The organism is Allobacillus halotolerans, assembly GCF_018967645.1.
GTDB classification, from domain to species: Bacteria; Bacillota; Bacilli; order Bacillales; family Alkalibacillaceae; genus Allobacillus; species Allobacillus halotolerans.
On sequence record NZ_JAHLZF010000009.1, the window covers coordinates 1 to 56151 of the forward strand.

Annotated in this window: 65 protein-coding genes, 1 riboswitch and 2 other annotated features (1 of these 68 only partly in view); of the genes, 45 read left to right on the forward strand and 20 right to left on the reverse strand. The window is 40.0% G+C overall.

Annotated elements, in window-relative coordinates; genetic code table 11:
- Nucleotides 1–523: 523 nt before the first annotated feature.
- The 22 genes from rocF to KQ486_RS07360 all read left to right on the forward strand — a co-directional run bounded on the left by rocF (nt 524) and on the right by KQ486_RS07360 (nt 24663).
- Nucleotides 524–1423 carry an arginase gene (rocF, locus tag KQ486_RS07255; protein WP_216687190.1) on the forward strand — a complete coding sequence of 300 codons (900 nt, stop codon included), beginning with the start codon at nt 524–526 and terminating at the stop codon, nt 1421–1423.
- 178 nt (nt 1424–1601) lie between these two features.
- On the forward strand, nt 1602–2180 hold the full coding sequence (sigW, locus tag KQ486_RS07260; RefSeq protein WP_216687191.1) for an RNA polymerase sigma factor SigW: 579 nt from the start codon (nt 1602–1604) through the stop codon (nt 2178–2180).
- 4 nt (nt 2181–2184) lie between these two features.
- The gene (locus KQ486_RS07265; protein WP_216687192.1) at nt 2185–2799 is read left to right on the forward strand and encodes a zf-HC2 domain-containing protein; all 615 of its coding nucleotides are present in this window, start codon (nt 2185–2187) and stop codon (nt 2797–2799) included.
- Between the two features lie 163 nt (nt 2800–2962).
- Nucleotides 2963–3784: a diadenylate cyclase CdaA gene (cdaA, locus tag KQ486_RS07270; protein WP_144163457.1), complete on the forward strand. Its 822-nt coding sequence runs from the start codon at nt 2963–2965 to the stop codon at nt 3782–3784.
- Nucleotides 3777–5018, forward strand: coding sequence for a CdaR family protein (locus KQ486_RS07275; protein WP_144163458.1), 1242 nt, complete (start codon nt 3777–3779; stop codon nt 5016–5018). Before cdaA ends, KQ486_RS07275 begins: the two co-directional genes overlap by 8 nt.
- A 22-nt stretch (nt 5019–5040) precedes the next feature.
- Entirely contained in the window at nt 5041–6387 is a 1347-nt protein-coding gene (gene glmM, locus KQ486_RS07280; protein ID WP_216687193.1) for a phosphoglucosamine mutase, read from the forward strand.
- Nucleotides 6388–6770: 383 nt separating this feature from the next.
- On the forward strand, nt 6771–8573 hold the full coding sequence (gene glmS / locus KQ486_RS07285; RefSeq protein ID WP_216687194.1) for a glutamine--fructose-6-phosphate transaminase (isomerizing): 1803 nt from the start codon (nt 6771–6773) through the stop codon (nt 8571–8573).
- A gap of 197 nt (nt 8574–8770) precedes the next feature.
- A complete protein-coding gene (locus KQ486_RS07290) occupies nt 8771–10192 on the forward strand; it encodes a sodium:solute symporter family protein (RefSeq protein ID WP_212369685.1) in 1422 nt (473 codons plus the stop codon).
- Between the two features lie 358 nt (nt 10193–10550).
- Nucleotides 10551–11489, forward strand: a complete 939-nt coding sequence (locus KQ486_RS07295; RefSeq protein WP_216687195.1) for an RNA polymerase sigma factor — start codon at nt 10551–10553, stop codon at nt 11487–11489.
- Between the two features lie 733 nt (nt 11490–12222).
- Nucleotides 12223–12984: a polysaccharide deacetylase family protein gene (locus KQ486_RS07300; protein WP_212369694.1), complete on the forward strand. Its 762-nt coding sequence runs from the start codon at nt 12223–12225 to the stop codon at nt 12982–12984.
- Nucleotides 12985–13066: 82 nt separating this feature from the next.
- Nucleotides 13067–13504: a GNAT family N-acetyltransferase gene (locus tag KQ486_RS07305; RefSeq protein ID WP_212369699.1), complete on the forward strand. Its 438-nt coding sequence runs from the start codon at nt 13067–13069 to the stop codon at nt 13502–13504.
- Nucleotides 13505–13627: 123 nt separating this feature from the next.
- Entirely contained in the window at nt 13628–14749 is a 1122-nt protein-coding gene (locus tag KQ486_RS07310) for a winged helix-turn-helix domain-containing protein (protein ID WP_216687196.1), read from the forward strand.
- 49 nt (nt 14750–14798) lie between these two features.
- Nucleotides 14799–15305: an MFS transporter gene (locus KQ486_RS07315; protein WP_216687197.1), complete on the forward strand. Its 507-nt coding sequence runs from the start codon at nt 14799–14801 to the stop codon at nt 15303–15305.
- Between the two features lie 39 nt (nt 15306–15344).
- Nucleotides 15345–16103 carry an MFS transporter gene (locus KQ486_RS07320; RefSeq protein ID WP_274237387.1) on the forward strand — a complete coding sequence of 253 codons (759 nt, stop codon included), beginning with the start codon at nt 15345–15347 and terminating at the stop codon, nt 16101–16103.
- 391 nt (nt 16104–16494) lie between these two features.
- The gene (locus KQ486_RS07325; protein WP_212369713.1) at nt 16495–17031 is read left to right on the forward strand and encodes a hypothetical protein; all 537 of its coding nucleotides are present in this window, start codon (nt 16495–16497) and stop codon (nt 17029–17031) included.
- Nucleotides 17032–17078: 47 nt separating this feature from the next.
- Nucleotides 17079–18089 (forward strand): hypothetical protein, encoded by a 1011-nt coding sequence (locus KQ486_RS07330; protein ID WP_212369715.1) that lies wholly within the window; start codon nt 17079–17081, stop codon nt 18087–18089.
- 221 nt (nt 18090–18310) lie between these two features.
- Entirely contained in the window at nt 18311–19444 is a 1134-nt protein-coding gene (locus tag KQ486_RS07335; protein WP_216687199.1) for an ArsR/SmtB family transcription factor, read from the forward strand.
- Between the two features lie 18 nt (nt 19445–19462).
- Complete coding sequence (locus tag KQ486_RS07340; protein WP_216687200.1) at nt 19463–19834, forward strand: VOC family protein; 372 nt, start codon at nt 19463–19465, stop codon at nt 19832–19834.
- 29 nt (nt 19835–19863) lie between these two features.
- The gene (locus KQ486_RS07345) at nt 19864–20316 is read left to right on the forward strand and encodes a GNAT family N-acetyltransferase (protein ID WP_246569235.1); all 453 of its coding nucleotides are present in this window, start codon (nt 19864–19866) and stop codon (nt 20314–20316) included.
- A gap of 287 nt (nt 20317–20603) precedes the next feature.
- Nucleotides 20604–22433: an asparagine synthase (glutamine-hydrolyzing) gene (asnB, locus tag KQ486_RS07350; RefSeq protein WP_216687201.1), complete on the forward strand. Its 1830-nt coding sequence runs from the start codon at nt 20604–20606 to the stop codon at nt 22431–22433.
- Between the two features lie 86 nt (nt 22434–22519).
- Complete coding sequence (locus KQ486_RS07355; protein ID WP_246569236.1) at nt 22520–23410, forward strand: putative RNA methyltransferase; 891 nt, start codon at nt 22520–22522, stop codon at nt 23408–23410.
- A 536-nt stretch (nt 23411–23946) separates the two neighbouring features.
- Nucleotides 23947–24663 carry a DUF2306 domain-containing protein gene (locus KQ486_RS07360; RefSeq protein ID WP_216687203.1) on the forward strand — a complete coding sequence of 239 codons (717 nt, stop codon included), beginning with the start codon at nt 23947–23949 and terminating at the stop codon, nt 24661–24663.
- 44 nt (nt 24664–24707) lie between these two features.
- On the opposite strand, the gene KQ486_RS07365 is transcribed toward KQ486_RS07360, so the two are convergent.
- Nucleotides 24708–24902: a hypothetical protein gene (locus KQ486_RS07365; RefSeq protein ID WP_216687204.1), complete on the reverse strand. Its 195-nt coding sequence runs from the start codon at nt 24900–24902 to the stop codon at nt 24708–24710.
- Nucleotides 24903–25109: 207 nt separating this feature from the next.
- On the opposite strand from KQ486_RS07365, the gene KQ486_RS07370 reads away from it, so the two are divergent.
- Both KQ486_RS07370 and KQ486_RS07375 read left to right on the forward strand, forming a co-directional pair.
- Nucleotides 25110–25454, forward strand: coding sequence for a GNAT family N-acetyltransferase (locus KQ486_RS07370; protein ID WP_246569237.1), 345 nt, complete (start codon nt 25110–25112; stop codon nt 25452–25454).
- A 222-nt stretch (nt 25455–25676) separates the two neighbouring features.
- A complete protein-coding gene (locus KQ486_RS07375; RefSeq protein WP_216687205.1) occupies nt 25677–25895 on the forward strand; it encodes a hypothetical protein in 219 nt (72 codons plus the stop codon).
- Between the two features lie 705 nt (nt 25896–26600).
- Here the strand turns inward: KQ486_RS07375 and KQ486_RS07380 are convergent.
- The 3 genes from KQ486_RS07380 to guaC all read right to left on the reverse strand — a co-directional run bounded on the left by KQ486_RS07380 (nt 26601) and on the right by guaC (nt 29928).
- On the reverse strand, nt 26601–27047 hold the full coding sequence (locus KQ486_RS07380) for a hypothetical protein (protein WP_216687206.1): 447 nt from the start codon (nt 27045–27047) through the stop codon (nt 26601–26603).
- A gap of 1059 nt (nt 27048–28106) precedes the next feature.
- On the reverse strand, nt 28107–28694 hold the full coding sequence (locus tag KQ486_RS07390; RefSeq protein WP_216687208.1) for a YkoF family thiamine/hydroxymethylpyrimidine-binding protein: 588 nt from the start codon (nt 28692–28694) through the stop codon (nt 28107–28109).
- Between the two features lie 86 nt (nt 28695–28780).
- Nucleotides 28781–28887: riboswitch (TPP riboswitch) on the reverse strand.
- Nucleotides 28888–28950: 63 nt separating this feature from the next.
- Nucleotides 28951–29928: a GMP reductase gene (guaC, locus tag KQ486_RS07395; RefSeq protein WP_311379174.1), complete on the reverse strand. Its 978-nt coding sequence runs from the start codon at nt 29926–29928 to the stop codon at nt 28951–28953.
- Nucleotides 29929–30102: 174 nt separating this feature from the next.
- Between guaC and KQ486_RS07400 the strand changes: the two genes are divergently transcribed.
- Nucleotides 30103–30369, forward strand: coding sequence for a ribbon-helix-helix protein, CopG family (locus tag KQ486_RS07400; RefSeq protein ID WP_216687210.1), 267 nt, complete (start codon nt 30103–30105; stop codon nt 30367–30369).
- Nucleotides 30356–30766: a type II toxin-antitoxin system VapC family toxin gene (locus KQ486_RS07405; RefSeq protein WP_216687211.1), complete on the forward strand. Its 411-nt coding sequence runs from the start codon at nt 30356–30358 to the stop codon at nt 30764–30766. The genes KQ486_RS07400 and KQ486_RS07405 overlap by 14 nt, the downstream gene beginning before the upstream one ends.
- An 81-nt stretch (nt 30767–30847) precedes the next feature.
- On the opposite strand, the gene KQ486_RS07410 is transcribed toward KQ486_RS07405, so the two are convergent.
- Nucleotides 30848–32107, reverse strand: a complete 1260-nt coding sequence (locus KQ486_RS07410; protein ID WP_216687212.1) for an MFS transporter — start codon at nt 32105–32107, stop codon at nt 30848–30850.
- A gap of 191 nt (nt 32108–32298) precedes the next feature.
- Between KQ486_RS07410 and KQ486_RS07415 the strand changes: the two genes are divergently transcribed.
- The 6 genes from KQ486_RS07415 to KQ486_RS07440 all read left to right on the forward strand — a co-directional run bounded on the left by KQ486_RS07415 (nt 32299) and on the right by KQ486_RS07440 (nt 34290).
- Nucleotides 32299–32871, forward strand: coding sequence for a thioredoxin family protein (locus KQ486_RS07415; protein WP_212369750.1), 573 nt, complete (start codon nt 32299–32301; stop codon nt 32869–32871).
- A gap of 121 nt (nt 32872–32992) precedes the next feature.
- A complete protein-coding gene (locus KQ486_RS07420; RefSeq protein WP_216687213.1) occupies nt 32993–33157 on the forward strand; it encodes a hypothetical protein in 165 nt (54 codons plus the stop codon).
- The gene (locus KQ486_RS07425; protein WP_216687214.1) at nt 33121–33399 is read left to right on the forward strand and encodes a hypothetical protein; all 279 of its coding nucleotides are present in this window, start codon (nt 33121–33123) and stop codon (nt 33397–33399) included. Before KQ486_RS07420 ends, KQ486_RS07425 begins: the two co-directional genes overlap by 37 nt.
- Before the next feature lie 28 nt (nt 33400–33427).
- Entirely contained in the window at nt 33428–33790 is a 363-nt protein-coding gene (locus KQ486_RS07430; RefSeq protein ID WP_212369755.1) for a CBS domain-containing protein, read from the forward strand.
- A gap of 23 nt (nt 33791–33813) precedes the next feature.
- A complete protein-coding gene (locus tag KQ486_RS07435; protein WP_212369758.1) occupies nt 33814–34020 on the forward strand; it encodes a zinc ribbon domain-containing protein in 207 nt (68 codons plus the stop codon).
- 90 nt (nt 34021–34110) lie between these two features.
- Nucleotides 34111–34290 carry a YozQ family protein gene (locus KQ486_RS07440; protein ID WP_212369760.1) on the forward strand — a complete coding sequence of 60 codons (180 nt, stop codon included), beginning with the start codon at nt 34111–34113 and terminating at the stop codon, nt 34288–34290.
- A gap of 171 nt (nt 34291–34461) precedes the next feature.
- Here the strand turns inward: KQ486_RS07440 and KQ486_RS07445 are convergent, their stop codons facing one another.
- The gene (locus KQ486_RS07445) at nt 34462–35229 is read right to left on the reverse strand and encodes an ABC transporter permease (RefSeq protein WP_212369763.1); all 768 of its coding nucleotides are present in this window, start codon (nt 35227–35229) and stop codon (nt 34462–34464) included.
- Nucleotides 35226–35951: an ABC transporter ATP-binding protein gene (locus KQ486_RS07450; protein ID WP_216687215.1), complete on the reverse strand. Its 726-nt coding sequence runs from the start codon at nt 35949–35951 to the stop codon at nt 35226–35228. Before KQ486_RS07450 ends, KQ486_RS07445 begins: the two co-directional genes overlap by 4 nt.
- 302 nt (nt 35952–36253) lie before the next feature.
- Between KQ486_RS07450 and KQ486_RS07455 the strand changes: the two genes are divergently transcribed.
- Nucleotides 36254–36415: a hypothetical protein gene (locus KQ486_RS07455; RefSeq protein ID WP_212369769.1), complete on the forward strand. Its 162-nt coding sequence runs from the start codon at nt 36254–36256 to the stop codon at nt 36413–36415.
- Between the two features lie 42 nt (nt 36416–36457).
- Here the strand turns inward: KQ486_RS07455 and trpA are convergent, their stop codons facing one another.
- Genes trpA through trpD form a run of 5 tightly spaced genes read right to left on the reverse strand, consistent with a single transcriptional unit; the run spans nt 36458 to nt 40863 of the window.
- Nucleotides 36458–37243, reverse strand: a complete 786-nt coding sequence (gene trpA, locus KQ486_RS07460) for a tryptophan synthase subunit alpha (protein ID WP_216687216.1) — start codon at nt 37241–37243, stop codon at nt 36458–36460.
- Nucleotides 37236–38441 carry a tryptophan synthase subunit beta gene (trpB, locus tag KQ486_RS07465; protein WP_216687217.1) on the reverse strand — a complete coding sequence of 402 codons (1206 nt, stop codon included), beginning with the start codon at nt 38439–38441 and terminating at the stop codon, nt 37236–37238. Before trpB ends, trpA begins: the two co-directional genes overlap by 8 nt.
- Nucleotides 38438–39055 carry a phosphoribosylanthranilate isomerase gene (locus KQ486_RS07470; RefSeq protein ID WP_216687218.1) on the reverse strand — a complete coding sequence of 206 codons (618 nt, stop codon included), beginning with the start codon at nt 39053–39055 and terminating at the stop codon, nt 38438–38440. Before KQ486_RS07470 ends, trpB begins: the two co-directional genes overlap by 4 nt.
- Nucleotides 39045–39839 carry an indole-3-glycerol phosphate synthase TrpC gene (gene trpC, locus KQ486_RS07475; protein WP_216687219.1) on the reverse strand — a complete coding sequence of 265 codons (795 nt, stop codon included), beginning with the start codon at nt 39837–39839 and terminating at the stop codon, nt 39045–39047. The genes KQ486_RS07470 and trpC overlap by 11 nt, the downstream gene beginning before the upstream one ends.
- A gap of 1 nt (nt 39840) precedes the next feature.
- Nucleotides 39841–40863, reverse strand: a complete 1023-nt coding sequence (gene trpD / locus KQ486_RS07480; protein ID WP_216687277.1) for an anthranilate phosphoribosyltransferase — start codon at nt 40861–40863, stop codon at nt 39841–39843.
- A gap of 64 nt (nt 40864–40927) precedes the next feature.
- Nucleotides 40928–41146: a binding site (T-box leader), on the reverse strand.
- 43 nt (nt 41147–41189) lie between these two features.
- Nucleotides 41190–41439 (reverse strand) — a binding site (T-box leader).
- Between the two features lie 297 nt (nt 41440–41736).
- Between trpD and KQ486_RS07485 the strand changes: the two genes are divergently transcribed.
- The 3 genes from KQ486_RS07485 (at nt 41737) to KQ486_RS07495 (ending at nt 43339) form a co-directional block, all read left to right on the forward strand.
- On the forward strand, nt 41737–42399 hold the full coding sequence (locus KQ486_RS07485) for a DUF443 family protein (RefSeq protein WP_216687220.1): 663 nt from the start codon (nt 41737–41739) through the stop codon (nt 42397–42399).
- 196 nt (nt 42400–42595) lie between these two features.
- Nucleotides 42596–42907, forward strand: coding sequence for a DUF4176 domain-containing protein (locus tag KQ486_RS07490; RefSeq protein WP_216687221.1), 312 nt, complete (start codon nt 42596–42598; stop codon nt 42905–42907).
- Nucleotides 42908–42934: 27 nt separating this feature from the next.
- Nucleotides 42935–43339: a nucleotidyltransferase substrate binding protein gene (locus KQ486_RS07495; RefSeq protein WP_216687222.1), complete on the forward strand. Its 405-nt coding sequence runs from the start codon at nt 42935–42937 to the stop codon at nt 43337–43339.
- A 161-nt stretch (nt 43340–43500) separates the two neighbouring features.
- On the opposite strand, the gene KQ486_RS07500 is transcribed toward KQ486_RS07495, so the two are convergent.
- The gene (locus KQ486_RS07500; protein WP_216687223.1) at nt 43501–43908 is read right to left on the reverse strand and encodes a secondary thiamine-phosphate synthase enzyme YjbQ; all 408 of its coding nucleotides are present in this window, start codon (nt 43906–43908) and stop codon (nt 43501–43503) included.
- Nucleotides 43909–44207: 299 nt separating this feature from the next.
- Between KQ486_RS07500 and KQ486_RS07505 the strand changes: the two genes are divergently transcribed.
- The gene (locus KQ486_RS07505; protein ID WP_216687278.1) at nt 44208–44834 is read left to right on the forward strand and encodes an alpha/beta hydrolase; all 627 of its coding nucleotides are present in this window, start codon (nt 44208–44210) and stop codon (nt 44832–44834) included.
- 269 nt (nt 44835–45103) lie between these two features.
- On the opposite strand, the gene KQ486_RS14645 is transcribed toward KQ486_RS07505, so the two are convergent.
- The 3 genes from KQ486_RS14645 to KQ486_RS07520 form a co-directional block, all read right to left on the reverse strand.
- Nucleotides 45104–45430: a TIGR04104 family putative zinc finger protein gene (locus KQ486_RS14645; protein WP_144163485.1), complete on the reverse strand. Its 327-nt coding sequence runs from the start codon at nt 45428–45430 to the stop codon at nt 45104–45106.
- Nucleotides 45431–45444: 14 nt separating this feature from the next.
- A complete protein-coding gene (gene csaA / locus KQ486_RS07515) occupies nt 45445–45774 on the reverse strand; it encodes a chaperone CsaA (protein ID WP_144163486.1) in 330 nt (109 codons plus the stop codon).
- Nucleotides 45775–45874: 100 nt separating this feature from the next.
- Complete coding sequence (locus tag KQ486_RS07520) at nt 45875–46333, reverse strand: hypothetical protein (protein WP_216687224.1); 459 nt, start codon at nt 46331–46333, stop codon at nt 45875–45877.
- A gap of 261 nt (nt 46334–46594) precedes the next feature.
- Between KQ486_RS07520 and trhO the strand changes: the two genes are divergently transcribed.
- The gene (trhO, locus tag KQ486_RS07525) at nt 46595–47575 is read left to right on the forward strand and encodes an oxygen-dependent tRNA uridine(34) hydroxylase TrhO (RefSeq protein WP_216687225.1); all 981 of its coding nucleotides are present in this window, start codon (nt 46595–46597) and stop codon (nt 47573–47575) included.
- 81 nt (nt 47576–47656) lie between these two features.
- On the opposite strand, the gene KQ486_RS07530 is transcribed toward trhO, so the two are convergent.
- The gene (locus KQ486_RS07530) at nt 47657–47977 is read right to left on the reverse strand and encodes a hypothetical protein (protein WP_144163489.1); all 321 of its coding nucleotides are present in this window, start codon (nt 47975–47977) and stop codon (nt 47657–47659) included.
- Nucleotides 47978–48105: 128 nt separating this feature from the next.
- Between KQ486_RS07530 and KQ486_RS07535 the strand changes: the two genes are divergently transcribed.
- Complete coding sequence (locus KQ486_RS07535) at nt 48106–48756, forward strand: SDR family oxidoreductase (protein ID WP_216687226.1); 651 nt, start codon at nt 48106–48108, stop codon at nt 48754–48756.
- Between the two features lie 188 nt (nt 48757–48944).
- Here the strand turns inward: KQ486_RS07535 and KQ486_RS07540 are convergent, their stop codons facing one another.
- Nucleotides 48945–49370: a cupin domain-containing protein gene (locus tag KQ486_RS07540; protein WP_144163491.1), complete on the reverse strand. Its 426-nt coding sequence runs from the start codon at nt 49368–49370 to the stop codon at nt 48945–48947.
- A gap of 79 nt (nt 49371–49449) precedes the next feature.
- Nucleotides 49450–49848: an ion channel gene (locus KQ486_RS07545; RefSeq protein ID WP_216687227.1), complete on the reverse strand. Its 399-nt coding sequence runs from the start codon at nt 49846–49848 to the stop codon at nt 49450–49452.
- A gap of 146 nt (nt 49849–49994) precedes the next feature.
- Between KQ486_RS07545 and KQ486_RS07550 the strand changes: the two genes are divergently transcribed.
- The 6 genes from KQ486_RS07550 to KQ486_RS07575 all read left to right on the forward strand — a co-directional run bounded on the left by KQ486_RS07550 (nt 49995) and on the right by KQ486_RS07575 (nt 55280).
- Nucleotides 49995–50630, forward strand: coding sequence for a TetR/AcrR family transcriptional regulator (locus KQ486_RS07550; RefSeq protein ID WP_186278656.1), 636 nt, complete (start codon nt 49995–49997; stop codon nt 50628–50630).
- 13 nt (nt 50631–50643) lie between these two features.
- A complete protein-coding gene (locus KQ486_RS07555; RefSeq protein ID WP_144163494.1) occupies nt 50644–51543 on the forward strand; it encodes an ABC transporter ATP-binding protein in 900 nt (299 codons plus the stop codon).
- A complete protein-coding gene (locus KQ486_RS07560; protein ID WP_216687228.1) occupies nt 51540–53138 on the forward strand; it encodes an ABC transporter permease in 1599 nt (532 codons plus the stop codon). Before KQ486_RS07555 ends, KQ486_RS07560 begins: the two co-directional genes overlap by 4 nt.
- Nucleotides 53139–53226: 88 nt before the next feature.
- Nucleotides 53227–54102 carry an SDR family oxidoreductase gene (locus tag KQ486_RS07565; protein WP_246569238.1) on the forward strand — a complete coding sequence of 292 codons (876 nt, stop codon included), beginning with the start codon at nt 53227–53229 and terminating at the stop codon, nt 54100–54102.
- A 129-nt stretch (nt 54103–54231) separates the two neighbouring features.
- Nucleotides 54232–54558, forward strand: a complete 327-nt coding sequence (locus KQ486_RS07570; protein ID WP_216687229.1) for a PadR family transcriptional regulator — start codon at nt 54232–54234, stop codon at nt 54556–54558.
- Entirely contained in the window at nt 54555–55280 is a 726-nt protein-coding gene (locus tag KQ486_RS07575) for a DUF1129 family protein (protein ID WP_186278657.1), read from the forward strand. Before KQ486_RS07570 ends, KQ486_RS07575 begins: the two co-directional genes overlap by 4 nt.
- A 480-nt stretch (nt 55281–55760) precedes the next feature.
- Here the strand turns inward: KQ486_RS07575 and KQ486_RS07580 are convergent, their stop codons facing one another.
- On the reverse strand, nt 55761–56151 hold the end of the coding sequence (locus tag KQ486_RS07580; RefSeq protein WP_246569239.1) for a mechanosensitive ion channel family protein. 737 nt of this gene lie beyond the right edge of the window; only the last 391 of its 1128 coding nucleotides appear in the window; the start codon falls outside the window, past its right edge; it ends in the stop codon at nt 55761–55763.

Genomic DNA, 56151 nt, shown 5'->3' on the forward strand with positions numbered 1-56151 from the left:
AAAATAGATTTTTCCGTGTTTGATAGGCGCTCTCAACACCGGAAGGCGAGCCAAACTAGCTCCTTCCGTGCTTGATAAGCGCTCTCAACACCGGAAGGCGAATGAAACTAGCTCCTTCCGTGCTTGATAGGCGCTCTCAACACCGGAAGACGAGCCAAACTAGCTCCTTCCGTGCTTGATAGGCGCTCTCAACACCGGAAGGCGAGCCAAACTAGCTCCTTCCGTGTTTGATAGGCGCTCTCAACACCGGAAGACGAAGAGAAAGAGTTTCTTCCGTGTTTGATAGGCGCTCTCAACACCGGAAGGCGAGCCAAAATAGCTTCTTCCGTGTTTGACAAGCACTCCTAACTCCCTTCAACTCAGAAATTCATTAAACTTCAGATTAGTACTAGCTATTCTTTTAACAGAAGGAGTTCCACATCAAACAATCCACAACTTCTTGAATAAATATTCAATATTTTGTGCAGTTGAACCAAACTAATAATATGTTTAGAATGATTGCAGCAAGAGGAGGCATTCTCAAATGAATAAGCTTGGAATATTAGGCGTACCGATTACAATCGGTCAACCGAATAAAGGTGCCGATTTGGGTCCTGATGCCATTAGACATGCAGGTTTATATACTGTGTTACAAAATTTGAATGCAAGTTATCAGGATTATGGTAATGTACAGATAAAAAATGAAGAAGCAAATCAAATAGATCAAGCAACAAATTTAAAAAATTTAAATGAAGTCGCAGCTGCTAGTGAACTGACGGCCAATAAAGTTTCAGAGATGATCCAAGAGGGTCAGTTTCCACTCCTATTGGGTGGCGATCACAGTATGGCCATCGGAACAATTGCTGGGGTGCAACAGCATTATGAAAATCTAGGTGTTATTTGGTATGACGCTCATGCGGATTTTAACACAGAGGAAACTTCCCCTTCAGGAAATATCCATGGTATGTCCCTTGCTGTCAATTTAGGCATGGGACATGAGAAGTTGACTTCAATTTTACAAAACGAACCAAAGATTAAACCTGAAAATGTGATTATTATTGGTGCTCGATCAATCGATTCTGGTGAAAGGGAATTAATTAAAGAGAAAGGGATCAAAGTCTACACAGCGCATGAAGTCGAGCAACAGGGTATTGAATCTGTTATTAAAGAATCTCTTAACTATTTAACAGCCCGAACAGACGGAATTCATTTGAGCTTCGATGTAGATTCTTTAGACCCGATTTACGTTCCTGGAACTGGAACACCGGTTGAAGGCGGGTTATCCGTAAGAGAATCTCATTATGCATTAAGATTGCTGAATGAGTCTGAAAAAATCGTATCTGCTGAGTTCGTTGAAGTGAATCCATTATTGGATGAAAGAAATCAAACAGCTAAGCGAACGGTTGAACTAATTGGATCGTTATTAGGTGAACGATATATATAATCTATTTCGAGTTAGAGACTACCTGACATTAAGCAGGTAGTTCTTTTAATATTACGTGTCTTCACGTCAGTTTTTCAAATCTGAACGATTTAATAAAACTTTAAGACAAATGAAACCTCAATGATCAGTCAAACGTACTACTATTAGCTAGCCAAAGTGGCGAACAGAGGTCATGTTTATGGAAAATGAAATCAATCAAATCATTAAACAGGTGAAGAAGGGTAATAAGGATGCTTTCGGGGTAATCATCGATGCTTATGAAAGGCGGATTTACCAGCATTGTTACCGATTATTAGGTAGCTTTCATGACGCTGAGGAAGTAACCCAGGAAGCCTTTGTCAAAGCTTATACCAAAATTCATACGTTTAAAAACAAGCAAAAATTCTCACCGTGGATATATCGAATAGCGACGAATACAGCAGTGGATTGGATGCGTAAGAAAAAGCCTTTGTACATACTAGATCAACCAATTGCTGTCGGTGAAAATATCACGTATTTAGATCACGTAAAAAATACATCTGAAACACCGGAAGAGACAATTGAACAAAAAGAAAATCAGGATGAAATGCAGCAATTCTTGTTGCAGTTGCCAAGTAAATATCGTGTTGTACTCGTATTACGTTATATGGACGAATTATCGATAAAAGAAATGTCGGAAGTGCTTGATTTACCAATAGGAACAATTAAAACCCAGTTACACCGAGGAAGAGAAGCGCTTCGAGAGTTAATGCACGGACGAGCGAAGGGAGGTCAGTGACGAGATGGCTTGCACGCATGGATATCAAGAAAAAATTCATCAATATATCGATCAAGAAATGAGTTACAATGAAGAGCTAACGTTTAAAAACCATCTGATGAATTGCGAGAATTGTTTACTGCATTTTAGAGAACTAAACAATGTGGAAAAACAGTTAAAAAACGCACCTGCCATCTCCCAACCTTCAACTTTTAAACAAGATATCATCAACCGTTTGCCAAAGGAATCGAAACCAAAGAAGTTCGCCAAAACGATCAAAGAGCATCCTTTGATTACAGCTTGTGCCGTGTTTTTGGTTATGTTAATGACGTCAGCTTTCATCGAATTCCAATCAGATCAAAATGTGTATGTTTCAAATTATGAAGGCATTCAGGTCGAAGGGAATCGAGTGATTGTACCAAAAGGCAAAGTGATTCATGGAGATTTGACGATTGAAAATGCAATCGTTGAAATTCAAGGACATGTAAACGGAAATTTAACATTGGTCAATAGCGAACTTGCGCAGACGAACAGTAACATCAGCGGAGAAATCGTACAGGTGAATCGTTTCTTTAAATGGGCATCAATGCGCCTTTCACGGGAAGTCACTGAGTTTTTCCAGCAATTTATCTACCAATGAAATATGCAGTGAATTTATGAAAACGTCCATCTTCTTTGTGAGAAGAAATTGGACGTTTTCACATTTCTTCTAACGGAAAATGTAAATGAGGGGGATAGTTATGCTATAATAAAGGGTACATTTGAGAGAACGGTAAACTGATATTAATGAAGGAAGTGTGGGCATGAGTTGGGAAGAGTTTAACCTCCTCGATATTTTGCGAATCGTTGTGGACATTGCCCTCGTTTGGTTCGTTATCTATAAATTATTTTCCGTGATTCGTGGAACGAAAGCGGTGCAATTATTACAAGGGATATTTGTCATTTTGGCCATTTGGTTATTGAGTTCATTTTTCGAACTCCAAACCGTGCAATGGTTAGTCTACCAAGCGATTGATTGGGGTTTCTTAGCAGTAATTATCTTATTTCAACCAGAAATCCGACGAGCATTGGAACAACTGGGAAGAGGTAGTTTGTTTTCTCGATATTCGCAATCAGAGGAGAAAACGATTCAAGAATCAATCGATGCAATTATTAAATCCTGTAATTATATGAGCAAGAGACGGATCGGCGCATTAATGTCGATTGAGCGCGAAACGGGTTTGAATGATTATATTGAAACGGGGATTCCAGTAGGTGGGAAGCTGACGAGTGAACTGCTTACCAATATATTTATCCCAAATGCTCCACTACACGATGGAGCTGTCGTTATTCGAGATGATGAAATCGTCGCTGCTGCGTGTTATTTACCATTAAGTGAAAGTCCTTTCATCTCAAAAGAATTAGGTACAAGACACAGAGCGGCGATGGGGATAAGCGAAGTGACCGACGCGTTAACGATTATTGTATCTGAAGAGACGGGTCATATTTCGTGCTCAAAAAATGGCGAGCTTCATCGCCAATTGGATGAAGAAAAATTACGTAAAATCCTCATGAAAGAACTGAACGTATTGGAAGACTCCTCAACATCCAAGTCATGGAACTGGAGGGGGAAATCAAATGGATAAATGGTTGAAAAGCCCATGGTTTACAAGAGTTGTTTCGTTGTTTTTAGCAATCTTATTATACATTACCGTAGCAATTGATGAAGCAAATTCACAGGCACCAAGTAATACGCTTTTACCCTCATCTTCAACAGATGTCACAACTATCAACGATATCCCTCTACAAGTATCGATGGATGACGAACAATATGTTGTACGAGGGGTTCCAGAAACGGTTGATCTATCAATAGAAGGACCTAAAAGCGTTGTCATGCAGACAGCGAGACAACGGGACTTTGATGTTTATATTGATTTGAATGAATATGAAGCAGGTGTACATAATGTCAACCTGCAACATAATGGACTGTCGAATCAGTTAACGGTTTACATTGAACCGGAGACAGTAGAGGTCATTTTGGAAGAAAGAGCAACGGCGACCTTTCCATTAGAAAAAGAGTATATCGGTCAAGGGGATGCCGATATTACGGAAGTGTTTGCTGAAGAGCCGACAATTGAGCCAAAGGAAGTCGAAGTGACGGGATCTGAATCGGAAGTAGACAAAATCGCAACCGTACGAGCTTTAATCAATTTTAATGAGTTAGAGAATGATGGGGAAGTCACGAATATTCCGATTCGCGTATATGATAACCAAGGAAATGAACTGAATGTATTTGTGACCCCAACGACTGCTTCAGTACAGGCGGATGTGTCCGTACGTGATCGTCGTTATCCAATCCAATATGAAAAAATCGGAGAATTGGATGATAGCTTGGTCTTGGAGTCGATTAATGTTCAACCAGTCTCAGCAACGCTTCATGCAAAAGAAGAGCGATTAGATCAAATAAGTGCATTAGATCCATTGGAAATAGACCTATCTGAAATTACCGAATCGACAACCATTGAAATGGATGTTCCAAAACCTTCCGATACAGCAAAAATTGAGCCAGAAACCGTGGAAGTTGAAATTAACGTTTCTGAAGCCAAAGAAAAAGTATTCGAAGACGTGGAAATCGAGATTGAGAATGCACCAGAAGACGCTACGATTACATTCGTTGATCGTGAAGAGCCAGTTATTGATATCACGGCGATTGGTACGAAAGAAGACCTAGATCATTTGAAACGAAAAGATGTACGAGCTTCGATTGACGTCAGTGAGTATGTCGAAGGTGAAGTATTTGCAGAAATAGAACTAAAAGGACCTGAAAACACACGTTTACGTACAGAAGAAGAGCGTATACGCATTCAAATCGAACGATAGTTCAGATGAAGGAGTGAACAATATGGGAAAGTATTTTGGTACGGATGGAGTAAGAGGAGTAGCAAACAAAGAATTAACACCAGAACTAGCCTTTAAGTTAGGTCGTTATGGAGCTTATATATTAACGAAGGATGCAACAGAGAAACCGCGTATTTTAGTAGGGAAAGATACACGAATTTCAGGTGAAATGCTTGAGAGTGCACTGATTGCTGGAATCCTATCAGCAGGCGTAGACGTCATGCGCTTAGGCGTCATCTCTACACCAGGAGTTGCTTATTTAACAAAAGCTTCCGGAGCACAAGCAGGAGTCATGATCTCTGCTTCGCATAATCCGGTAGAAGACAATGGAATTAAGTTCTTTGGAGCAAGTGGATATAAATTAAGTGATGAAAATGAAGAGGCTATTGAACGATTAATTGATGGAGAAGATGACCTCGAACGTCCTGTTGCTGGCGATGTCGGTCAAATCATTGATTATTTTGAAGGTGCTCAGAAATATATTCAGCATTTGAAAGACACGGTTGATGTTGACTTTGATGATGTAAAGGTTGTACTAGACTGTGCACATGGTGCTACTTCATGGATTGCCTCCCACTTATTCGGCGACCTTGAAGCGAATATCCAATCCATTGGTGCAGCGCCGAATGGCTTGAATATCAATGATGGTTACGGGTCAACGAGCCCGGAAAACTTACAGAAGGCCGTACTCGATGAGGGTGCAGATATCGGTCTTGCTTTTGACGGAGATGGCGACCGATTGATCGCTGTTGATGAAAAAGGGAATATTATTGATGGCGACCGAATCATGTACATTTGCGGGAAACATCTGAAAGAAAAAGGTCAGTTGAAAAATGATACAGTTGTAACAACGATCATGAGTAATATTGGTCTATACCGTGCTTTCGATGAAGTCGGCATTACATCGGATAAAACAGCTGTAGGCGACCGTTATGTCATGGAGGAAATGGTCAAGCAGGGCCATAACTTTGGTGGGGAACAATCTGGACATCTTATCTTCCTGGACCATAATACAACTGGCGATGGCATGCTATCTGGGCTGCAATTAATCAATGTCATGGTGGAAAAAGAAAAATCACTTTCCGAGTTGGCTAGTGAGATTGAAATTTTCCCACAGGTTTTAAAAAACGTTCGCGTATTAGATAAAAACGAAGTACTGACAAGTAACGTCATTCAAGAAGAGATAGATCGCGTCGAAGAAAATCTTGGAGATAAAGGCCGAGTACTTGTTCGCCCTTCTGGCACAGAACCTGTCGTTCGTGTCATGGCGGAAGCTCCGACAAAAGAAGAGTGTGAAAAAGCAGTCGATCAAGTTGTCGAAGCCATTGAGAAAACGTTTGGTTTAAAATAACATAGATTAAAAAAGAGTGTAGAGTTAAAAACTCTATACTCTTTTTTAACTTTCTGTTGACGAATCGGTTGAATGTATTTAAACTGATAATGTTACACTTATTTGGAAAAAGCAAGGAGGGTAGAAGAAACAGTTATATGTAAAGCGCCTGGACTATTTTCTGTACGGTTACGAAAATAGTTGACGAGGAGGAGGTTAATCGATGTTTTCGGCGGATGCCTCCCGGTTGCCCATCTCAACTGCTATGTTTGTGGTTAAAGCATGAAGGTGACTTCATGTACAAAGCTGCAGACTAGATGGACATAACAAACACGAGAAAGGGGCAAACGAATGCCCCACATAAAAGGATATTTGTTTGCCTCTTTCCATTGGAGGTAAATAGTATGTGCGGAATTGTTGGATATATCGGGGAAAATGATGCAAAAGGAATTTTATTGAATGGCTTAGAAAAACTTGAATATCGGGGGTATGATTCAGCTGGTATTGCTGTTCAATCGACTAACGATCTCAAGCTTTTCAAAGTAAAAGGTCGGATTGCGACACTTCGGGAAGCGGTCGATGAGACCTTTGATGCAACAGTCGGAATCGGTCATACACGTTGGGCGACCCATGGTGAACCAAGTGAGACGAACGCCCATCCCCATGTGAGTCAATCAGGTCGTTATATACTTGTACACAATGGGGTTATCGAAAACTATCAGGAATTGAAAAATGACTATCTAGCTGACATTGATTTTGTCAGTGAAACAGATACAGAAGTCATTGTGCAGTTAATCGAGCAATTAGCGAATGAAACAGGATCAACTATCGAAGCATTCCGGAAAACGATTGCTCTATTGGAAGGATCCTATGCGATTGCTTTATTGGATAAAAAAGACAAAGAAACAATTTATGTGGCGAAAAATAAAAGCCCGCTACTCGTTGGATTAGGAGAAGGATTCAATGTCGTCTCCAGTGACTCCATGGCAATGCTTCAAGTCACCGATCAATTCGTGGAATTAATGGACGAAGAGCTTGTCATTGTTCAAGAAGATCAAGTGACGATTCAAAAGCTCGATGGCACAAACGTTAACCGCGAGCCATTTGAAGTAGATATGGATCTGGATGATATTGAAAAAGGAACCTATCCACATTTTATGCTGAAAGAAATCGACGAACAGCCTTTTGTCATGCGTAAAATCATTCAGGAGTATCAAAATGAGTCCGATCAAATCAAACTCGATGAAGGTGTTCGAAATGCCATGAAAGCATGCGACCGTGTGTATATCATCGCAGCGGGAACGAGCTATCATGCAGGACTTATTGGAAAAGAGATGCTTGAGAAAGTAGCAGAAGTACCGACAGAAGTGCATATAGCCAGCGAATTTTCCTATAATATGCCATTGCTGTCTGAGAAACCATTATTCATCTTTATTTCGCAAAGTGGAGAAACAGCAGATTTACGCGCCGTGTTAGTGGAGATTAAAAAACTAGGACATCCATCCATTACGATGACGAATGTACCCGGATCAACCCTTTCTCGTGAAGCCACTCACACGCTGCATTTACTCGCAGGACCGGAAATTGCTGTCGCATCCACTAAAGCCTATACGGCTCAACTGGCTGTACTCACAATACTTGCTGTCGACACAGCACAGGCAAAGGGAATCGAGTTGGGCTTTGACCCATTGAAAGAACTAGCCATTGTCGGTAACGCAATGGAGGCCCTATGCGATCAAAAAGACCAATTTGAAAAAATTGCTTATCAATTTTTATATACGACACGAAACTGTTTCTTCATTGGACGCGGAATGGATTACCACGTGGCCTTGGAAGGAGCACTGAAGCTGAAGGAGATTTCGTATATCCAAGCAGAAGGCTTCGCAGGCGGTGAACTGAAACACGGAACGATTGCATTAATTGAAGAAGGCACACCAGTTATTGCCCTATCCACGCAAGAACACGTGAATAACTTAATTCGCAGTAACGTTCAAGAAGTGGAAGCAAGAGGCGCAAACGTGTGCATGATAACAAGAGAAGGATTGGAACGTCCAGGAGATGATGTCGTCATCCAAGACGTGCATCCATTGCTCGCACCACTTGTCACGGTTTTACCACTTCAGCTAATGGCTTATTATGCAGCACTTCATCGTAACTGTGACGTTGATAAGCCGAGGAATTTGGCTAAGAGCGTGACGGTGGAGTAGAGAATCGATTAGATTATTCTTGTTGAAATCTCAGTAATTCAATGAACAAAGTTTGAATTTTATCTATGAAGATCACAGTTTAATAAGCTATAATAATAAGGGTTCCCGTGAAAATGGGAACTCTTTCTTTTTTTAGCATTCAATTTTGAAAAAGTCTCTAAACCTATCGTAATTGAATTCAATCAAGGGGTGTCTAAATGTTCAACGGAGAAGAACGAATCATATTAACTGTAACTGTTTTCGTTTACTTTATCTTTTTATTTGTATTGGCCTTATATATGAACCGGAAAACGAAAACGTATGAAGATTATAATGTTGCCGGGAGATCAGTAGGTCTATTTCCGATCATGTTAACGTTTATTGGAACTGGTGTTGGTGGATCAACCTTATTAGGTTATATGGAGAATGGTTATCGTTTAGGCATGGGCGAGCAGTGGATCAATATCACCATGCTCTTTTCTATCATAATTTTTGCTTCATTCTTATTGAAACGAGTGAGGAAGCTTGGCGAAGTACATAACATGGTCACGTTGGGTGACTATACGGCTTTGCGCTATGGTGAAAAGGCTCGTATTCCTACGGTGATTAGTGTTTTGTTTTCCTATTGTGCGATGACAGGCATGCAGTTTGTCGCAATCGGGACCATTTTAAATTTAATCATCGGGCTTGATATGACACTCGGTATTGTCCTTGGTTGGCTTATTTTAACCTTGAAAACATACTTAGGTGGGCTGAAAGCGGTCATTTGGCAGGATGTTTTTCACGGGACCATTCAGACATTGGGTATTGTCATCTTGTTTGTGGTAGTGGTAGTAGCTGCAGGCGGTTGGGAGCTGATTGCTGAGAATGCCCGTTCAATGAATGAAGAAAGCATGATCAGTATCTTAAATATCGAAACAAGCGAGATCTTCGTTTATCTCTTGACGTTGGGTGTTTATCAATTTATTCGCCAGGACCTTTGGCAGCGTGTTTGGGCAGCGAAGAGTATGGAAACAGCGAGAAACGGTTATTGGATTTCAATGATTATCGCCATTGGTTTAGCTGCGTTGGTTGTTGCCATTGGGGTATTCAGTCGTTACGGGTTAAATCTAGAAGGTGTTGACCCAGCACTCATTTATTATGGTGTCATCGGGGAGTTATTTCCTTTCTCTCTAGTAGTTGTGATGATTGTTGTGCTTTTGGCAACGGTCATATCGAGTGCAGACTCGTTCTTTATCGCAGGCTCATCTTCCATCGCGAATGATTTAATCAGACCGAACGTAAAACAATCCGATAACAAGAAGATGTTAGCCTATAGTAAGATTTCTGTGTTAATTGTATCGGTTATTGCTCTTGTATTTTCTTTGGCGATTCCGGGATTAGTGAACCTCATGGTAACAGGGACTGCCATGTCAGTTTCCGGATTGCTCGCACCGGTTTTGTTTGGACTGTTCTGGAAAAGAGTAACGAAGCTTGCGGGGCTTGCTTCCATGTGGGGTGGACTGCTTACGGCCGTCATCTGGCAGGTTTTAGGACATCCTTTTGGCTTGCATCCTATTTTTATCGGGTTACCTATATCTATAGGCATATTGTTGGTTGTTACGTTCTTTACCAAAAATAAACAACAAGTTGTTTTTTAAAGATGTGTTTGAGTCATAAGATCCAATCCTATTGGAGTTTCCGGAAGAAATTTTAACTGAACGGTTACATACGTTTGTTGATGATTCTTGGGCAATAAATACTGCTACAGGCTGGTGTCGGTGTTTGGATGTGTTTGGCCAGATCGTCATGGGTAATCCGATTAATTGGCAAGATAACTCAGCTAGGTACGTGAGGTCTATCGTGAAGCGTTTAGTAAGTGACAAACAATTTAAGCAGCAGTGGAGTCGAGCTATCTATGACAGGTAGCTCTTCTTTTTTTACTTTTGTATAAATAAGAATTAGTTGTAACTTATGGTGGACTTATCCGTCTTTACCGTTGATGAAAGGGGGGGAAGCATGGATGGTCAATTATTAGAGAAAATCTATCAACAATATAAGCCGTTAATCTACAATTATTTTTATCGCTCGACATTACAGCATCATCTTTCAGAGGAGCTAACACAAGAGACATTCCTTAAAGCATTCAAATCCATAAAACGGTTCAAAATGGAGTCTAGCTTAAAGACATGGTTATTTGTCATAGCAAGAAATACCTATTTAGATTCCATACGAAAGAAACAAAGTAAAGAAGAAATTATAGACCCGACAGAAATTTCACTTCCAGACCATTCTGATGCTTATTCCTCACTCGATGAAAAACTGATGATCAGAAAAGTATTGCTTATGCTGTCAGAAAAGGCGCGAACCTACATAATTCTAAGGGATTACTACTCATTTGATGAAGAATTGAAGGAAAGGTTAAAGAAACAGAAGTTTATCAGAAATATGAAGATCATTTCAATTCTTGTAGTAGCTATCATTGTTAGTTATTTTTTGTTTTTTCGATTTAGTTTCTTGATCGAAAGTACCAATGTAAAGACACCTAGTTTTGAACAGGACTTCGAGAAAATACAGGAGAAATTAACTATAAGTGATGAGGCTGGAATTACAAATTTGTCTCTTAGATTTAATTCAACAGGACAAATGGAAGATTTCCGAACGAGGGTCGTAGACTTTTCTGAAGAGTCACTTGATATTTATGATATAACCTTTTCTCCAAGAATTGAAGGATTTCATATGTATAGAGTAAAACACGACCGTGTCGACGATCCGACGTTCATTTCAAGTTCAGATGCCCAACTACCGGCGAAAAAGGCATTTACAGCTTTGGATCGAATAGACTATGACAGTCTATTAACAGATGATGCAGGTAATCGTTACTTGCTTAGCACAGATGCTCGAATGAAAGATGTGCAGGTGATCCAAGATGTTCATCCAGAAATATTTTTTCCTTGAAGATCAACAAATTGAAGAGCTGGAACATGGCCAACGGTTCGATGATGTATTTAGTTTTAACTTGCATACTGATTTAGTAAACGAACGTCCAATACGTAGTTATTTATTCCGGTGATGCATCAACATTTAAACTATAAGTGTTAAGCCAAGAATCATTTTGGGTAGGAGAAGAACTCTCGACGGAGGTGGAGCTGGAATTTCCGGAATAACTCCGTTGAGGACAGCTATCGCCGGAGTTAGAGCTGGGATTTCCGATATAACTCCGTTGAGGACGACTCTCGCCGAGTTAGAGCTGGGATTTTCGTTATAACTCCGTTGAGGACGGCTTTCGACGGAGATGGAGCTGGGATTTTCGTTATAACTCCATTGAGGACAGCTGTCGCCGGAGTTAGAGCTGGGATTTTCGATTTAACTCCGTTGAGGACAGCTGTCGCCGGAGTTAGAGCTGGGATTTTCGATGTAACTCCGTTGAGGACAGCTATCGACGGAGTTGTAGCTGGGATTTCCGGAATAACTCCGTTGAGGACAGCTTTCGAAGGAGTTGGAGCTCTTATTTTCGATATAACTCCGTTGAGGACAGCTTTCGATGGAGTTAGAGCTGGGATTTTCGGAATAACTCCGTTGAGAGAGATAATCTCCAAAACAAAACTGATTCATCCCGCATGTGTAACTACCACCCAACATCCCTCATATAGTAAAAAATATATGGGTACATGTGGAGGTTAGTATATAGATGTTTACACGATATGGTGATTTTTGGTTGAATAGGAATAATGGAAATATTCAACAAAGCCAGCCAGAAGGAGGAGGCGAAAATGTTGGCAGAGAGCCTAATTTAATTGCAAATTCACTTTTGCAACGTGAATATCCAAATATTGTTGTTTTGAGAGGATCACTGGATGACAATAAAGTGGCTTTAAGTTTTGATGATGGTCCGGATATTCGATTTACGCCGCAAGTGCTGGATGTACTTGGTCAATATCAGGTGAAAGCTACATTCTTTTTAATGGGCGCAAGGGCCGCAGAGCACTCTGATATCGTCAGAAGAATGTACGGTGAAGGTCATGCGATCGGAAATCATACGTATTGGCACCCGAATTTAACGGAGGAGAGCTTAGGCAGAGTTCAATGGGAAGTGGCCACAACGGAAGAAACCATTGAGCAAATTCTTGGCTTCCGCCCAAGGTTATTCAGACCGCCGTACGGTGCTTTGAATCGAGAGATTGTCGAATTGCTGGGCAACATGGGCAATACCGTGGTTCTCTGGAACGTCGATTCTTTAGATTGGAGGCAATTGGGGGCTGAAATCATTGCAGACAACGTATTAGCCCAGGCGACACCGGGTTCCATCATCCTTATGCATGATGGTGGTGATTGGACAATGGATTTATCAGGTACCGTCAATGCTTTACATGAAATCATCCCACGTCTCCAACAAGAAGGAATGGAATTTGTTACAATTCCGGAGTTAATCGGTGTCAGTGAGGAAAAGTGAATAAATTTGTGAATAGATCTTATTTTGAGATTGAGGCATTTAAGGTAAAATGATAGTTAAAGATTAGAAAGGAACCAATACAATGAATCGAACAAACATTCAAGAGCTTCAATCTCAAAAAGAGATCGTCGAAGCATACCCGATTATGAAACAATTACGAAGTCACCTTGATCAGGAGACCTACGTAGGACTAGTTTCAGAAGCACAACAAAAAGATCGCTACAGAATGTACGCACTCAACCAAAACGAGAAAATTGTTGCAGTCGTTGGGTTTAAGCCTATGATTACCTTATATTATGGTAGATTCATTTGGGTCTGCGACTTAGTAACAGACGATCATCAACGTTCAAAAGGTTATGGTGAGTTATTATTGGAATTCGTTCATGATTGGGCTAAAGAGCATCATTACGAAAGCGTTGCATTGTCTTCAGGATTACAACGAACAAAGGCCCACCACTTTTATGATCACAAAATGGGTTATGATAAGGTGAGTTATGTATTTAAAACCGATTTGAAATGAGGGCTCACCAAATCGTCTAATGAAAGTTTCTGTTTTTTATTATGTTGCGCGTACCTTGCCTTCTCTTTTTTAAAACTACCCCATTCATTAGGTTTCGCGCACTTTACGTTGGAGGCATAGAACATGATATTTTCGGATGATGGCTATACCGTTTTGGTCGATGGTGTAAAAGTAGAATTGCTTCGAAAGGAATTCTTATTGTTGAAATTTTTATATATGAATAATGGACGCGCATTTTCGCGAGAAGAGCTTTTGGATGCCATTTGGCCGCACGAGTTTCCGACAGACCGTACGGTGGATGATCATATTTATCGTCTTAGAAAGAAACTTAGTTCGTTTCAAGATATAGGAACAATCAGAACAATCAAGGGGCTTGGGTACCGATTAGAACTAAAAGAACCAGTTGAAGAAACACCAACACCTGTCCCGGAAGAAATTGAAAAGCAGGCGAATGAGCTGTTCGATACTTATTATAAATATGGTCAAGGGAAGGCGTTAAGGGAACTCCTTACGAATAAAGTGCTAGGTTTGGCGTTGAATGAAAAACAAGAAACGGTGTTGCTGTGGCTTTCTAGTGATTTTAGGTCATTGCTGGATCGACTTTCCGATTCAGGCAATGCGTTCGTTCCACTATTACTTTATGGTTTTGTTGAACCCAACACAGAAAAAGTGATTGACATACATAATAAAGTTCTTGATCAAGTTAGGATCGATGAGAAGGAACGAATGGATATTTCTTGTTTCAGTCTGTCGTTATGGTATATGAAGTTCGGGCGTCCAGAAACTTCATTGCAGCTCGTTCAACAGGAAATCGATGGAATTAGAGACATCCATCACGGTTTTTTCCCATTTTTAAATGTGATGAAGTCGGCCATTCTGTTCTACCAAAATAAATTGGATGAAGCCAAGCGATCGATTGAAAATACGGAGATTCTTTTGCGTCAGTTGCCATACTTACGTGAAACAAGTGCTTTACGCGTATTGCAAGGGCTGTTGTTGATTCGTGATGGAGACGAAAAAGCAGGTCGGGAGAAGATTGAAGAAGGCAGGGGTTTGATTCGCCAATCCGGTCATACGTATTATTTGTTATTTATTTATCAATTGCTAAAACTCTTGTTGCCTAACTCGGGTGCAAGCAAAGAAACGATCCAATTCTATGATCAGGCAGGGGAACGATACATAGAGGAAACGGAACTTGAACAATTAAAACCGAAAATTGAATCTCAGCTATTTTCGCTCATTTGATATTCCTCTGACATTCATCACTTATCCTTACCGATAGGAGAGTGATGACATGAAAAATCAAGAAATCGATCAATCGATATGGAATAATAAGATGTATCTTCTATTATTTAGTTCATATACCATTTCTACGCTTGGTAAGTTCTTTGATATACTTGCTGTGATGCTGATGTTCAGTTATGTGTGGCAGGCAGAGCCGTGGCTGATTTCATTGAATCCCGTTGCTTATGCGGTTCCATATGCATTGTTCAGCCAATTTTCCGGTATTTTTGTGGACCGGGGTAAAAAAGTAAAGATTATACTGGTGGCGGATCTGTTGACGGCTGTCTGTACGATCTCAATGATTTTCACCTTTAATCTCTGGATGATGCTGGGAATCATCTTTGTGCGTGCGACCATTTCTACCGTACATTTTCCTGCTCAGCAAGCCCTTGTAAAGCAAGTTGTACATGAAGACTTGTTGATGAAGGCGGTGACGCTGAATGGAACGGTCAATCAATTGTCCAAAGTGATTGGTCCGTTTGTCGGTGCATCGATTGCTGCCGCATTTTCTCCATGATTGAGTTTTGCCATCTATGCGGTTTTTTTATTGATTTCAGTGGGGATTCTTCTGCTCGTTCGCCATATCGATCGGGAGGATTCCAATAGGTTTTTAGAGAATGGAGATGTAGAGCCAGAAACTTATTGGAAGAGTTGGCGGAGTAATTGGCGCTCGATCTTCCAATCGAAACCACTATGGGTCAGTTTTACGTTTTCGTTGATCGCATTTTTGGCCATCCAACTGATCGATGCTCAATTTGTCGTTTTGACGCGAGAGCTGTTCCCTCTTCATCCGTCGATTTTCGGATGGTTGATTTCGGTCGTTGGCTTGGGTGCGGTTACCATTCTATTGTTTTTGAATCGATTAACGGAAATTAAACGTTACAGCCTGTTTCTCGGAAGTGCAGTTTTTCTGATCGGAAGCGGAATTTTCGCAATGGGAATGATGTGGATGGACACGGAAATATGGATGATCCTTCTGGCAGGATTAATCATTGGGGTGGGAACCGGAATATTCAGTGTCGTTTTTAGCTATATACTTCAGGTAGAAAGTCCTGAAGGGAAGGTCGGTCAATTGTCTGGCATGTATGAATCGCTTACCGGCATCATTTTAATCGTCGCTCCAGTCACAGGTGGTTTCCTAGTTCAGCTCTTTGGCGTATTCACGATTTTCCAAGTCGTCGGAGCGGTGACATTCGGGATTGGACTGATTGGCTTGGTCTTTCAGAAATGGTTGTGGGGGAGTTGGCGAAGAGGGAGGAGAAAAAATGGTAAAGGTGGCTTAATAAAAAATCTTACTAAAGGGCCCTCTTGTTAGACCGGTTTCAATCATTGTAGTCCATCTCTTAACTTTATTAATCCTACTTATATCTTTTTAGGGTACTGTCTAATTTCAATTTAGTTTAATTTTTGTCTAACTTGTTTCGGATTCCCTATATAGATTGCTTGCAATGTGTATTCGCAAAAAATATATAGCTGGAATAAAACACTAATATAAATGTTGTTTATATAGATAATTTGAAATATTCAAAGGATAATGTTAATATAAGGAATATAAGGTATTAAAGAGAAAAATGAATGTGAAACATTGTAGCCATAGTGAATATTTCTTTATTGTTTAAATTGCAAATGAAGTTTTATAGCCCAAGTAGTTTTTTATCGAATCTAGTTGGTTATCAATCAGTGATAGAAAGGAGGGGAGAATTATTATGAGTAAAATATTAAAAATTCTATTTTTGTCAAGTTTCATTTCAATCAGCTTTGGCTTCAGTACAGTTTCTGCATCGGATTTCAGTAAAGATAATCAATCAACAAAATACTATTGGGATGCCGTGCCATACTTGGCTACAGAAACTGAATTAAACTATGAAGAGAGAGTTGGTACACAGGCAATATGGTATGATGACTGGGGGAAGGGTACGCTAAATTTAACGGCGTCTAATAATGGGATTGCCGGAGAAGCTCAACCCACGGCTTATCCAGTTTCTAGAATAACAGCTAATGCTCAAACTGAAAGAGATGATGCTCTTGGTACATCTTCTGTTGTTGTGATACTAATGAGAGATGGACAGGAAATTGATAGAGACGGTAGTACTCCGCCATTTGCTAAAACTGCTTCTGCCTCTGCTGTTGCTTATCCTGGTATTGTACCGGTTGGAACAGAATATAGAGCTCATGGGACACATACGATAACTAAACCCTATGGACACTCAGTTGGGTATACTGGTGACAGTTTAAGCTATTAAAAAAAGAGGCTATTCTCGGCCTCTTTTTTACTTTGGGGAGGGATATAGTGAAAAAAGGTATCTTGATTATATTTTTTTTAATAGCTATTGCGTTACTGTATAGTTGCAATAACGAAGACACAAGTGATATCTCGTTTACCATCCAAGAGGAAACTCATAAGGATGAAAACATACTTATCCAACCCACAGATCTAGAAGAGCTTGGGTTTAAACCTCATTACAAAATACAAATTGAAGTTGAAGATGAATTTTCCTCTTCAGTAAATTTGCTGGGTGAAGAATTGGAATATCTTCGTCCTGTGGAGCACACTGCAACATTTGATTTAATTGTAGATATAGATAGCCCGGTAAATAAAAATTTCAGACTCATGATTTGGGATAGTGATCGTTTTCTTCCAATACAAGTTAATGATGAGGAAGACGATACAAAGATATATTATGATATAGATTTACCATCAGGAAACCATTCAATTTCTCTAACTAATCTAATCGAGTTTGAAGAGAATTTTGATTTTAAAGAGATTGCATTTATTTTTTTAGATAAAGACGCGCCGGTCGATACGAATCTTCGGTATAGTCCAATACGGATGCATATAAGTAATTCAGATAACTTGTCACTGGTAGAAACAGATAACAAAGATACATATGAAGAAGATTCTTCGTTGTTAGAGCCAAGTGATCTCACAAGTGAACGAGCTGCATTAGAATTGGCGATTTTAGATCATAATAAAAAGAAGTTAAATACAATTGGAATCACTGACCAGAGTCACTATATATCCATTGAGCAAGTGAATACTGACGTGATGGAGAAAGTGGTATTTTTTAATATTGAAGGTGAGGTTTATGAAGAATTTACAACTAAACATCCGATAGGAAAAAAGGCCATCATCCCAATACCTGATGAGATTATTGATAACATAGGCGAAACAGATTATTACGTATTGATTGATCATAATTTTGGAAAGAGCGGATTAAAAAAGATAAAAAATATAATGCAGGGTAGCGCAGAACCATTTGCTAATTATTCTTATATCTACAAAATTGGGGCTGCTGATTAGGAAATCTAAATAAATGCTTTTTGTTATTGAACCACACACTTAATACGGTTCGGCTAAGATGTCATCATCTTGGCCGATTTTTTAGCTTATCCGTCTCAAGACTACTTCTGTCTCATCCTGCCTCCATTATTACCACTATTCTATTGCAAAAAACAATTAAGTCGTTTATCATTTAGTATAACTAATATTTAAATATTGCATAATTGAATGAAGGTGACTGAATGGAAAGAAATTTATTAATCCCAACTTATCCGAAAACAAAATTACGGATGACTGAGTCTGTTGGCGTAAGTGTATTAACGAATATCCAACTACTCGATTATTGTTTAAATAATTCGGCTGTTGAATCGAAATGGGTAAAGGACTTTGCAAAAGCATTACCTGAGAATTTAAAAAAAGATCTTCGCGTTTTGAGGACTATTTTTGCTCATGGTGTTATTCTTCGTGATTATTATTTAAAGCATCAAACTTCGATCAATCAAGATTGGGATGATTTTAGAGAGTGGTGGGAAACGTTTTCCGAAACAGATGTATTGGAACTTGTTATATACGGCATTCAAGAAAATATGGCCTATTATGAAAAATATTTGCCAAGCGATCCTTCAGTCGATGAAAAACTACAAGAAATCAGTTTAGAGTCAGAACAACTAAAAGTTCTTTCCAATCGGGAAAAAGCAATTTCAATCGTATTGGAAAGCTGGTCGGTGAAGGATTTTGAAGAATTAGCTTCTCTATTTAATGATTTAAAAGGGGTCAAAGAACGGATCATCCGCCTACTGGATGGAGTTTGGAATTCAGGGTTTCAGGCTTGTTGGCAATCCAGTAAGAGTCGTATTGTTGGATGGAAAGAAAATCAGCTCTCAAAGCTGTCTAATCCTTATGGTATGAATGAAGAAGCCATTTTTGACATAACAGGTTTATACCCGGATACCATGGAAAAAGAAGAGATGAATCGAGTACATGAATTAACGTTCATACCCGTTCCGAATATGGGAAGGTTATTGTCTTTTCTCAAGTTCAATCGTCATGGTTTTCTCATGTTTGAACCAACGTCGACGAACGATTATGCATCCGCTGAGAAGAATAATTCAGCAGAGGTTAATCTCGCGTTTGAGGGGCTAGGGGATTCAACAAGACTGCAGATCATTCATCTATTGGCCAAAAACGATGAAATGTTCGCTCAGCAAATTGTGAATGAATTGAATCTCAAACAAAGTTCGGTTTCTCGTCATTTGAATTATTTGCACAAAACAAACCTCGTTTCCGTCAGGCAAGAAGGAAACACAAAGTATTATTCAATCAATCAAAATGAAATCAAAAAAGTGATTTACGTATTGGAAAACCTGTTGAAGTAATTGAATGGAGGATGCCATATGTCAAAATTTCATTTAGATAGAGTAAACACGGTCATCATACCTGTAAAGGATTTGAATGAATCGATCCAATTTTACGAGGAAGTACTTCAGTTACGTAAAGGATATGTTGATGAAAGCATGGCATATTTCTCTTTTGGCTCGGATGGGAATGAAACAACGATACTGCTTCATGTCATCGATCAACCTGAACCAGTCGAAAAAGGGATTGTGATCGAGTTATCGGTAGATGATGTGGTATCAGCCATTACATCCATTAAAGAAGCAGGCGGACTAGTCGCACAGGAACCGATTGATCGCGATTGGGGAGTGAAGGAAGCTGTCATTGTTGATCCAAATGGATATAAATTATGGATCTCTCAACCTATTTAATGAAGATTTATAGAAGAGGGAGAATAAAAATGATGATTACAAAACCGATTCCAGAACATACAGAAGCGATTAGCAAAATTTGCTCGGATGGCTGGCGCCAGACGGTTCAAGGTATTTACGATGAAGAATACCAAGCAAAAAACGTAGAATATTGGTATAACCACAAAAAAGTATTAAACGATATTCAAAATGGTACATATACGCATGTAGCAATCATTGACGATCAAGTTGTCGGGACAATTGGCGGTGTCCTCAGCAAAGAAGGTGTGAGTGAAATCTATGTTTTCTATATTGATGAAACATATCGCTACCAAGGGATTGGTTCAAAATTATTAGATGAATTTACGGCTGAGCATAAGAAGAATGGAGCGACGGTGCAGTATGCTTCCGTGCAAGAAGGTAACGATTTGGGTATACCTTTCTATTTGTCCAAAGGGTTCAAAAAAAGCGATGAGAATGATCGATATTGGCGGTATATTTAAGGCTTCTAGGAAAAATAAATAACAATCTTAGTTTTGGCTAGCTCTATGTAAGGGCTAGCCTTTTTCTTTTGAATCGAAATGCTCCTTTTTTAAATTTACTCAAGAAAATTCCAATCAAATGAAACTTTCCACTTATAACCTTCGTTACATAGATGCCAATACAAAGTAATGCGACAAAATATGTCTAATCATAACAAAATTTAGAACTAATTTAACCAATATTTTGATATGATGTAATGAGATACATAAATTATTAGGTAATTTCTATTAGAAAAGAGGGTTTTCAGATGACAAAATTTCATGGATATTTACGTAATCATCCATTGGCAGTCGATGTAAATGAGATGGAAGATGAATTTCATTATAGGGATGAATCGATTTTTCTAGGGTACAATCAAGTGACTATGGATGCTCCACCGGAAGGGAAGATTTTTGAAAAAGAACGAGTTGTCATAGTTTTCGATGGGGCAATCTACAATGTGAAAGAGCTACGAGCAAAACTGGAAGATAGCGGTTATTCTTTTTCAACGACATTGGAAACAGAAGTCCTGTTAGCCATGTATATGGATCAAAAGGAAAAAATGCTCGATCAATTACGTGGTATGTTCAGCTTATTGATTTGGGATAAGGAAGAGAAAGAGTTGTTTGGAGCAAGGGATCCATTTGGCATCAAACCGTTCTTTTATTTAGAAAGTGAAGCGGGCCTTTCCGTTTCCGGAGAAGTGAAGTATCTGGTTGATGGAGAGAAAGAAGAACTAAACATAGAGGGATTACATCATTATCTGACCTACCAATACGTACCTGAACCACAAGTGATGCAACAAGAAATCAAACGGCTACAACCAGGTCATTATTTGACGAAAAGACCAGGCGAACCTATGGTGACCAATACGTATTGGAAGCCGAGTTTTAATCCAAGCGAGAGAGTTTCAAATTCACAGTTGAAAGAAATAAGAGATACGGTAAGAGACTCCGTCCATACGCATGTGCAGTCAGATCGGCCAATTGGTGCATTTCTTTCCGGTGGCGTGGATTCAAGTGCCGTCGTAGCCTTGGCGAAGGAGATTCATCCGACCATCCAGACGTTTACTGTTGGATTTGAACGTGATGGGTATAGTGAAATTGATATTGCGAAGAATACCGCTCTTCAATTAGGTGTGGATAATCATCATTATGTCGTTGGGATCGATGAATTCATGGAAGAGCTGCCTAATATAATCGGAGAAATGGAAACACCTGTCGCAGATCCGGCCGCGATTCCGCTTTATTTTATCTCCAGAGAGGCGAAGAAACAGGTCGATGTCATCCTTTCCGGAGAAGGGGCAGATGAGTTGTTTGGCGGTTATAATATTTACCGTGAGCCTAATTCGTTAAGAATGTTTCACTATGTGCCGAAATCGATGCATTCAATGCTGAATCAGCTGGCAGAAAAATTGCCAGAAGGGATGCGAGGGAAAAGTTTCATTGAACGTGGAACGACCCCACTGGAGGATCGATTTATCGGGAATGCGAAGCTCTTTAATGAGACTGAAAAAGCTTCCGTCTTAAAGAATTACAAAGCAGAATATGATTATCGGAAAATCACTGAGCCCTTATACAACCAAGTATCGCATTACCCAGATATTCAAAAAATGCAGTACATTGACTTGCATACATGGGTACCCGGCGATATTCTCGTCAAGGCAAATCGGATGACTGCTGCACATGGTCTGGAGATCCGCACACCGTTCATGGATCGGAAAGTATTCGAGGTTGCTTCCAAATTAACACCCGACCAGTGCGTTACAAAGGAAACAACCAAGTATATGTTGCGGGAGGCTATGCGAGGAATTGTACCTGACTCCGTGTTGTATAACCGTAAGCTGGGATTCCCGGTGCCGATTCGTCATTGGTTACAAAATGAACTATATGAATGGGCGAAAAATCTCATCGAAGAGAGTCCGACTGACCATTTGTTCAATAAAGAGTATGTCCTTGAATTATTGGAAGCCCACCGATTCGGTAAAATCGATTATTCCAGAAAGATCTGGGCGGTGTTGGTCTTTATCATTTGGCACCAACAATATATGGAGCAAGAAAATCTTGGGGAGGAAATCCTCAGTGAAACTTTGGTTTAATATTGTTTCAATGGACCGGGAATCTCCGGTCTTTTTTTTTGTTAGGATGGAATCGACACTTTTCTTTCCTTATAATGGAGATACTATTGTATTGGAAGGAAGCATTGAAATTGTCGAGTATAGAAGAATCAGCAAAACGTATTCAACATCATGAGCAACAATTGCGCTGTCCGATTTGTCATCAGCCTATAAGAATAGGTGAATCAAATAAACTAATTTGTACGAATCGACATTCATTTGATCTGGCCAAACAAGGCTATGTGAATTTGTTGAATCAGCCTAGTGACAGTCAGTATGATAAAAAGTTGTTCGCTTCGAGGCGTCAAATCATAACGGAGACGGGTTTGTATCATCTTTTGCATAAAAAAATAGCTGAAATCGTAGCTGAAAATTTACCGGAAGCTGGTCAGTATATGATATTGGATGCAGGAAGCGGAGAAGGATCACATCTGCATGAGGTTGTGAAGAGTCAGCAAGAACCAACCGTTAGCGGTATTGGGATCGACATTTCAAAAGAAGGCGTCAAGATGGCAGCAGGGCAATACAAAGATCAAATGTGGTTTGTTGCAGACCTGGCCAATCTTCCTATAGCGGATCAATCAGTGGCGGTAATCATGAACATCCTTTCACCTGCGAATTATCAAGAGTTTAAACGCGTGTTAGTCGACGATGGGCTGATTATTAAGGTCGTTCCACGGTCTGACTATCTGGCAGAACTTCGGGAAGCAATCGGGAAAAAAGAGGCGCAAGCGTATGATAATAAAAAAATTACGTCGCTCTTTGGTGAACACTTTCAATTGATTGATGTAATTTCATTAACAAATCAAGTGGAACTGACCGCACAAGAACGCAAGCATCTGTCCCAAATGGCACCACTCGCATGGCATGCCGATCAAGAAAAGATCGATCGATTCGTACATGGATCGTCTGGGAATGTGACAGTTGATCTGGATGTGTTGGTTGGGAAACATTCATGATGAGAAAGAAGGTCGGATAGGCCGACGAAAGCGGCTGAAGTAAATAAAGTATTGGCGAAATATTGAGATAGAATACAGTTGGGAGCATGAGCCTAGCTGTATTTTTATTTTTTGCTACTGACCGCTTAAGATTGACCGCTGTAGCTCGTTGTTCTGGAAAGCCACCGAAAAAGGAGCTCTAGCCGCTGAATTATGAGTAGAACCCGTTGAATAAAGCGAACGAGCCGCTGAATTATGCGAAGAAGCCGTTGAAAAGAGAGTCCTAGCCGCTTAATTCAGCATCCAAGCCGTCGAATAAAGTGAACAAGCCACCGAATTATACCATGAATTCTTGGTAACAGCATGACAGACTTAACATTTAAAATACCGAGCTAACCGCTCAGGGGTTCGCGCTAATTACTCATAGAAAGCGTCTAAACGTTCAAGATGCTAAGCTAATCGCTTAAGCAGTCGATTTAAGTCTCCTTTCCGAATGGAGGATATGATATCCTAATGATAAGTTATTTGAAAAATCAAATAGGGAGAAGGTAAATGGAATGACGTTCATTTTCCAAATGGCGCTTTGGATTCACGTGGTTGCGGGTTTTACAGCAATAGTGGTTTTGTGGGTTCCTATTTTAACGCGAAAAGGAAACAAACTTCACAGAAAATCCGGATGGGTATTTGTCATTTCAATGGCGAGCATTTCGGTGACGGCAATTTACATGGGGATTTATCGTCTGCTATGGACACCAGATATTGAAGCTGCTGCACGTTCGTTCTCGTGGTTTTTGATCTTTATTGCTATTTTGAGTGGTGCATCCGTATGGTACGGATTACGCGTTTTGAAGTTCAAGCGAAGAAACCACCCACATCGGCAGTTGCTCGATTTATTATTTCCTCTTGCTTTGCTTGTCTCAAGTATAGCGGTGATGATCTACGGTTGGGTTATTGGATTTCCATTACTCCAATATTTCCCGATTGTCGGCCTTTTTCTTGGAGGCACACAGCTCGTTTACTGGGTGACTGTTCCAAAATATCGTTCCCACTGGGTGGTGGAACACATCAGTGGAATGCTTGCAAGCTCCATTGCGGCGATCACCGCATTTGTCGTATTCGGTGCGCCTCGACTGCTCCAAGTTGAATCCGTGAGCCTATTCATTTGGTTTCTTCCAACCATTGTATTTACGCCGATGATTATTGTATTTACAAACTATTATGGTCGGAAGTTTGCTGGAAAGGTTCCTGCGGCTGGTCGAAAAAGGCATGGTTAAAAGCTTTTTGAAATAGCTAAGGTTTTGTTGATTAGAAAAGTAACTTAGGTGTGATTATCAGTAGTTAGCGTGAGTTTATCAACAATCAGCGTGGCTGTATCGGCAGTTAGCAGTGTTTTATCAACAGTTAGGGTATCTGTATCGACAGTCAGCAGTGTTTTATCAACAGTTAGAGCAGCTGTATCGACAGTTAGTAGCATCTCATCAACAGTTAGAATGACTCTATCAACAGTCAGCACGGCTTTATCAACAGTTAGAGTGGCTGTATCGGCAGTTAGAAGCGTTTTATCAACAGTTAGAGCAGTTGTCGACAGTTAGCTACACTTTATCAATAGTCGGAAGTAATTTATCGGGAGGAATAGCTTGATTCGAAAAGCAACAATGGAAGATGTAAGTGAATTAGCTCGTTTGATGGGGGGTTAGGGTATCCAACAACAGACGAGGAGATGAAAGGTAGATTTAAAAATATAGGCACAAATCTCTTATATAATACGCAAGTAGCGGAAGTGAATGGGAACATCGCTGGAATGATAGGGATGAACCTTGGCTACCACTACGAAAAGAATGGTAATTACATAAGGATCGTTGCTTTAGTTGTTGATCAAAATTATCGGAGACAAGGAATTGGTGAGCGGTTAATCCAAACAGCTGAGGAATGGGCTAGAGAAAAGGGAGCTACTAAATTAGTTTTGAATAGTGGTAATCGAGACGAGCGGAGCGATGCGCAACAATTTTATAAAGATAGAGGTTTTGAAGGAAAGGCAACGGGTTTCTACAAGGATCTTATTTAGTGGGGTCTGGCTTCAGTGTTGTTGTGTCAGGCTTCAATGTTAATTCTTCAGTCATCAGTGTTCAAACACTCGGCTTCAGTGTTCATCTTTCGAGCTTCAGTGTTCAACCACCAGGCTTCAATGTTCATTTACTTTGGTTCAGTGTTTACTCGCACTCGCCACATAAAAAAAGCATTAAATTGCCTGGCAATTCAATGCTTAAACTTAGGGAGGGGAGAACGCTTGAAAGAATTTATCGGTACCTTTTTGGCATGTGTCATTGTTTGTAGCATTTTTTCATTTTTCTTTTTAGGATTGATCGTTGAATATATATGGTTTGCCATTATTCTCGTTGCTTTTGTGTTCGCAGTCCTAATCACTGCTTTCATTAAGCAGGAAGCGCGGATCGAAGAATTAGAACAAAGGGTTGAGCAGTTTTTGTCTTCAAGTGCGCAAAATTAATCTTCCATGATTTATTTTATATTAGTTTAAAATTCGGGTTGTATTTTTTGTGTTAATTTAGGAGAATTTTTGTAGTAAAACAAGATACAGTTTAAAGAGAAAAAACATACCGGAAGATAAAGATTTCATTGGCAATTAAAAAAGAGAAACCTTTCGTTCTTTATATTGAAAAAACAAATTGTTTTAGAACTTTTTTTGTAAGTTTCTACTTGCTATAATGACTATCGCTAAAAAGGAACCTAAATTGAAAAAGTACATATTGGGGAATATGGTGAGTACTTCTTAAAAGCTAAGAAACCTAAATCAACGTAATACTTTTTGTTTTTGTATTAATGGAATACATGCACTCGCAAAGGTGGGTCAGCAATCTTCATTTCCTCCCTAAAGAAAGGTTGGGCTATCTATGCTAATAGTCCTTGAAGAGCTCTCATTGATTTCTTTTCAATTTTAATTCTAGGTGTGTTAGCCTGCTTAAATAAGAAGTAACCTACCCTTGATCGTTGGCTCGGTCAGCAGGTTACTTCAGAACTTGCATATAAGCCGATCCCACTTTGAAAGGGAATCGGCTGTTGCACCCTCGCAGGTGTTGTACTATTATCGAGGATGTTTTAATTTTATACATAGTACGATTAAACAAAAAATAAAATTCAAAAGGTGAATTATTATTCAATAATCAAAAATCCTGATAAGTAATTCAAGTTATTTTTAATATCCAGTATATACAAAATTAATTGGAGCTTGAGAAGGTATCATAACAGCCTCATGTGTTAAACTATGTTTTTTTCCATTAGCATTTAAAATTGCATAATATAAATCATCACCATTATAGTAAGCCCGTTCAAGACTGTTTTCTCCTTCATTTTCTAGAGCTAAAGCTATACTATTAACAATCCCTACAGGTGTCAAATTACCTAAGAAAACTATTTCACTCGCAATGGTATACCAAGTGGTTGCTCTATCTCTTTCAGCTAAAATCTGTCCTAATTCATAGTTGGATACATAATCTAAATCATAAATAGGCTTATCCACCTCTACTGTTATTGCCATCGGCTGAATACCGTCATTAGCTTCTATCGCAGTAGCGTAAGATGTTGAGCCAACAGTACTAAAAAACAATAGAACTACAGTAATTGATAGAATAAACTTTTTCATTTTCCTCTCTCCATTTCTTTTTATTATTTACTACATATTAACGCAATAGTCAGAAAAAAACAATTATGGACTTTTTTATTTTAAAAATACGAATTAACGCTCAAAAGTGACTGAAAAAACTATCAGCTCAAACTTCAGTTATGTTATAATTAGAAACTAAAAATTTTTTTACAGTCTTTACTATTTAGTAGTATATTTATGTAAGAAGGAATAGCGTTATATTAATGGGGAGGTTTGTTTGTATGAATGAATTTACCATTCAACTAGTAATCATTGCTTTCATTTTAGTAATAGCAAGTCTTCTATTTTTAATTTTACCTTCAATCCTACAAAAAAATAAGGTGCTTGGAGGAATATTGGTTGTTTTCATAATTCTAGCAGGGGCTTATCATGTGAACATAGGATTCAATATATCAATCACGTTAGGAATTATCATTCTATTAATCTATTCAGTGTTCGGAATCAAAAGTTATTTGAAGTATAAAAGATATTGATTAATTGAGAGACAAAGGAGTTCAGCCAATGGTAAATATATTGAATTGTACTTCTGAAAGTAGGCAATTTATAAAAACAACGCAGCTATAAGTGAATCTCGATATTGATCCGGGGTCATCTTATTTACTGTCTGTTGATATCTCGACGTGTTGTAATCTAATATATATTCATTTATCAATGATCATAATTCTTTTATGGTTCTACAACTTCTGATATTGACCACATTTTTTAAATATCCAAAAAAGGATTCCATTAGTGAGTTATCTAAGCAATTGCCACAATGCGACATTGATTGTGTGCAATCCATTTTTTAAATCACTTTCTGAAACTCTAGATGAGTATAGTGAAAGCCTTGATGCGAATGAAAATAACTCTCTAGTGGTATATCAAAGCCATTCATCACTAAATTATCTACATTCGGTAATGAGGTAATTAGACATCAAATAGTTAAATACGAACCTCATTGAAGAATTTACTCAACACGAAATAAAGCCAGCAAAAAAATGCTTCCACAATATGCTCAAATTGCGAATACATGATTAAAACAACCCTTTAATTTCTATTCTACTGATTCGACGGGCTGTTTGCAGAGATGGTGAAGGTCATGGTGATATGGTTGACGACGGTTTGCACTTTGGCGAATGATTCTTTCATTGCGCTGAAAATATCCTTTACTTCGCCATCTAATCGGGTGGCATAGTGAGTCGGCGTGACCTTAACACCCCACTCTTTGGACAGGTCGATTTGTTCGGTGATTTTCTCCATATAATCTTCTGTTCCCATTGGGTAGAGGGCAAATTTGCAGCCTGCTTTTTGCTGGATTTCCTGAACATTCTGTTGGTTCATCGGTTCGTTTGTTTCATCCATATAGACATGGCCCTCGCTGTCTCCGGGACAACCGATGGAAAACGTTCCACTCATCGCTACATGTTTACCAGACTTAACAGCATGCAAAAAGATCGCGTTCGCTACGTCAAAAACATGGACCATTTTTCCGCGGATACATGTGCTGACGTCGTCTGTTTCTTTCCAAACCTTTGATGTGTCTACTTGTTCCAGAGCCGATAAGATGACGTCTACAAAGTCCTCACTCATCGGAAATAGTGTAAACTGGCATCCGGCGATTCGATTCGTTCCACATTCGTTCGTCATCATAAATTCCTCCTTAAATTTTTTAAAATAAAAAAACTGCACTCCCGTGGGAATGCAGTTGTACACACGATCTGTTATAGAAAATAATCCTGTGAACTGCACTTTCCCACGCTAGTATTATCCAGTTCGGGTAATGAGGGTCTGGCAACGCCATCTCAGCCATCCTAAACAGATAGCTCCCCTAGTGCTTGAGCATATTTAATTTTCGATTCTACTTTCATCGTAAAAGATTAATGAATCCTTGTAAAGTATCCGGTTATCGGTCTCCATTAAAGATGGTGTTTCTGACGACAACATAATCGACATCACGGATTGCTTCGAGCGTCTTGCCTCCAGCATAAGAAATGGAAGATTGAAGATCTTGTTCAATTTCCTTTAGTGTATCGATCAAGTTCCCTTTATACTCTACAAGCATTTTCTTACCTTCGACGTTTTTCTTCTCGCCTTTTTGATATTCAGAAGCAGAACCAAAATACTCTTTATATTTTTTTCCCTCAAGTTCAACGGTTTCACCAGGTGATTCTTCATGGCCTGCAAATAGAGAGCCAACCATAACCATTGAAGCGCCAAAACGGATCGACTTGGCAATATCTCCATGCGTACGAATTCCACCGTCAGCGATGAGTGGTTTTGTTGCTGCTTCGGCGCACCATTGTAGTGCTGCCAATTGCCAGCCACCTGTGCCGAAACCCGTTTTGATTTTCGTTGTACAAGCTTTTCCAGGTCCGATCCCGACTTTTGTGGCATCTGCACCAGCTGCTTCTAAGTTGCGAACAGCATCCGGTGTACCGACGTTTCCTGCAATGATGAAGCTATTTGGTAGGTGCTTTTTGATATGTTTAATCATTTCAATGACGGCATTGGAATGACCGTGTGCAATATCAATTGTTATAAAATCGGGTTCGACTTGATTGTCTGCCAGTTTTTCAATAAAGCTATACTCGTCATCTTTCACCCCAACACTAATTGAAGCAATTAGCCCACGAGTGTGCATATCTTTGATGAAGTCATAGCGTGTTTCAGGTTCGAAACGATGCATGACGTAAAAATAATCATTTTCGGCTAAAAAGATAGCGACCTTTTCATCGATCACTGTCTGCATATTTGCAGGTACGACTGGTAACTTAAATTGATGCTTACCCAACCTTACCGTCGGATTGCATTCAGAGCGGCTCATCACAATACACTTTTTCGGAATCAGCTGAATATCTTCATAGTCGAATACGTTATTCATCATTATTCTCCTTTGAAAACGAACATTATTTTATTATTAATATAAATTGTTCGTCCATTAAGTAATTTACGCTAGTTTCGGTGCAAAGTCAATAGAGAAAAATGCATAGGTAGACCTATTTTAATTCACTATCCTACACACTTAATGTATAATAGGTGTGTAGGAGGTCTCGCGATGGATAATTCTATGAAAAGAAAACAGTTTCATTTAACACATGAAGACGATCGGTTGTTAAAAGAACTTGCCTCTGACAAAGGTTGTTCGGAAGCAGAAATCGTTCGGGATGCGATTCGTGAATATGCCTTAAGAGAAAAGCCGGTAAGAAATCCACTACTTGAGATGGCTGAAGAAGCAGAGCGTTATTCGATAGACTCAGCCGGGGACACTTCTGTTAAACATGATGGTTATTTGGTGGAGATTTATGAAAATGAGAAAAAATAAGTGTTTAATCGATACAAGTGCATTGATCGCTTTGAATGATGTGAGCGATCAATATCATGATCAAGCCAAACAACTTGCTTCCTCACTAACTGGACAAGAACTCATCGTCACGAATGCAATCCTCACAGAAACCTACACACTTCTAAGATATCGAATGGGCTATAAAGTGGCTCACCATTTTTTGAAAACGGTGTTAGAAGAAGATGAATTTATGGTTGCTGAAGTTACACCATCGTTTCGGACATCGGCACTTCAGCTATTAACCAAATTCAACGATCAAAAAATCTCCTACTGTAATGCATTAAGTGTCGTGATCATGAAGGAATTAGGTATCCAAAAGATTTTCTCATTCGATCGTCAATTCGACATAATGGGAATGAATGGAATCCATGTATAGCGAAAGTCAATAGGTGTGTTTTATGAACACACGAAAAAGCCATGCAGCTGAATATCGACTGCATGGCTTTTTTACGTATGGTTAAGCAGTTTGTTCGTTCCGTGGGTCCGGTACAAATAAAAGAATGATAAAGCCGATGATGAATAAAATGACTAAGCTGAAGACACCGTAGGCTGAATTTCCAGTTAATTGGGTCATTCCCCCAACGAGAAACGGTCCCGATACGGCGGCAAAACGTCCGAATACGTTATAAAATCCAAAGAATGAGTTGGATTTTTCTTTCGGAACCATTTGGGCGAAAAAGGACCGACTGAGGGCTTGGATCCCACCTTGCGCTGATGCAACGAGCATGGCTAGAATCCAAAAGTCTACGACGTTATCCAAGAACATGGCGTACACACAAACGATGATATAAATAAAAATGCCGACATAAATCATTCGCTTAGCGCCGAATTTACGGGCAAGGCGACCGAATAACATGGCAAATGGCGCTGCAACAATTTGAACCGCAAGTAGAGCGATAATCAAGTCCGTTGCACCTAAACCGACATCTGTTCCGTAAGCGGTTGACATCGAGATGATGGTTCCAACCCCATCAATATAAAAGAAGTAAGCAATCAAAAAGAGCAGGATCGCTTTATGTTGTTTGATTTCCAAAAAAGTTTTCTTCAATTCTTTGAAGCTGTTCGCGACAATTCGTGGTTTGCGTTCAATCCAGTGTTTTTGGCGAACATTTTTTAATAAAGGAATCGTAAATAGAATCCACCAAATTGCCGTGATCAAAAACGCAATTTTACTGGCATTACCGACGGAAAGCGGAAGAATTTCTTGCTGGCTTAAAATGATCACAGAAATCGAGAGGATGAATGGAATGACACTGCCTATGTAACCAACAGCAAATCCTTTGGCAGATAGGTCATCCATCTTGTCCCTTTCCGTCACATCAACCAAGTAAGCGTCGTAAAAAAGATTCGCTCCACGTGCTCCGATGGCTGTCAGTGTGTAAATGATCAGTAAGAGTAGCCACTGGTCTTCGGGCACAAGTACTAAGCCGATTGTGGATAACGAACCGAGTAAAAAGAAGAAAGTGAAAAATTTACGTTTCATATCTTTGAAATCGGCAACTGAACCGAGAATAGGTCCCAGCATGGCCAGGATAAATGTTGCAATGGAGATCGTGTACCCTAAATAGGCGGTTGAATCCGCGGCACTGACACCAGCTTCATTAGCCACTGCTTTATAATAAATCGGAAAGATGGCTGTTGTGATGACGACTGAATAGGCGGAATTTGCCATGTCATACATCATCCAGCTCTTTTCAGGCTTCGTATGCTTGCTCAATCCTCGTCCCCCCTAAAAATGAATGGTTAATTCTAATGTATCTTAATTTCCAAAAATAAGAAACAAAATTCAGAAATATTTACAGGGAATTTAGAATGTTCCTCTATCAAGCGAACTAGTTGCCTAGATTAATCGGCATGGGTCATACTGAATATATCTCGAAAACTACCGAAAGAAAGAGGTTGAATCCGATGAAAACTGAGCAGGAGTACTTTGAAGAAGGACAAACGATTCAGGAATATATGGACAACATGAGTAAACTGAAAGAAGAAAGCTTTCAAGTGTATGAAAACTTTAAACTTCCGGATGATGGCTTTGCTGAACAATTAAAAGATTTTCCAGTTCACTTTTTGATTATCACGGAAGATTGGTGTGGCGATGCGATGATGATTAATCCGGTCATTCGTAAACTGGCTGAAGCGGCGGAAAAAGAGACGCGCGTTGTGTATCGGGATGAAGATACGGATTTGATCGATCGTCATTTAACCAATGGTTCACGCTCGATTCCGATTGTTTTGATTTTGAATGATCAAGGTGAGTTGGTGGGCGAATGGGGGCCGCGTGCTCCGGAAGTTCAACAAATCGTCGATGAATTTCGTGACAGCCTTCCTGACAAAGAGGATCCTGATTTTAAAGAGAAACAAAAAGAAATGATTCAAGAACTGACACGCAGGTACAAAGAAGAGCCTGAGCTTTGGCATTATGTGTATGAAAATTTCAAGGGGACCCTTTTGGTGTTGGATGCAAAAGGCGAGGTTGAATAATTTGAGTGGACAGGAGCTATCGTTTTTAAACGGTAGCTCTTTTTCGAATTTTGGTAAGTCGGACGAAAGAAGTCCGAAGTGAAGTAGGATTTTTTCATCATAAAGGCGAAGAGTATATAGAATGGATATCAATAAAGAAAGAGGTGAAAACATGCCGGATAATTCCGATCGTTATCTTGCATCATTCAATCGGATTGAAAAGCATTACGCACGCAATTCGGAAGCGATGAATACCAAACATTTAGCTTCATGGTCAAAGAATCATCGAAAAAGAATGCCGTCGTAAAGCGCTATGAAAATGATTTACGTGAATTTGCCGATTTACGTAACGCGATTGTACATAATTCAACGAATCCTGCTTTTACGATCGCCGAACCGCATGACTCGACCGTGGAAAAAATCAAGATGATTGAAGAAGAGATTATTCACCCACGAAAAGTGTTCCCGACATTTCAAAAAGAAGTGGTGATTTTTCAAGCAGGACCTAGCCACGCTTCGTTACCGAAAGTGGCAGCACTAATGCATTGATCTTTGTTGCGATCTTAAGCTTGATTCATTGGCGACGATTTTACAAACCATTCGCGAACAAGAATTTACCCAATTTCCGGTATATGATGGTGAAAAATTCATTGGCCTTCTTTCCGAAAGTGGGGTCACCAACTGGCTATCGAGGAATGTGGAAGATGAGATTGTTTCTTTGGTGGAGACAAAACTGCATCAAGTCATCTCGTATGAGGAAGAACAGCATAATTATGAATTTGTCGATCGCGAAATGTCTGTTTATGATGCAAAGGAAATCTTTAAAGACAACCTGGAAGAAGGTATAAAAATTGATGCCTTATTGGTCACCGAAAATGGTAAAGAAGAGGAAGGTTTATTAGGAATCGTGACAAGATGGGATTTTTTACGAATACAATAAATAACTAAGGGGGAATATTTCTTATGAAATCAGAAGGATGTATTAAATGCGGAAGTACCGATGCAGCCACAAAAGAAATCGCAACAAGCGGGGCAGGGCTATCGAAATTATTTGATGTGCAGCATAATAAATTTCAAGTTGTTTACTGTAAGAATTGCGGCTACTCCGAGTTATACAACAGAAACACTTCCACTGCAGGGAACATCGTTGACTTGTTTTTCGGTGGATAAGATTTCGATTAAAGGATGGATTAAAAGGGAACACGTATAGCATGCGATTCAATTTTCTGTTCACTAACAAAAAATGAATGGAGGCTAAACATGTCCGAAAAGAAATATAACAAAAAAGATAGCGAGAAAATCGCTGAAAAAAATTACGATCCATCCTATGACCAATCGGATGATTCACAGTTTAAGGAAGGACTAGCTGAAACACGCGAGCAGGTTTCTGATGATTATAGCGATGGAACAATTGATCGGAAAAAAGATCAAAAAGACTAAAATAGGAAGGCATGTCAATTTGGAGTGCGATTGATATGCCTTTTTTTATGTCTTATGGATTGTTCAAAAAAATTATAAGGCTAAGTTTCACAGGTTTATTAAATTATAGAGATAAAAGTCGTAAGATGAGTTCTCACGGCCATATCTGAGGTAAATGATGTCGTCATCAGCTTAGGAATCGGTCTTGATTTTTTCCTCGAGCAATTGCATACGTTCATTAAAGAGCGTCGGATAAGACAGGAAGCCAAGCAATGCACTAGTAATTACGGCAGTCGTCAGTAACAAGAATAAAATTAAAAGCTGAAATAAAACGGCTTGAACAGGGTCAGCGCCGGCAATGATTTGTCCGCTCATCATTCCGGGAAGTTGAACGAGCCCGATCGTTTTTTGGCTTTCAATTGTTGGGATAATACTTGCTTGAATCGACGTTTTCAATTGTCGTTGAACAGCTTGTTTCGGCGTTCCGCCAAGAGATAAAATCAGCTCGGTTTCATTGCGTTTGTCATCCATTTCGGCCGTAAACCGATTTAAAAATAAAATTCCAAGCACCATCGAGTTTCCAATGACCATTCCACTGATGGGAATCACATACTGAGCTGTTGGTGGAGTAATCCCCAATCCGATCAGAACACTTTGCGTTAATACCTCGACAAAAATGAATGTCCCCACCAATTTCCAAGTGATACCTTGAATGCTGGTTCCTTTTTTTCTGGCGTTTTGGGTGGCTGCAACAATCATTAAGCCGACCATGAGCCAAATGTAAATGGAGCTTTCCGAGTCGAAGACGAACTGCAAAATATAACCAACCGCAAGTAGTTGGATGATGGAGCGTATCGTCGCAATGATTGTATCTTTCTCAAGCCCAAGATTTAACGTTTTAGATAGAATTAATGGAATTAAAACAAATATGAGTGAAAAAGCTAATGTTAGATAACTCATTGAAATTCGCTCCTTACAAATGCTTTGACCCGTTCATCGTTCGGTTGATTTAGAAATTCGCTCTTTCCTGTCTCAATCACTTCGCCGTCCATCATCACCCAGCTGTAATCACCGATGTTTAAAGCCTGACGTAAGTTATGGGTAATCCAGACAATCGTCGTTTTATATTCTTCATTAATTCGTTTGATCAATGATTCGACTTCTTGTTGAGAAACGGTGTCGAGTGAAGAAGTTATCTCATCGAGCAGCAGGACACTTGGACGATTCACGAGTGAGCGTGCGATCGAGATGCGTTGTTTTTGTCCGCCAGATAAGCTGTTACTATTTTTATCCAAGAAAGAAGCGGGTAGGCCGACCATATCCAACAGTCTTGATGCTTCTTCATCGGTTAATGTCTTGTCCTGTAATTTCAACGGAATAGCCAAATTTTCTCTGACCGTCCCTTTTAGCATCGTCACGCCTTGCATGACCATACCGACTTTTTTCCGGAGATCGACGGGGTTGTATTCATCAATTGGCTGATCATGAATGTAAATTCGTCCTTTAGTCGGTGAAATCAGCCCATTGCACAGCCGGATTAACGTCGTTTTTCCAGCTCCGGAAGGTCCGACAAGTGTTGTGATTTCCCCTTGATTAAATCCGTGATTAATATCTTTCAAAATTTTCGTGTCATCAATCTTGTAATCAACATGATCGAATCGAATAGCCTGTTTTGGTTCCATTTTTTCAGCACTTCCTTTTTTGCAACATCTATTCTTATCTTAAATGAGCGTTTCCATTTCGCAAAATAATTAAGCACGGAATAGTTATAAAGATGCACGGAATAGTTCGAAAAAACCACGGAATCAACTCGATTTAGAACGGAATCATTGGATAAAAGCACGGTATGCCCGGGTAGCAAGACGGAATGAGTCCATTAAAGCGCTTAATTACCCCAAATTCCATCCCATCTATTGTCATACATAGCCTTTGTTTTAGCATCACAAACTATAGATGAATTATAAGGGAAAGGTGTGATAAGAAAATGAAAAACGTCGATTGGTTACCGATCGTTGCATCCATCGGAATTGGAGCGGCTGCCTATAGTATGATGACAGGCAGAGGAGGCCAACTTCAACAAATGATTCCAGGTATCAACAATATGATGGGACAAGGACAGCAAGGAAGTCATTCCTCGAAACATTAGTGGAAAATAAAAGAGCTGTCGCGGTATGACAGCTCTTTTCACCTATACATGTGCAGTTTTTGCTGATTGGATCAACGTCTGGATCTTTTCCTCGTTTCCTTGATGGAGAAGGTCGACAATTTTACTGCCGACGATGACACCATCGCAATACGCGGTTAGCTCCCGCACGTGTTCGGGAGAGGAGACACCGAAACCGGCAAACACGGGTTTATCTGTTTGTTGCTTGATGTTCGTTAAATGGTTGCCCAATTGGTCACCAAACCTATTTTGTACACCTGTTATGCCGTTAATCGTTACGGCATATAAAAATCCTTCCGTCTGCTCGGCAATTTTAGCCAAACGATCCGGTGTACTGGTCAGCGTGGCTAATCGGATAAAGGCAATCTCGTGTTCTTTTAGTGCGTTCGAAACAAGGTCGGATTCTTCCAAGGGAACATCCGGAACAATCACACCATCCACGCCACTCGCCTCACAATCTTCGGCAAATCGTTTAGGACCGTAAGTAAAAACAGGGTTGATATAGGTCATCAACACAATCGGTATATCACGCGATTCTTTAAAACGTTTTAATTCATCCAACACTTTTTTTAACGTGACACCACTCGTTAATGCACGTTGGCCAGCCGCTTGAATGGTTGGTCCGTCAGCGACAGGGTCTGAGAATGGAATACCTAACTCAATGATGGTAGCTCCTGCGTTGGCCAATAATTGAATTTGTGATTCCAGTTGATCTAGTCCGCCATCGCCGGCCATGATATAAGGAACAAATGCTTTATCACCTTTATCCAAAACCCGCTGAATTGCCGTATCAATTGAAAATTTACCCATGAAAGCCACCTCCCAAATGAGCTTTTACCGCTTCGACATCTTTATCGCCACGACCGGATAAACAGGCGACAACAGTATGATCACTCGACAATGACTCTGCCAACTTCATCGTATAAGCGATTGCGTGTGAGCTTTCGAGTGCAGGAAGAATCCCTTCCGTTTTCGACAATAACTGTAAAGCTTCCAATGCTTCATCGTCTGTGATTGATGAGTAAGTGACCCGGTTGGATGCATGTAAATAGCTATGCTCCGGTCCGATACCTGGATAGTCTAAACCTGCGGAGATCGAATGTGCTTCTTGGATCTGTCCGTCTTGATCTTGCAGTAAATAAGTCAAGGTTCCGTGTAAGATGCCAGCAGATCCGCCTGTTAATGTAGCTGCATGCTTTCCGGTTTCAATGCCTGAGCCTCCTGCTTCAACTCCGTATAACTGAACGTCTTCTTCCTCTACAAAGGGTGCGAACATGCCCATTGCATTACTACCACCACCGACACAGGCAACAACAGCATCCGGCAGTCTTCCTTCCTGTGTCACGATTTGTTCTTTCGTTTCATCACCGATCACGCGTTGAAAATCCCGGACAATTTGTGGGAAGGGATGAGGCCCAACAACGGAGCCAATAATATAATGGGTGTCTGTTACGTTACTCACCCAATAACGTAATGCTTCATTGACGGCATCTTTTAACGTACCGCTTCCTTGGTCGACACTTTTGACGGTCGCACCTAATAACTCCATCCGAAAAACATTTAGCTTCTGTCGTTCAATATCTTCTTTTCCCATGAAAATGACACAATCTAAATCAAGTAAAGCACAGACGGTTGCCGTCGCTACGCCGTGTTGGCCGGCTCCTGTTTCAGCAACGACTTTTCGCTTGCCCATTCGTTTGGTCAACAGTGCTTGGCCTAGTGCATTATTGATTTTGTGTGCACCGGTATGATTAAGGTCTTCGCGTTTTAAATAAATCTTTGGACCGCCAAGTGATTTAGAGAGTCTTTCGGCATAATATAAAGGTGTTTCTCTACCAACGTATTGGCGTAAATACTGGTCTAACTCCTGTTGAAAAGCTGGGTCTTGCTTTGCTTCATGATAAGCTTCTTCTAACTCCAGGATTGCTGGCATCAACGTCTCTGGGACAAATCTGCCGCCAAATTCACCATAATACCCTTGAGTGTTCGGTTGTTGAGTCGTTGTCATATTTTCATCTCCTTATTTTTTGCTTGCGTCACAAATGCTTGGATTTTCGAAACATCTTTTCTGCCATCTGTTTCTACACCGCTGGAAACATCGACTCCAAATGGTTGCGCTGTTTGGATCGCTTCCTGAACATTCTCCGGATGCAGTCCCCCGGCTAAAATAATCTGGCTATGACTCGGAGTTGCTTGCTTCAATAATTGCCAATCGAATGCATGCCCCGAACCACCACGATATTTCCCTCCTGGATGGTCGACTAACGAATAAGCAACATCATACAGAGAAAGTCGTTCTAGATTATGTGGTTCCCGAATAGGAAAAGCTTTGATGACCGGATAGTCGATCTGCTCACACTCCGTCGGCGTTTCATCCCCGTGTAATTGGATGATATCTAGCCCGGCGAAAGCGGCAATTCGATTAATTTCATCAGGCGATTCATTAACAAAGACACCTACTTTTTTGATCGTATCCGGTAAAAAAGCGATGATTTCTTTGACGACCTCTGGCTCGACCCGTCGTGAACTTTCCGCAAAAACAAATCCGATAAAATCAGCACCAGAAGCGGCTACGGCTAATGCAGTCTCTTTATCCTGAACACCGCAGACTTTAACGATCATGCAAGCTCACCTCGTTTAAAGGTATACGCAGTTCGTTAAATGTTTGTTTTAAATCGTTTGATTGCATCATCGTTTCGCCGACAAGAATTCCACTCACACCAGCTTGTTGAACGCGCTCGACATCTGCCGTCGTTTTCATGCCACTTTCACTGATCAGTAGTGTCGCCGGATCTTTTATTTGTTCAGCTAACCGCTCAGTTGTCGCCAAGTCAACGTTGAACGTTTTTAAATCACGATTATTGATGCCGACGATATTCGCATTTAAATCGTTCGCGATTACGGCTTCTTCTTCCGTATGGATCTCCAGTAAAACTTCTAAGCCTAATCCGGTTGCATAGCGATAAAGCTGCTCTAAGCGCGCTGGATTCATGGCTGCAGCAATTAATAAGATGACGTCTGCACCATAATCGAGTGCGCGGTCGATTTGAATCTCATCTAAAATAAAATCTTTATTTAAAACAGGGATGTCGACGACCTGTCGGATACGTTGTAAATCTTCCATGCTTCCTTGGAAAAAAGGTTGGTCGGTTAAAACAGAAATAGCATTTGCGCCAAATTGATCGTACATTTTCGTATGAATTCCTGGGTCCGCATCGACGTTAATCGGACCTTTGGAAGGGGAGGCGCGCTTGAATTCTGCAATGATATTCATTCGGTCAGATTGCTGAAAGGATTCATATAGAGAAACGAGAGACTTCTTTTGACTCGATTGTCTTTGATAAGACCGTTTCAATTCGGTAATTTCCTGTTGTTTTTTCGCTAAAATTTCATCAAGAATGGTCATGTTATGCACCTCGCTTTACACGTTGACTATACTCAATCAACATTGCTAATTTTTCGTTCGCTGCTCCGGAATCGATGCTTTCTTTGGCTGCAAGGATTCCTTCTTCAAGAGATGAGACTTTTCCATTCGCATAAATCCCAAGTCCTGCATTCAGTAGTGTCGTATCGCGATAAGCACCTTTTTCTCCTCGCAAGACACTGTTTAAAATCGTTGCGTTTTCTTTCGTGTCCCCGCCACGAATCGCTTCCAGTGGATATACGGGTAAGCCGATTTCTTCTGGATGCAACCGGAAATCAGAGATGGCCTCCTGATCCAACAGAGCCAGTTGATTATAGCCGGCAAGAGAGGCTTCATCCATTCCACCTGCACCATGGACGACAATGGCACGTTTTCTGCCTAGTTGACGAAGTACTTCAGCCATATCCGTGACCATATCCGCGCGGTTGATTCCCAGAAATTGAGAAGAAAGTGATACTGGGTTGGTCAATGGGCCAATAAGATTCATGACCGTCGGAATTCGTAAAGTCTTTCGAACTGTCATCAGCTTTTTCATCGCCGGATGGATGGTCGGGGCGAATAAAAAGGTAATGCCATTTTGTTCGAGAAGCTCTTTTGCGTGGTGACCAGACAAAGATAAATTGACACCGAGTTCTTCCAACACATCTGCACTGCCGGTTTTACTAGAAACGCTACGATTGCCATGTTTTGCAACGGTCAGTCCAGCACCAGCCATGACGAATGCAGCAGTCGTACTAATATTGAAACTCATCGACCCATCGCCTCCTGTACCACAGTTGTCGATAATATCCGGGGAGTCGACTGGAAGTTGCAGTGATTTTGCCTGAATCGCCGCTGCTAACCCAGCAATTTCTTCCGGTGTTTCACCTTTCACTCGTAAGGCTGATAAAAATGCTCCACGCTCAATATCGGTAATCTCTTCTGAGAATAACTGCTCTGCTGCAAGCTTCATTTCATTGAAAGACAAGCTTTTCCGTTCTGTGATCGTTCGTAAATAATCCAACATGTCAATCGCTCCTTTTTTCGTTTTCATATAAAAAGTCCCTTACAAACACAATAAGTATGTGTTCATAAGGGACGATCGAAACCGCGGTGCCACCTTTAGTTGAAGAGAATTACCTCTTCCGCTCAATACCCGATAACGGCGGGAAACCGTTTTTTCCTACTCTTTGCATTTCGGAAAAACTCTCTGAAGTCCATTCAGCTTACCGACCATGCTGGATTTCCACCGACACCAGCTCTCTTTGATGATCTGCCATAAACCTACTCTTCTTCGTCATTGATTAATCGTTATATAATTTTACTGAAAACAAAAAGGTTCCCACATCCTAAATAAAGGACGAGGGAACCCGTGGTACCACCTTTGTTAGCTTCAACATGAAGCTCTCTTTACAACATCCAGCCCAATTGCTTGAATGTGTGTCTCAGATAACGACGAGACATTTCGCCAAAGCCTACTTACGCAGTCGTTTCGGTTTGGAAGCTCGGAAGGCCATTCATTCATTTCGCACACTGGTTCACACCAACCACCAGCTCTCTGAAGTACAGAAAACGAACTACTCTTCTTCGTCAACGCTTTTCATTCATATGATTATTCAATAGCATAAATCGAATTGAATTCATTGTCAATAAAAAATTTCAGTAAAATACAAAAACAAGATCATGTTGGCTACCTCTTTTAAAATAGGATTAAAAAATCTTTAATAGACATTTAAATTATAAAGTTTCATAAAATGGGTAAAATGCTCTATTTTTCAAATGTTATTGGAATAATTGTTGGATTTAAATTCTGTAATCTTCTAAGGTGATTACTAGAAACCATTTTTCAAATAAAATATGATTTTCGATAAGTATCCCGATGAAAAGGATTGATCGCGAAATGAAATGTATTGTACATGGCGTGTACATGAATTTAAGATATAGAATCGTAACGATTGATGAAAAAGATTACATCGTAGATTTAGGAGACTCCATATGGAAAATTTTATTTCCATTTTTGTATTGGATTCTCCCGAATACTGCTTACAAAGTCAATGATTACGAGTTAATCGAAAAAATAAAAGCACCCAAAGTGAAACAGAAATCAACGACTCGTGAAGGATTGCTTGCGGGGTTGGTCGGCGTACTTTTAGCCAGTTTGCTGCAACCCTTGGTGAGTTTCTTTGATGTGGAAGGAACCACTCTCATCAATTCATCAATCGTATTTATTGCTTTTTTGCTTGTTATATTCGTCTATTACTATATAAACCGAAAGAATCGGAAAAACTTGTATCAGACCATCAACTTGAATGAATATTCGATGGTGCGTATCTGGATCAGACCAGACTCATTGAAGTATGCGCTCTTTGTATTTTTAACTTACTCATTCTTTTTTGGATTTACCTTGTTGATGTGGGGTGGATTCATTCAAGTAGCAGCTAATGTCCTCATCCTCATTTTTGGTATGCTTTTTTTATTCATTGCATTATTTGTTGGGCTCTTAGCAATTGGGGTAGGGGATTTCAATGTTAAAATTAAAGATGACGAAAAAATAGCGATATAGGTCTGATGTACGAAGAAGTGAAATTTTATATAAAGTGCCCTGTTTAGTTCTACTGTTCATCTTCATAAGATTTTCTGGAGTTATTAGGCAGTGACCTCTGAAGAATGAGGCACCATCAGAACAACAGATTTCACCAAAAAGAGTGAAGTTACTTCGGGATTGCAATTTGATTGATTAGAAGAGGGGGGATAAAACGATGTTACCGATAGGTTCAGTAGTGTACCTAAACGAAGGAAGGACCAAGATAATGATTTTGAATCGGGGGCCAATCTTTCCAGCTGAAAGGCCGGAAGATGAAAGAATTATGTATGATTATTCTGGTTGTTTATATCCTCAAGGATTAGATCCAAACAACGTGTTCTATTTTAATGAAGAAAATATTGACAAGGTTTTATTTGAAGGTTATAAAGATGAAGAAGAAGATCGATTTCAAGAGGTATACAATCATTGGATGGAAAAAAATAAAACATCAATAAAAAAAGGAACAGTCCCAGGACCCTTAAGGTAAATAAATGACAACGAAAGGAAGTATATGTTGGAAGAACACAAAGTTGGACGATGGAAAGAGCTTTTTGAATCCTTCGAGAAAGCTTTTTCATTGTTGACATCTGAAGTTGAAAAGGAAACAATGAGCATATCGGATGCTGCCACTCTCGTTCACTTTCATGAGATGTGTTTGGAGCATGCACGAAAAACGCTGTATGGCTATTTAGATGCAAAGGGCATATCGGTTAAAACGCCAAGGCAAGCAGTTAAAGAAAGTGCAAAGTTAGGTGTTATTGGGAATGAGAAATCTTGGAACCGTGCGTTTAATCGGCGAAACCTAGGATACTTCTTATTTACACCAAAAGTGGAGAGAGAAATCGTAAAGGATATAAAAGAAGACTACTGTTCAATGTATACGGATTTTCAGCAAAGAATAAGGGAAGAAATGAAATAAAGTCATTTTACCGAAAAATATGTAGACACAAAGGCTGGACTTGGCGTTGATCTTTTGTCCCAGCCTTTTTCGTTGACGTTCTTTATTGAACGAGCAAATTAACTATTGGTGTCTTGACGCTTTCGATTTGCTTTGATTTGCGGAAAAGGACCCTTCTACATTTAATCCGTCTTTTCATTGATTTTTACATAAAAATTTCGCTCTCGTGGTCCATCGAATTCACAAAAATAAATTCCTTGCCATGTACCTAATAGCAATTCGCGGTTATCTACGATAATGAATTCAGAGGTACCGACAGTGCTCGTTTTCATATGTGCTGCTGTATTCCCCTCTGCATGTTGGTCTTGTTCGTTGACCCAAGGGAAAACTTCATCAAATCGTCTTAGCATATCCGTTTTGACGTCAGGATCGGCATTTTCATTGATTGTAATGCCGGCAGTCGTATGTGGTGAGTAAACGACAGCACTTCCGTTAATGACTTGCTCCTCGGTGATGAAATCTTGTACAAGAGAAGTGATATCCACCATTTCACTATGGTGCTTTGTTTGTATGGAAAATTTCCGTAGCATTGTCATACTCCTTTCCGTTAGCATAATCTTTTTGCTTTTTTTATTCTCAGAGAAGTTAATTGTCAACAGTGATAAAAGTTTTAGAGAGCCCGATTCAATTTGTGAAAACATCTATGAAAACGAGACTCAAAGTCATCTTTGAAAGAGGTTATGAATATAACGTTCTTAATAAAGGCATTGCCGAAAGTTTTGTACTTCAAACACGTTTTAGTGTCATTGAAAAGCTGAACATTGGGTCAGCCATTTCAACGTTTGATACAATTAAAGAAAGGCGTATGAAAAAGAAGGGGACGAACAAAATGTCGAATGAATTAGCATTAAAACATGTATTTAAAAAAGGAACAGGAAAGACACCACATACATTGCTACTATTGCATGGGACGGGCGGAACAGAAGAAGATCTGCTACCTTTAGTAGATTATATTGATCCAGAAGCCAATGTGTTGAGTGTTCGAGGAAATGTATCCGAAAATGGTATGCCACGTTTCTTTAAACGCTTAGCGGAAGGTGTTTTTGATGAAGAGGATTTGATTTTTAGAACAAAAGAATTGAATACGTTTCTTGATGAAGCGGCAAAAGAGTATGGTTTTGACCGGGGACAAGTGATCGCATTCGGTTATTCGAACGGGGCAAACATTGCTGCAAGCTTACTCTTTCATTATGAAGGTGCATTAAAAGGTGCAAGCTTACATCATCCGATGGTTCCTAGAAGAGGAATCGAATTACCTGATTTGACGGATAAGGCGGTGTTTATCGCGGCAGGGACAAATGATCCGATTTGCCCGTCGCAAGAATCGGAAGAACTAAAAGCATTGTTAACTGAAGCGGGAGCGAAAGTCGACCTTCATTGGGAAAGCCAGGGCCATCAGCTGACAATCGGAGAAGTAAAAGCAGCAGCTGAGTGGTATCGAAACACTCTCATATAATTGGATATCTATGTAAACCTAACGATGTATTGCAGGATAAAATGGCTGGATCTTCGCAAAGTCGTTAGGTTTTTTTGGCTAGATTTTTCAATATTAAATCAAAGAAAGAATTAAGCTAATCACTACAATGGCACCAATAATCATTAGAATCGTACGTAACATACCATCACCATCCTCTGTAAGTTACTCACAGGTCAATCCCCGGATTCAATTAAATGTAAACATCTTTCGGCTGGGGAAGTGTGGTGATGAAGTATAGTTACTGAACATTAACTGTGGTTCTTAAGTGAGTCGGTGAAATGGTCTTCTTCTTGATCTGATAACCGAACAAAATAAGGATAGAAGACAATATATAAAAGAATCAACAGTGCCCAAAGAAGAATAATCCACACGAAAGAAAGGCCAGTTAGCGGTAAAAGAATAGGGAGAAGTAATGGCCATGTGAGAAACATTTGCTTACGTCGGGATCTTTTCGTGATGAACTGGGTTGATTGGCATTTCGGACAAGGGATGCGAGTATCCAAGCGAAGTGAAGATTTCCATGTTTCTTTCCATGTCCATTTTTGTTTACAGACCGAGCATACTGGTAAGTGCATGATTTTCCTCCTGACTATAAAACCTTCGTGCCATTCGGAACGTTCTCGTCCGGTGTTAATAAAACAACATCGTCCTGTTCTGGCACGCCACCAATAACAAGGACTTCAGACTTGAACCCAGCGATTCGCAGGGGCTCAAATCCAGTTACCGCAACAACTTGACGACCGACCATGATCTCTGGTGAATAGCGCTTGGTGATTTGTGCCGACGATTGTTTCGTCCCAAGCTCACCAAAATCAATCCATAATTTGATTGCAGGTTTTCGGGCTTCTTCAAAATTTTCCGCAGCCGTCACTGTTCCAATCCGAATATCCAATGCATGAAAATCATTAAAGTCTGGCATATTCTTAAACTCCTTTTATATAGCTTATTGTCATTATTCTTCATTATAGCAAAAAACATATACAAAAAAACCCAAGCTAAGCTGAACTTGGGTAAATAGATTATTGAATTTCTTCAACGGCGACCGGTTTACTTTTTTGTAAGTCGATTAATTTGAAGAGGGCGTTTCTTTTTACATAAACGGATTTATATAACTGTTCTTCATCCTTTGTATAAATAATAACTCTCTTACCAGGATGATCAGTAACGACATGTAAAGCGTGGGAGTCGACATCCACATCTTTCATGACTCGGTCCATTTCTATATATTCTTCGAGATCCCTCGGCTCGGAAGCTTCAGTAATTTCGACTTCAGTTACCGGCTGTAATTCTGCTTGGTCGACGGATTCCTCAGTAATGCTTTCGCCGGAATTTGATTCATTAGAGGAATTCGTTTTCTGCTCTGTTTCAGTCTCTTGATCCTCTGCTGTTACATTGGTATCTTCTGTTTGATCATCTTCACTACAAGCTACCAACACAACAAGTGTTATCAGTAGCAAAACGAATAACTTCCAATTCATTTGTTCTCTCCTTTGCTGTCTGACTGAAGATTGGTCATCATGTGTGTTATTCCTTTGTTTACCCGAATTCGAATACTGCATCACTTTTTGAGGAAAGTTTTCTTCAAAATTAAGTAGCATGGTAGGAAGATTGCGAAGGTCATCAATTTATGATACAATATCTGATTGGAAGGAAGATATTTATTTTTATAAACATATACTTCATATGCTTATGAAAGACATCTTTCCATTAAAAAATTATCATTGCAAGGTGGTTTTGACATGGAAAAAGAAGCATATCGTGTTTTGCTTTACTACAAGTTTGTAACGATCGAAAATCCAGAGGAATACTCTGAAGAACATTTGACGTTTTGTAAGGAATTAGGGTTAAAAGGAAGAATTTTAATTGCGGAGGAAGGCATTAACGGAACGGTTTCCGGTACAGTTGAACAAACACAAAAGTACATGGACACAATGCATGCCGACCCGCGATTCGAGGATATGGTTTTTAAAATTGATGAGTCTGAAGGCCATGCATTCAAGAAGATGCATGTAAGACATCGCGACGAGCTTGTAACCCTTCGACTTGGTGAAGAAGATACTAACCCAACTGAAGATACAGCTGAATTTCTAGAACCAAAGGAATTTTACGAAGAGTTGCAACGAGATGATGTCGTTGTCTTAGACGCAAGAAATGATTATGAATACGACCTCGGACACTTCCGTGGAGCAATTCGTCCGGATATTCGGTCGTTCCGTGAATTGCCTGAATGGGTCCGTGAAAATAAAGAAAAGCTTGAAGGGAAACGCGTACTCACTTATTGTACAGGCGGTATCCGTTGCGAAAAGTTCACTGGATGGCTGAAAAAAGAGGGCATCGATGATGTTGGTCAATTACATGGCGGAATTGTCACTTATGGCCAAGACCCTGAAGTAAAGGGAGAGCTATGGGACGGTCAATGCTACGTTTTTGATGAGCGAATCAGTGTACCGATTAATCGAGTGAAACATGTTGTTGTCGGCCGCGATTATTTCACTGGTGAGCCATGCGAACGCTATGTGAACTGTGCAAATCCAGAATGTAATGAACAAATCATTATGTCTGAAGAAAATGAACATTTCTATATGAGAAGCTGTTCACATGAGTGCCGTGTGCACCCACGTAACCGCTACGTCATTGAGCATAAAATGACAGACGAAGAAATTGACGAGAAACTTCAAGCAATAGAAGAACAAGGACATGCGAATAAGCAAGCTCAATAACATTAAAAGCACATCAACCGGATCACCAATAGGTGGTTCGGTTTTTTTGCTCTAAAACATTTGTAGGGGTAAATACACAACTTAGCGTAGGTTTCGATGATGGCCGTTGGTGTAAGGTGACCGCTTACGGCGGATGCTTGTACTGGAGGGGAATAAGTCGACATCTGTGACGTTTTCAATGCTAGTTCTTAGAGCTTCAGGGTTAATTTGGAGACCTTCAGGGTTAATTCGCGGTGCTTCAGTGTTAATTTGAAGTCCTTCAGGGTTAATTCGCTGAGCTTCAGTGTTAAATTGGAGATCTTCAGGGTTTATCTGCCGGGCTTCAGTGTTAATTTGTGAATCTTCAGGGTTAATATGCGAGGCTTCAGGGTTAATTCGCGATCTCTTTAAAAATTTTGTCATAGCCTCAACAGTTGACTTAGAATTGGTTTTTTATGTTCTAGGGAAGGGAATGAATAGGAGTATAAATACGGAAGCACGGTAAATTTAATCGAATGCAATGTTCGATCTAAAGAAAGGAGTATACAAACATGAAAACACTTGTCGTAGGAGCGAATGGTCAGATTGGCAGGCATGTAACGCAATTGCTCCAAGAAGAAGATGAGCACGAAGTTGTTGCTATGATTCGAAATGAAGAGCAAAAAGATTATTTCGAGTCAAAAGGCATTCAAACAACTGTAGCTGACCTGCTCGACTCCGTAGAATCCTTGAAACAAACTGTTGAAGGATTTGATGCGGTCATTTTCACAGCAGGATCGGGCCCAAAAACAGGAGCAGATATGACATTAAGAATTGATTTGGATGGTGCTGCTAAGATGATCAAGGCAGCTGAAGTCGCTGGTGTTGGGCGATTTTTAATGGTGAGTGCTTTTCAAGCAAATAATCGGGGAAATTGGAATGAGGAGATTGTTTACTACTATGTGGCAAAGCATTTTGCAGATAAAGAACTGAAGCGAAGTAAGTTAGCTTATACAATCGTGAGACCAGGCGGACTTGTGAATGATCCAGGTACTGAAAAAATAAAAATTGGCAGTAAGGACCTTATTGAACGAGGTACGATTCCACGTGAAGACGTCGCACGCGTGCTTGTGTCGTGTTTGGATACAGAATCAACTGAATATAAAAGCTTCGATTTGATATCCGGTGATCAAGAAGTCGAAGCCGCGCTAAATGATTTGTAAAGATAGGCTGAGACAAAAAATATGGATGATAAAGACAAAAATTTATATAGAAAATGAAGTAAGCAGACAAGAAGTGTTTTGATGGAGCGCCATTCAAGCAGTAAACCCGAACGATTTATTTACACCAAAATCGTTCGGGTTTTCATTTCTTCTATGAACCTTTGTGCTATCCTTTTAATTTAGCATAATTATTCGTGGTCATGATGTTCTTCGGCTTCCATGCCAATTGCTCTTGTTTCATGAACAGTTCCGTGTGGATGTTCTGGCGGTGCATAGATGGAATATAGTTTTAAAGGCTTGTCCCCTTTGTTGGTGACATTATGCCATTTGCCTGCAGGTACAAGAACGACATCATCATGCCCTACTTTTTTCTCAAAATCTAGATTGTCTTTGCTGTCACCCATTTGGCAAAGGCCTTCGCCTTCTTCAATGCGCAAGAATTGGTCGATGTGATTGTGGACTTCCAATCCGATGTCCTCACCGACAGCAATACTCATTAACGTTACCTGTAGATTTTTCCCTGTCCAAAGCGCTGTCCGATAGTTCTCGTTTTGTTTCGTGGCTTCCTCAATATCTGTAACGAATGGGTTTGCTCCATAATCTTTTAACTCCATATAAATCCTCCTTATTTATAATAATTATAATTAAAAACTCACTATAATTAATGTACAATAATTCTTGAAAAGATACAACTTATTTGGATTCCTTTTGGCCGAGTGCCGTCAAAAAGTAAGCCGTAGGTAACAAAAAGCCAAGCGAGGCTTGTAATAATGAAAAGAAACGACTGATTCCGACAGGTACATAGTCTCCAAAACCGACGGATAACATGGTAACCCCGCTATAATAAAACATATTCCAAAAAGTCGGTTCTACAGGATCGCCATTTTCATCGCTATGTCTCAAAGAAACTTGTTCTAAACCGATGGCATAATAAAGGACTGCAAACGCGACAGTCAGAATGGATAATACGAAAAATAATTTAATGAATAAAGCCAGATGAAAATAACTTTTCTTATATGATTTGTTGGTGAAAAAGTAAAACAGATTAATAACAATGACTAATAATGCGATCACGATGAGGATTGTCGTCATGGCTAGCCACCCCCTATGTAGGTAATTCACTAAAAGGGGGATGATTAAACAACAAAAATCAATTTGACCAGTGTGGTCCACATGTGATAAGTTCAATAGACCGAGGTGGTCGAAATAAGTAACGTCATATCTTAGGAGGGTTAATCTTGCACGAAAAATTTGAACGTTTAGATTCAGAAAAACAATCAAAAATCATACAAGCGGCTTTAGAAGAATTTAGCGCCTTTGACTTTGAACATGCCTCAACGAACCGGATTGTAAAAAACGCGGGAATCGGAAAGGGCATGTTATTTTATTATTTCAACAGCAAAAAAGACTTATACACTTATTTGATGCATTACTGTTTAGATCGAATTTATTCACAAATGGTTGCTCAACTACAGACAGCCATCCAGGAATCGAAGGGTGATTTCATTGAACGATATTACATCACTGCACGTCTTAAGGCTGAGTATATGGCGAAAGAACCTCATGTGTTTAATTTTATGAGTTCGCTTATTCTACAAGATTTTCTCAGTTTACCGACGGAAATTCAGCAGAAAATGCAGACGTTACAACAGCAAGCCTATGACCTTTTATATAAAGATATTGACCTCTCATTGTTCAAAGATGATATCGATTCGGAGAAAGCATTGAATCTAGTTCGGTGGTCACTTGATGGTTACCAGCAAGAACTTGAACATCAATTGAAAGGTGAACAAATTAGTTCGATTAATTTGAAGAACTATTGGGATGAGTTTTATGAGTACTTAGATTTACTGAAAAAAGTATATTACCAATAAGGGGGTCACATGGATGGAAAAGGTAGTTGACATTAAGCGCGTTACGAAAAAGTTCGGGGATTTCAAAGCACTTGATGAAGTAGATTTTTCCGTTCGAAAGGGGGAGGTCTTTGGCTTTATTGGTCCAAATGGGGCCGGTAAGTCGACGACGATTCGTATTTTACTAGGGATTTTAAAAGCAACTGAAGGTCAAGCAACCATTTTCGGAAAAGACGTATGGAACGATTCGATGGAGATTCACCGCCAGATTGCCTATGTGCCTGGTGATGTCAATTTATGGCCGAATTTAACCGGTGGAGAGGTCATCGATTTGTTTGCCAAGCTTCGTGGTGGGCGTCAGACCAAACGGCGTGAAGAGTTGCTGGAACGCTATAAACTTGACCCAACGAAAAAATGTCGCACGTATTCAAAGGGAAACCGTCAAAAAGTCGCACTCGTTTCCGCTCTATTATCAGAAGCCGATTTGTATATTTTCGATGAACCGACGTCGGGATTGGACCCGCTGATGGAGCAGACCTTTCAAGAGGATGTGCGGAATCTACGACAAGAAGGAAAGAGCGTATTATTGTCCAGTCATATTTTATCTGAAGTCGAAAAGCTTTGCGATCGAGTTGGAATCATACGGGATGGCACAATCATTGAACAAGGTAGTTTGGAAGAATTGCGTCATTTAACGCGCCATCATGTTTTACTAGAAACGACTTCGAGTCTTGATGGACTGAGAGATGTAGAGGGGGTGCATGACGTAAATCAAGATGGGAATACGTATCGATTTCAAGTAAATGCTGAACAGATGGACCAAGTGATTAAGTTTGCGAGTCAATATCCGATTCAAAAATTCGAGAGTGCCCCACCTACCTTAGAAGATCTTTTTATGCGTCATTATGAAGGAACTGATGAGGTGGTTGAATGAGCGAGTTATTCAAACGATCCTTTCAATTGTTCAAATTGACGATTCGACGTGATCGCATACGTGCTTCCATATGGATTTTCGCGCTAGCGTTTTTCACCTTAATTATTCCGGGATCCTTCCAAAATCTTTATCCTGATCAACAGGATCGTGATGCAATGGCGGTAACAATGGAAAATCCGGCGATGGTTGCGATGGTCGGTGAAGGAGACTTGGACAATTATACGATTGGCGCCATGTCTGCTCATCAAATGGTATTGATTACTGCAGTGTTTGTAGGAATTATGAGTATTCTGCTGTTTGTACGACACACCCGTACAGATGAAGAAGAAGGTCGAGTTGAGTTGATCCGTGCCCTGCCAGTGGGACGGTTAGCAACGCTCCATGCCACTACGATGTATGTTGTGTTTGTGAATGTCGTTCTTGCAGTGTTGGTTGCGATTGGTTTAATGGTACAACCGATTGAAAGTCTTGGGATCGAAGGGGCACTTCTTTATGGAGCCACACTCGGAGGAACGGGCATCTGTTTTACGGCGGTTACTGCCCTATTTACTCAGCTATCTGACAGTTCCCGCGGAGCTACTGGTTGGTCGATTGGTCTATTACTGTTTTTCTATGTCCTCCGTGCAATCGGTGATATCGGGAGTGAAGCATTGTCGTTATTTTCACCGCTCGGCTGGACGACGAAAACGATGATTTTCACAGAGAATCATTGGTGGCCAATCTTTTTAATGCTCGCTTTTTCTTTTGTCGTCTTATTGCTCGCCTACCGGTTAAATGCGAAAAGGGATTTAGAGGCGGGATTATTTCCTTCTAAACCTGGAAAAGCTCGCGCTTCAAACAATTTATTGAGTCCTTTTGGTTTAGCATTCCGCTTGCAACGCACGGCTTTTATTTCTTGGGCGGTCGGTATGCTCTTATTGGGAATCTCATATGGATCTGTGTTAGGTGATTTGGATTCATTTTTTCAAGGAAATGAAATGGTAGAGAAAATTCTTGTGCAAGAAGAAGGGTATTCAATTGCGGAGCAGTTTATTTCGATTATCATGACAGTCATGGGAATGATAGCTACGATACCTGCACTAATCTCAATGAATAAATTATACGGTGAAGAAAAGAAATCTAGACTAGAATTACTTTATGCCAAGCCTGTCTCTCGGAAGACGATGATGGGCAGTTACTTATTGGTTGCAGTGATCAATGCGTTCGTTTCTGTGATTCTTGCGGGGATTGGTTTATGGGCAGCAGGTTCGACGGTTATGGATGATCCTGTTTCGTTCGGAACAATGATCGGTGCCTCGTTGGCATATATACCTGCCATGTTTGTCATGATTGGCTTATCTGCGTTATTAATCGGGTTGAAACCGAATGTTGTTTCACTCACATGGGTTTACTTAGTCTATTCTTTCATCATTGTTTATATGGGGAATCTATTTCAATTAGATGAATGGTTTAGTAACGTTACGCCATTCGGTCATGTATCACAGCTGCCTGTTGATGAATTCGAAGTCGTACCGTTCTTTGGGTTAATAGGAGTGGCCATTGTTCTTGTAGTCGCTGGACTTACGTTTTACTCGAAACGAGATATTCAAGGGTAATTCACATGGACATTGGTGGGCGAGATTGATTCTTATTGAAAATGGGTAAAATACTTGTGTACCTAATTTTCGATAAAGGAGAGATTACATGTCTGGAATGGAAAAACAAAATGGAAAAATAACACCTCCAGCTCAGAAACAATCTCGTCAACCAGGCTTTGAAAATGAAATGAATCCAGAGCCTGAGTACATTCGTGAAGGCTATAAAGGTAGCGACAAACTGAAAGATAAAGTAGCTATTGTAACTGGAGGAGATAGCGGAATCGGTAGAGCTGTCAGTCTCCACTTTGCCATTGAAGGGGCGAAGGTCGTCATCGTTTACTACGATGAAGACGAAGATGCGAACAAAACAAAGGAATTGATAGAGAAAGAAGGTGGCGAGTGTCTACTGATTGCAGGGGATATCGGAAAAGAAGAATTCTCTAAGCAAATTGTCGATGAGACGCTTAATCAGTTTGGTAAAATCGATATTCTCGTAAATAATGCTGCTGAACAGCATGTCCTAGAAGACTTCATGGATATAACAAGTGACCAACTAAAGCGCACGTTCGAAACGAATTTCTTTGGTATGGTCTATTTAACGCAAGCTGTCATGCCACACTTGAAAGAAGGAAGCAGTATCATTAATACGTCTTCCATCACAGCATATGAAGGAAATCCGGTGTTGATTGATTACTCAGCTACTAAAGGAGCGATCACGTCATTTACCCGCTCCCTTTCTCAAAATGTTGTCGGAAAGGGCATTCGGGTCAATGGGGTTGCACCAGGTCCTATTTGGACACCATTAATTCCTGCATCATTTTCTGAAAAACAAGTGGATAACTTCGGTGGAAGTCAACCGATGAAGCGGCCAGGCCAACCAGCCGAATTGGCACCAGCCTATGTTTATCTAGCAAGTGATGATTCTACGTATGTCTCCGGTCAGATGATTCATGTCAATGGTGGTGCAATCTTGAACGGATAATTATTAGAGGAGAAGAATCCGATTGATACTCGGATTCTTCTTTTTTTTAATTTGCTATCTTGTATTGCAATATACTGAAAGATATACTATCATGTATTACAAGATAGATGAGAAAAGGGTTTGATAAGTGTGTCTATGCGAAGTCAGTTACTAAAGGGAGTGCTGGAAGGCTGTCTGTTAGCCGTCATCTCCAATGAAACGGTTTACGGATATGAACTTTCGAAAAAGCTGCAAGATCAAGGGCTGGAGGTCAGTGAAGGATCTATCTATCCAATTCTTTTGAGGTTACAAAAAGACGATCTAATTTATGGAAAGATGGAGAAGTCACCGAGCGGACCGAATCGAAAATATTATTACATCACAGATAAAGGTCAGGAAGCATTAACAGAATTTGTAAACAACTGGGAAGCCATTAAAACGCCAGTCGATCAATTAATGGGGAGGCGAAAGGGATGAATTCTCAAGAATTAATCAAGTTAAACAACAAAAAAAGAGAAAAGCTCAATGAAGAAAACCTAAAATATTACGAAGACATGTTGGTTTACCTTCGTTTATCGTTTCTTAAATCAGAACAAGAAACCGAGGAGTTGTTAAACGAGCTGCTTGACCATTTATTAGAAGCCCAAGAAGAAGGGAAAGACTTCACCGAGGTTTTCGGTGATGATCCAAAGCAATATGCGAATGAGTTGCTTGGAGAAATACCAAAATCCATGACAAAAGAACGATTCAATTTATTTTTATTAGGAAGTTTTTCATTTTTTGCATCCGTGCTCATATTTAATGGATTAATTGATACGGTCATGTATTATATCTTTGGTAAAGGAAGCGCGATGGATGAGGTTTATCTTGGAACTGCCATCGTCCAATCCAGCATCTCCTTGTTGATTGCATTCTTCTTCTTATTTATCGTTATGGAATATTTAAAGTGGTCCATGTTTAAGAACATCAATAAATATCTGGAATTTTTTTATTTATGGTTAATTAGCGCTTTGAGTATCGGTGTTTTCGTTTTGCCCATTTACTTCCTGCCCGATTTCGGTACATCGTTTGAAGTCCCGGTATATAGCTATTTAATTGCAGGGATCTTGTTAGGACTTATTGTTTATGGCATATTTAAGTTAAAAGGGAATAGTAAAAAAGCATCGAGAGATCAAGGCTCAAACTTTAATCGTGAGTAGTGCGAAAACTGGAAAGTCTTATGAAACGCTCTATACCCACGAACGGGAGGCAAGTGAAGTCGAAAAGTCTTATAGAAGCACTCTATACCCCCGAGCGGGCAAAAAACGAGTTCGAAAAGTCCTATAGAAGCGCTCTATACCCCTGAGCGAGCAGAAAACGACTTCGAAAAGTCTTATAGAAGCACTCTATACCCCCGAGCGGACAAAAAACGAGTTCGAAAAGTCCTATAGAAGTGCTCTATACCCCCGAGCGGGCAGAAAACAAGTTCGGAAAGTCTTATAGAAGCGCTCTATACCCCCGAGCGAGCAGAAAACGAGTTCGAAAAGTCCTATAGAAGCGCTCTATACCCCCGAGCGGGCAAAAAAGCTCGCTCTACCCGTGAATAGAACACATCTAATCATAGATAGAGTAGAAAATAAGTCTTCTATCCACGATCAGACAAAGAAAAAGCACCAGCCACTCAGCCGGTGCTCTATACCTTATTTTTCCCCTTTGTTGGAGGGAACTTTCTTCACTTTTAATGGATTTCTTTTTACAGGGCCTTCTTCTTCCACACGTAAAGATTGCGCAGGAACGGCAACTTTGACGTTTTCTTTGCTGAGGATTTCAAGGATTTTGAAGTTGATTTCTTCTTGGATGGCTAAAAATTCTCCCCAGTCAGTCGTTTTCGTAAAGAAATATAGCATAATATTTAAACTATCGGTTTCGTACCGAGTAAAATTCACAAAGATTGTTTCCGGGTGAATACCTGGATGGTTCTCAACATAAGTGCGAATTTGTTTAATCGAATGTTCTAGTTTTTCTTTCGGTGTGTGTGAACTGATTTTCAAATCATAGCTAATTTGTCGTTTACCCATCTCACTCCAATTT

What these genes read in the sequence shown, in the direction of transcription:
- rocF (WP_216687190.1), top strand. Translation starts at nt 524, where the DNA reads ATGAATAAGCTTGGAATATTAGGCGTACCGATTACAATCGGTCAACCG.
- sigW (WP_216687191.1), top strand. Translation starts at nt 1,602, where the DNA reads ATGGAAAATGAAATCAATCAAATCATTAAACAGGTGAAGAAGGGTAAT.
- KQ486_RS07265 (WP_216687192.1), top strand. Translation starts at nt 2,185, where the DNA reads ATGGCTTGCACGCATGGATATCAAGAAAAAATTCATCAATATATCGAT.
- cdaA (WP_144163457.1), top strand. Translation starts at nt 2,963, where the DNA reads ATGAGTTGGGAAGAGTTTAACCTCCTCGATATTTTGCGAATCGTTGTG.
- KQ486_RS07275 (WP_144163458.1), top strand. Translation starts at nt 3,777, where the DNA reads ATGGATAAATGGTTGAAAAGCCCATGGTTTACAAGAGTTGTTTCGTTG.
- glmM (WP_216687193.1), top strand. Translation starts at nt 5,041, where the DNA reads ATGGGAAAGTATTTTGGTACGGATGGAGTAAGAGGAGTAGCAAACAAA.
- glmS (WP_216687194.1), top strand. Translation starts at nt 6,771, where the DNA reads ATGTGCGGAATTGTTGGATATATCGGGGAAAATGATGCAAAAGGAATT.
- KQ486_RS07290 (WP_212369685.1), top strand. Translation starts at nt 8,771, where the DNA reads ATGTTCAACGGAGAAGAACGAATCATATTAACTGTAACTGTTTTCGTT.
- KQ486_RS07295 (WP_216687195.1), top strand. Translation starts at nt 10,551, where the DNA reads ATGGATGGTCAATTATTAGAGAAAATCTATCAACAATATAAGCCGTTA.
- KQ486_RS07300 (WP_212369694.1), top strand. Translation starts at nt 12,223, where the DNA reads ATGTTTACACGATATGGTGATTTTTGGTTGAATAGGAATAATGGAAAT.
- KQ486_RS07305 (WP_212369699.1), top strand. Translation starts at nt 13,067, where the DNA reads ATGAATCGAACAAACATTCAAGAGCTTCAATCTCAAAAAGAGATCGTC.
- KQ486_RS07310 (WP_216687196.1), top strand. Translation starts at nt 13,628, where the DNA reads ATGATATTTTCGGATGATGGCTATACCGTTTTGGTCGATGGTGTAAAA.
- KQ486_RS07315 (WP_216687197.1), top strand. Translation starts at nt 14,799, where the DNA reads ATGAAAAATCAAGAAATCGATCAATCGATATGGAATAATAAGATGTAT.
- KQ486_RS07325 (WP_212369713.1), top strand. Translation starts at nt 16,495, where the DNA reads ATGAGTAAAATATTAAAAATTCTATTTTTGTCAAGTTTCATTTCAATC.
- KQ486_RS07335 (WP_216687199.1), top strand. Translation starts at nt 18,311, where the DNA reads ATGGAAAGAAATTTATTAATCCCAACTTATCCGAAAACAAAATTACGG.
- KQ486_RS07340 (WP_216687200.1), top strand. Translation starts at nt 19,463, where the DNA reads ATGTCAAAATTTCATTTAGATAGAGTAAACACGGTCATCATACCTGTA.
- KQ486_RS07345 (WP_246569235.1), top strand. Translation starts at nt 19,864, where the DNA reads ATGATGATTACAAAACCGATTCCAGAACATACAGAAGCGATTAGCAAA.
- asnB (WP_216687201.1), top strand. Translation starts at nt 20,604, where the DNA reads ATGACAAAATTTCATGGATATTTACGTAATCATCCATTGGCAGTCGAT.
- KQ486_RS07360 (WP_216687203.1), top strand. Translation starts at nt 23,947, where the DNA reads ATGACGTTCATTTTCCAAATGGCGCTTTGGATTCACGTGGTTGCGGGT.
- KQ486_RS07370 (WP_246569237.1), top strand. Translation starts at nt 25,110, where the DNA reads ATGAAAGGTAGATTTAAAAATATAGGCACAAATCTCTTATATAATACG.
- KQ486_RS07380 (WP_216687206.1), bottom strand. Translation starts at nt 27,047, where the DNA reads ATGAAAAAGTTTATTCTATCAATTACTGTAGTTCTATTGTTTTTTAGT.
- KQ486_RS07390 (WP_216687208.1), bottom strand. Translation starts at nt 28,694, where the DNA reads ATGACGAACGAATGTGGAACGAATCGAATCGCCGGATGCCAGTTTACA.
- guaC (WP_311379174.1), bottom strand. Translation starts at nt 29,928, where the DNA reads ATGAATAACGTATTCGACTATGAAGATATTCAGCTGATTCCGAAAAAG.
- KQ486_RS07400 (WP_216687210.1), top strand. Translation starts at nt 30,103, where the DNA reads ATGGATAATTCTATGAAAAGAAAACAGTTTCATTTAACACATGAAGAC.
- KQ486_RS07405 (WP_216687211.1), top strand. Translation starts at nt 30,356, where the DNA reads ATGAGAAAAAATAAGTGTTTAATCGATACAAGTGCATTGATCGCTTTG.
- KQ486_RS07415 (WP_212369750.1), top strand. Translation starts at nt 32,299, where the DNA reads ATGAAAACTGAGCAGGAGTACTTTGAAGAAGGACAAACGATTCAGGAA.
- KQ486_RS07420 (WP_216687213.1), top strand. Translation starts at nt 32,993, where the DNA reads ATGGATATCAATAAAGAAAGAGGTGAAAACATGCCGGATAATTCCGAT.
- KQ486_RS07425 (WP_216687214.1), top strand. Translation starts at nt 33,121, where the DNA reads ATGGTCAAAGAATCATCGAAAAAGAATGCCGTCGTAAAGCGCTATGAA.
- KQ486_RS07435 (WP_212369758.1), top strand. Translation starts at nt 33,814, where the DNA reads ATGAAATCAGAAGGATGTATTAAATGCGGAAGTACCGATGCAGCCACA.
- KQ486_RS07440 (WP_212369760.1), top strand. Translation starts at nt 34,111, where the DNA reads ATGTCCGAAAAGAAATATAACAAAAAAGATAGCGAGAAAATCGCTGAA.
- KQ486_RS07445 (WP_212369763.1), bottom strand. Translation starts at nt 35,229, where the DNA reads ATGAGTTATCTAACATTAGCTTTTTCACTCATATTTGTTTTAATTCCA.
- KQ486_RS07450 (WP_216687215.1), bottom strand. Translation starts at nt 35,951, where the DNA reads ATGGAACCAAAACAGGCTATTCGATTCGATCATGTTGATTACAAGATT.
- KQ486_RS07455 (WP_212369769.1), top strand. Translation starts at nt 36,254, where the DNA reads ATGAAAAACGTCGATTGGTTACCGATCGTTGCATCCATCGGAATTGGA.
- trpA (WP_216687216.1), bottom strand. Translation starts at nt 37,243, where the DNA reads ATGGGTAAATTTTCAATTGATACGGCAATTCAGCGGGTTTTGGATAAA.
- trpB (WP_216687217.1), bottom strand. Translation starts at nt 38,441, where the DNA reads ATGACAACGACTCAACAACCGAACACTCAAGGGTATTATGGTGAATTT.
- KQ486_RS07470 (WP_216687218.1), bottom strand. Translation starts at nt 39,055, where the DNA reads ATGATCGTTAAAGTCTGCGGTGTTCAGGATAAAGAGACTGCATTAGCC.
- trpC (WP_216687219.1), bottom strand. Translation starts at nt 39,839, where the DNA reads ATGACCATTCTTGATGAAATTTTAGCGAAAAAACAACAGGAAATTACC.
- trpD (WP_216687277.1), bottom strand. Translation starts at nt 40,863, where the DNA reads ATGTTGGATTATTTACGAACGATCACAGAACGGAAAAGCTTGTCTTTC.
- KQ486_RS07485 (WP_216687220.1), top strand. Translation starts at nt 41,737, where the DNA reads ATGAAATGTATTGTACATGGCGTGTACATGAATTTAAGATATAGAATC.
- KQ486_RS07490 (WP_216687221.1), top strand. Translation starts at nt 42,596, where the DNA reads ATGTTACCGATAGGTTCAGTAGTGTACCTAAACGAAGGAAGGACCAAG.
- KQ486_RS07500 (WP_216687223.1), bottom strand. Translation starts at nt 43,908, where the DNA reads ATGCTACGGAAATTTTCCATACAAACAAAGCACCATAGTGAAATGGTG.
- KQ486_RS07505 (WP_216687278.1), top strand. Translation starts at nt 44,208, where the DNA reads ATGTCGAATGAATTAGCATTAAAACATGTATTTAAAAAAGGAACAGGA.
- KQ486_RS14645 (WP_144163485.1), bottom strand. Translation starts at nt 45,430, where the DNA reads ATGCACTTACCAGTATGCTCGGTCTGTAAACAAAAATGGACATGGAAA.
- csaA (WP_144163486.1), bottom strand. Translation starts at nt 45,774, where the DNA reads ATGCCAGACTTTAATGATTTTCATGCATTGGATATTCGGATTGGAACA.
- KQ486_RS07520 (WP_216687224.1), bottom strand. Translation starts at nt 46,333, where the DNA reads ATGAATTGGAAGTTATTCGTTTTGCTACTGATAACACTTGTTGTGTTG.
- trhO (WP_216687225.1), top strand. Translation starts at nt 46,595, where the DNA reads ATGGAAAAAGAAGCATATCGTGTTTTGCTTTACTACAAGTTTGTAACG.
- KQ486_RS07530 (WP_144163489.1), bottom strand. Translation starts at nt 47,977, where the DNA reads ATGACAAAATTTTTAAAGAGATCGCGAATTAACCCTGAAGCCTCGCAT.
- KQ486_RS07535 (WP_216687226.1), top strand. Translation starts at nt 48,106, where the DNA reads ATGAAAACACTTGTCGTAGGAGCGAATGGTCAGATTGGCAGGCATGTA.
- KQ486_RS07540 (WP_144163491.1), bottom strand. Translation starts at nt 49,370, where the DNA reads ATGGAGTTAAAAGATTATGGAGCAAACCCATTCGTTACAGATATTGAG.
- KQ486_RS07545 (WP_216687227.1), bottom strand. Translation starts at nt 49,848, where the DNA reads ATGACGACAATCCTCATCGTGATCGCATTATTAGTCATTGTTATTAAT.
- KQ486_RS07555 (WP_144163494.1), top strand. Translation starts at nt 50,644, where the DNA reads ATGGAAAAGGTAGTTGACATTAAGCGCGTTACGAAAAAGTTCGGGGAT.
- KQ486_RS07560 (WP_216687228.1), top strand. Translation starts at nt 51,540, where the DNA reads ATGAGCGAGTTATTCAAACGATCCTTTCAATTGTTCAAATTGACGATT.
- KQ486_RS07565 (WP_246569238.1), top strand. Translation starts at nt 53,227, where the DNA reads ATGTCTGGAATGGAAAAACAAAATGGAAAAATAACACCTCCAGCTCAG.
- KQ486_RS07575 (WP_186278657.1), top strand. Translation starts at nt 54,555, where the DNA reads ATGAATTCTCAAGAATTAATCAAGTTAAACAACAAAAAAAGAGAAAAG.